This window comes from Kribbella sp. NPDC004138 (assembly GCF_053603655.1).
This window is the reverse complement of the sequence record NZ_JBSGFZ010000026.1, coordinates 1-55,557: the sequence shown is the minus strand read 5'-3', so window position 1 is coordinate 55,557 and position 55,557 is coordinate 1. Positions and strand designations below refer to the sequence as shown.

Sequence of the window (55,557 nt, the reverse complement as noted above, 5' to 3'; positions counted from 1 at the left end):
TCGATCGCGCCCTACGGCTGGCGGCGGCTGAAGGCATCAACGTCGCGGTGTCGAATCCCTGTTTCGAACTGTGGCTCATCTTGCACCACCAACCACACACGGGATTCCTCGACAATCGCGGCGCCGAGGTGCTCAGCTCTCGTCTCGATGGCCGTCAGGGCAAGCGAATCGACGGCGCGGGGTACATGAAGCTCCGACGCGATGCCTACATCCGGGCCGAAGCGCTGGCAGACCGCCATGAGCGAGATGGAACGACCTTCCCGAACGACAATCCGTCATCGAGCATGTATCGACTCCTGGCCGCAATCGAAGGAGGCTTCACCTGAGGCCTTCGCTGGCAATGTCGGAACACCGTCTGCCGCTGAGGTCGTCCTGCAGAGCCTTCTCGAAGACAAGTCTGTTCGCGGAGGTGAAGGCGTATTCGCGGAAGGACCAGGCGATGCGCTCGGCTGCCTCCGCATACGGTCGGCGTACCCAGAACTCCACGTTCGCGGACTGCCGTGCCAGCGTGGCGTCGACCAGCTCGGACCGTTGTTCGGCGGTGAGCCCGTAGGCGTCGGCGAGGACCCGGACCTGGTGCGCCTGACGGCTCGGGTCGGCGTGTTTGGAGGCGATGCACCAGGTCCAGGCGGCGTACCCGAGATCTTCCAGCCGATCACCAGGCGCAGCCAGGTCGATCAGCGCGCCCGGCAGGTCGTCGGTGAAGACGAAGTTGGTGGGAGCCAGGTCGTGATGGCACACTTCGGGGCCGCACCGAAACCGTTTTCCGCCAGCAGTTCCAGGAGTTTCGCGGTGAAGGCGGAGCTGTCCGAGCCGGGCCTGCGTACCGTGTCGGCGACACGCACCACCCCGGGCGTCAGCCGGCCACCGCTCAGCGGCTGCTCGGTCATTCCATCGTGGGGCGGGCCTGCGCGAAGGTCCAGTGGTGTCCTTCCAGGTCCTCGGCCTCGTAGCAGCGGTACCCGTGCGAGTGGATCTCGCTGAGGATCTTCGCGCCCGCGCCCTGGACACGAGCGAAGTGTGCGTCGAGGTCGTCGACGTACACCCAGACGTTGTGGTCGACCGCGGTCGGCCGCGGCCCGGTGCGCTTGAACAGCAGCACGGCGACCCGGCCGACATGCAACTCGATCCACAGCGGGTCTTCGCCGTCCGCGGGCAGCGTGTCCCACGAGTTGAGCGCGAACACCTCGTGCAGCCAGCGCGCGGCGGCGGCCGGATCCTCGTAGTACAGGGCGATCGAGAGCCGGTCGATCTCGCGCGGTGGCTTCCCGGACGCGCCGGTCCGCCGCGCGACCCAGTCGGGAAGCCATCGGATCACCCGCGGCCAGAAGTAGAACGCGTTGCCGTCGTCGGTGACCAGTGACTGGACGACGGTCACGCGCGTCCCGCCCGCGACCGCCTCGAAGTCGACGCGGGTCTCGGTGTCGTCGACCGAACTGCGGTATCCGAGCCGCGTGCCGGGCTGCCACTCGGTGATCGTGGCGAGCTCGAGGACGTCGTCGGCGGTGTAGACCTCCATCACCCGGCCGCCGATCCCCGGCTCGATCCGCATCGCGCGGACCCGGCCGGAATCGAAGAAGCTGATCGGATTTCGCAACCACCACTGGTCGATCTCGGCGGTGAACACCTCGAACGCCGTCCCCGGATCGACAGGAACTTCGACGGAGGCGGTCGCGGACGGTTCAGTCATCGGGCTTCCCTTTCTGCTCGACATGCTGCTTGAACGAGGCCAGTTGGTCGCGCCAGTGCGCCTGGACCTGGTCGAGCCAGGCCTGGACGGCCACGACAGGCTCGGGATTGAGCCGGAACACGCGCGCCCGCGCGTCCTCCGGGACGCGCTCGTCGGCGACCAGGCCGGCCGCCAGCAGAATCCGGAGGTGCCGGCTCATCGCCGGCGACGACGCCCCGGTCGCCGCGGCCAGTTGGCCCGCCCGTTGCGGCCCTTCCCCCAGCAGTTGGACGACGTGCCGCCGGGTGGGATCGGCCAGTACTTCGAAGAAGCGGTCGACCTGATCTTGCGCCATGGCGCAATAGTTCTATCAGTTGTTAACTATTGTCAACCACCCGAAGAACCTGCTGCCTGCTTGGATGGGCGGCATGAGTGAGAGAGATGTCGAGAAGGACTACTCGGTCGCCGATTTCGCGGCCAAGCTGCGGCGGCTCGCGGACGCGCTGGAGTCCGGCAAGCCGTTCCGGATCCAGGTCGCGGGCGAGCGGTTCACGGTCCCCAAGAACGCCCGGATCAGCGTCGAGCACGAGCGCGGCGAGGACGAGGAAGAGGTCGAGTTCCAGCTGAAGTGGGCGATCGCCGACGCCGCGGAGGAGCCCGAGGACGACGACGAGGTCTGATCAGGGTGCGGCCACGTGGCACGCGACCTGGACGGCCGTGCCCGCGGGCAGGATCGGCAGTGGTTGCGTGCCGCAGGCCGCCGTACCGTTGCCCTGGGCTACCAGTTGGCAGCGTGGATGGAAGCGGCAGCCGGCGGGTACGCGGGTCGGGTCCGGCGGTTCGCCGGTGAGCACGATGCGGTTCGGGGACTCGGGAAGGACACTGAGCAACGCCTGCGTATAAGGGTGTTGCGGGTTCGTCAGCACGTCCTCGGTGGGGCCGGACTCGACGATCCGGCCGAGGTACATGACGGCGACCCGGTCGGCGATGTTCCAGGCCAGGCCGAGGTCATGGGTGACGACGAGCGCGGACAGGCCGAGGTCGTCGCGCAGCCGGAGCAGGAGCGCGAGGATCTCGCCGCGCACCGAGGCGTCCAGGGACGCGACCGGCTCGTCGGCGATCAGGACCTTCGGGTCGAGTGCGAGCGCGCCCGCGATCACGACGCGCTGCCGCTGCCCGCCGGACAGTTCGTGCGGATAGCGCTGGAAGAACCGCTCCGGCGGCCGCAGCCCGGCGCGGGCGAGCGCCGACGCCACCACGGATTCCTCGTCGGGCAGTCCGTGGATGCGCGGCCCTTCGGCGACCGCCTCGTACACGGTGTGCCGCGGGTTCAGCGATCCCATCGGATCCTGGAGGACGAGTTGTACCTGCCGGCGGAAGGCGCGCAGCGCGCGGCCGGTGTAGCTCAGCGGCGTACCGTCGTACGCGACCCGGCCCGAGGTGGGGCGTTCCAGGCCGAGGAGCGTGCGGGCGAGGGTGGTCTTGCCGCAGCCGGACTCGCCGACCAGCGCGACGATCTCGCCGGCCCCGACCGACAGGTTGACGCCGTCGACGGCCCGGGCCCGGTTGCCGCCGCGCCCCGGGAACTCGACGTGCAGATCAGTTGCCTCTAGCAAAGGTCACTCCCCTACCAGGACGCAGGCGGCGGTCCGGCCGGCGCCGGATGCCCGCAGCTGTACGTCGGATGTCGCGCAGATCTCGAGTGCGACCGGGCAGCGCGGGTGGAACGCGCACCCGCCCGGCAACTGCTGCGGATCCGGCGGGTCACCGGCCAGCCCGCGCGGGGCGAGACGGGACGCCGGATCGCCCACGGTCGGGAACGCGGCGGCCAGCGCCTGGCTGTACGGGTGCCGGAACTCGCCGGACGAAGGGCCGACCTCGACCAGCCGCCCGGCGTACATGACGGCCAGCCGGTCGCACACGTCCGCCAGCACCGACAGGTCGTGCGAGATCATCAGCAACGAGATCCCGTGGTCCGCGATCAGCCGGCGGATCAGCGTCAGCACCTGCGCCTGCACCATCAGGTCGAGCGCGGTCGTCGGCTCGTCGGCGATGATCAACTGCGGTTCGCACGCCAGCGCCATCGCGATCATCACTCGTTGCCGTTGGCCACCACTCAGCTCGTGCGGGTAGCTCCGCGCCCGCCAGGCCGGCAGCCCGACCTGCGACAGCAACTCCTGCACCCGCTGGTTCGCGACCGCGCCGGACGCCAACCTGTGCACGAGCAGGGGCTCCGCGATCTGGTCGCCGATCCGCCGCACCGGGTTGAGTCCGTGCTGTGCACCCTGGAAAACGATGGACGCCGACGACCAGCGGACCGCGCGCAGCCGGCCCCACTTCATCGACAGCACGTCCTCGCCGTCCAGCAACACCCGCCCGCCGACGTCGGCGGATCGCGGCAGCAGCCGGAGCAGGGCGAGCGCGACCGAGGACTTCCCCGACCCCGATTCCCCTGCCAGCCCGAGCGCCTCACCGGCCGGCACGCTCAGCGACACCCCGCGGACGGCGGGGACCTCGCCGCCGGCGATCCGGTATTTCACGGTCAACTCGTCGAGCTCAAGCATGTGCACGCGTCCGCAGCCGGGGGTTGAGCACGGTCTCCAAAGCCCTTCCACACAAGGTGAACGCCATCACCACGGTCACGATGCACAGACCCGGCACGAGGATGTACCACCAGGCGCCGGCGGTCGCCGCGCCCCAGTCGTACGACCCGCGGAGCATCGTTCCCCACGAGGTCTTGTTCGCACTCACGCCGAGGAACGCCAGCGTCGACTCGGTGACGATCGCGCTCGCCACCTCGAGCGTCGTACTCGCCAGCAGCAGCGGGGCCACGTTGGGCAGTACGTGCCGCGTGGTGATGTGCCAGTGCCCGGCGCCGAGCGCGAGCGACCGCTCGATGTACGGGCGTGCCTCGACGGCCAGCGTCTGCGCGCGGATCAGTCGCGCCGTCGACGGCCACGACGTCACCCCGATCGCCACGATGATCGTCGCGGTCGAACCGCCCAGGATCGCCGCGAGCACCAGCGCGGTGACCAGCGACGGCAGCACCAGAAACCAGTCGGTGATGCGCAGGATCACCGCACCGACCCAGCCGCGGAAATGCCCGGCCGCGATTCCGAGCACGGTGCCGATCACCATGCTGAGCAGCGCCGCGAGGAATCCGATCAGCAGCGACGTCCGGGAACCCCACCAGATCATCAGCAGCACCGACCGGCCCGACTCGTCGGTGCCGAGCGGGTCGGCGGGGCTCGGCGGGGCCAGCTTGGCCCCGGTGCCGCTGACCACGTTCGTGACGCCGGCGTCGATGAACAACGGCGCGATCAGCGCGAGCACGACGGCGGCCGCCAGAATCACCAATCCGGCAACTCCTGCTCGCTGTTTCCGGAAATCAGTCCAGAAACGACCGGCAGCGCGTTTCCGCCGCACCCACGCCACCGTGCTCATGCCGACCTCACCCGCGGGTCCAGGACGTGGTAGACCACATCGGCCAACGTGTTCATCACGATCACGGAAACCGTGATCAGCAGGAACGTTCCTTGCATCAGCGTGAAGTCCGGCACCCGGATCGCCTCGTAGAACAACTGCCCGAGCCCCGGCCAGCTGAAGATCGCCTCGACCGTGACCGCGCCGCCGACCACGAAACCGATCCGCATGAACACCAGCGTCACGGTCGGCAGCAGCGCATTCGGTACGGCGTGCCGGCGGCGTACGTCGTCGTCGCGCAGGCCCTTCGCCCGCGCCGTCGTGATGTAGTCCTGGCCGACCTCGTCGATCACCGACGACCGCATCACCAGCAGGTACTGCGCGTAGACGACCGCGACCAGCGTCAGGCACGGCAGCACCATGTGCTGCGCGACGTCGAGCACGCCCGCAAACCCGTCGGGCTTGTCCACGCTCGAGCTCCCGCGGGTCGGGAAGATTCCCGGGATCGGGCCGATCCCGGCCGCGAACACCATCAGCAGCAACAGCCCGAGCCAGAACGTCGGCACCGACCACAGCACCAGCGAGACCGCCGTCGAGATCTTGTCGAACCTGCTGCCGGGTTTCCACCCGGCCCGGGCGCCCTGCCAGAGGCCGAGGCTGACGGCCATCACCAGCGCCGTACCGGTGAGCAGCAGCGTCGACCCGATCCGCTCGCCGATCAGGTCGACGACCGGCCGCTTGTACTCGTACGACGTCCCCAGGTCGAACGACAGCGTCTGCTGGAGGAAATGCAGGAACTGCTCGGGGATCGGCTTGTCCAGCCCGAGCCGCGCCCGCTCCAGGTCGAGCTGCTCCGGTGTCATGTTCCGCCCCTGCGCGAGGGCGCGGACCGGATCGCCCGGCAGCAGCCGGAACAGGAAGAACGTCGCGACGATCACCATCGCGATGCTCAGCAGCGCCCCGCCCGCCTTGGTCGCCGCATACCGCGGCAGACCGTGGCGGGCCGGGCGCTCCTCGAGCGCCTCGACGGCAGTGGTGGTGTCGGCCGTCATTCGCGCTCGTCCGCCGCGCCCTGGCGGCGTCGCAGGACGAAGAAACCACCGATCAGGACGACGACCACGGCCGCCGCGATGCCGGCGATCACACCACCGCCCAGGCCACCGCTTTCCGCGGTCTCGCCGTCCTTCGACACCGCCTCGACCGTGTAGAACGGCCAGTAGCCCGAACCGCCGTACAGCAGGCCCTTGTCCTCCGGGATCGGCGTGATGCTCGCGATCCGGTCCTTCCGGTAGCCCTCGAGATCGTTCGGGTAGTAGAGCGCGATCACCGGCGCGTCGGAATAGAGCCTTTCCTCCATTTTCTTGATGATTTCCGCGCGCTTTCCGCGGTCGAGTTCCTTCTGCTGCTGCAGGTAGAGGCTCTCGTACGTCGGGTCGCAGTAGAACGACTCGGTGCCGCCGCCCTGGCCGGACGCGGTGGGCCGCCGGCTGCACAGGTGCGTGCCGAGCACCTCCTCCGGATCCGGGTTCACCGACCAGCCGCTGATCGCGATGTCGAACAGCGCCGTCGTACCGGTCTCCTCGGTGAACTTGCTGGAGTCCAGCCGCTTGGTGGTCAGCTGGATGCCGACCTCCTTGAACCAGCCGGTCAGGTACTCGGCGAGCTTGTCCTCGATCGGGCTGTCGGTGTGGATGCTGAACCGGAACTGCAGTTTCCGCGACCCGTCCGGCATCGTCCGGACGCCGTCCGCGCCCTTCTTGTAGCCCGCGTCGTCGAGGATCTTGTTCGCCTTCGCGAGGTCGAACGAGACCTTCTCGTCGCCGCTCGCCTCCCAGAAGAAGTCCTTGTAAAGCGGCGGGATGATCGACCCGTCGGCCGGCTTCGCCAGCCCGCCCTGGACCTCGTCGACCAGCTTCTGCTTGTCGATCGCATAGTGCAGCGCGGTCCGCACCTTCGGGTCCTTCAGCGCCGGATGCCCGTCGCCGATCGGCTTGTCGTCACTGGTCGTCGCGCCGTGGTTGATCTGCAGGTACGTCGCCCGGCGGCCCTGGGTGTTCCACTGGACGATGTTGTCGTCGCCCTTCAGCGACTCGAAGTCCGGCGGGTTCAGCCGGCCGATCAGGTCGATGTCGCCCTTCTTCAGGCCGACGATCGAGGCCGCGGGGTTGTCGTAGAAGATGATCTGCAGCTCGTCGATCTTCGGGCGGCCGCGCCAGTAGTCCGGGTTCGCCTCCAGCCGGACGAACTGGTCCTTCTTGTGCTCCACCGCGACGTACGGTCCGCTGCCGACGGTCGGGTACACCTCACCGTCGTACTTCGAGATGTCGGTGACCTTCTCCCAGACGTGCTTGGGCATGATCGGCACCGGGTTGTCGAGCATCGACGCCTGCGGCGCCTTGAGCTTGATGGTCAGCTCCTGGCCGTTCGCGGTGACACTCTGGAAGTTCTCCACCGCCGGCCCGTTGCCGGTCTTCGCGCCGTCGTCGGTCATCATCTTGTTGAACGTCCAAGCCGCGTCCGCCGCGGTGATCGGCTGCCCGTCGGACCACTTCGCCTCACGGATCTTGAACGTCCAGGTCAGCCCGTCCGGCGACGTCGTCCAGGACTCGGCGAGATCCGGGCTCGGCTGCAGCGTCTTCGAATCCGGCACCGTCAGGAAGCCGTAGATCATCCGCTGGATCGACCCCGTCACCAGCCGCACGGCGAGGAACGGGTTCATCGAGTCCACCGACTGAGTGACCCCGATCTTGATGACCTTCTTCGCCGCGGGCTCGGCCGCCGCCGCCGTCCCAGGTACCGCCGCCAGCACACACAACGCCGCCAGCACAGCCAACAGCTTCCTCATGGGCCGCCCCACCTTCCCCAGCCGGGTGTTGATGTTGGGAAGAAACCACACCAGCAAGCGCTGTCCTGTCAACAAGATACGAAGCTTTGTCACACTGAAGTAACCTTCTTACCGACTGGATCCGGTTCACGAACTGGATGTAAACGCGCGGATGTGGTCAGCCCACGCGCGCCACGCGGGCGCTTGCCTCGTCGCTCCGCTCCTCACCACACCCAGGCTCCCCACCCCCGCTTAGCGCGGACGCGTGGGTCACCCGCAACCAACTAAGCCGCGACTTCACAAATGGGCACTTGACTACACAGCTGTGTAGGGGTTTGCTGTTGTGTGTAGTGAGAGGAGTGGGGATGGATCGGGCGGTGGAAGACCTTACGGCGCGGGCGCGGATTCGGGATGCGGCGGTCAAGTTGTTCGGGGAGCGGGGGATCGAGGGGGCTTCGATTCGGGATATCGCGGCGGAGGCAGGGGTGTCGTCGGGGCTGGTGCGGCATCACTTCGGGTCGAAGGAGGCGTTGCGGGAGGCGTGTGACAAGTACGCGAAGGAGCGGATGCTTCAGATCGGCTCAGAGCTGACCAGGGACGGGGACCTGACCGGGCTCGATCCGCTGGTGCTGCATCCGCTCGCGTTTCCGCTGCAGCTGTATCTGGTCCGTTCGATGATGGACGGCTCGGAGACCGCGACCGCGCTGTTCCTCGAGGGGGTCGACGCGGTCGAGGAGTGGACGACGAGTTTCGGCATCGACCCCAAGGACCGGCGCGGGTACGCCGCGGCGCTGGCCGCGATCAAGCTCAGCGTGTTCGTGTTCCGCGAGCAGGTCTCGAAGGCGCTGGGCGAGGACATCACCACACCGGCGGGCTACAACCGCATCGGCCAGGCGCTGATGGAGGTCTTCACGATCCCGCTGCTCACCCAGGAACAGATCGAGAAACTGGAGAAGCGATGATCAGCACGGAAGGTCTGGTCAAGCGGTTCGGGCGTACCCGGGCCCTGGACGGGCTCGACCTCACGGTGCGAACCGGTGAGGTGCACGGATTCCTCGGCCCGAACGGCGCGGGGAAGACCACCACCATTCGCATCCTGCTCGGGATGACGCGCGCCGACGGCGGTACGGCGCGGGTCCTGGACGGCGACCCGTGGTCGGACGCGACCGAGCTGCACCGGCGGCTCGCGTACGTGCCCGGTGACGTGACGCTGTGGCCGAACCTGTCGGGCGGCGAGGCGATCGATCTGCTCGGCCGGATGCGCGGCGGTGTGGACAAGAAGCGCAAGGCCGAGCTCCTCGAGCGGTTCGACCTCGACCCGCGGAAGAAGGCGCGCGCCTACTCGAAGGGCAATCGGCAGAAGGTCGCCCTGGTCGCCGCGTTCGCGTCCGACGTCGAGCTGCTGCTGCTCGACGAGCCGACGTCCGGACTGGACCCGCTGATGGAGGAGGTCTTCCGCGACGTCGTGCAGGAGATCAGCGATCGTGACGGCCGGACCGTCCTGCTGTCCAGCCACATCCTGTCCGAGGTCGAGGCGCTGTGCGATCGCGTCACGATCATCCGGGCCGGCCGCGCCGTCGAGAGCGGCACGCTGAGCGAGCTGCGGCACCTCACCCGGACGTCGATCCAGGCCGAGCTCGTCGGGCCGATGAACGGCCTGGCGCAGTTGTCCGGCGTCCATGACCTGAAGGAGATCGACGGGCACGTCCAGTTCGACGTGGACACGGACGAGATCAACCCGGTGCTGCGGCGGCTGACCGAGATCGGCGTACGGAGTCTCGTGAGCCAGCCGCCGTCGCTCGAGGAACTGTTCCTGCGGCTGTACGAACCCGAGGCCGTGAAATGACGTCGCTGGCCGGCACCGGCGGTCTGATCCGGCTGATCCTGCGCCGGGACCGGATCGTGCTGCCGCTCTGGATCGTCCTGCTCACGGCGATCTCGGTGAGCTACGTAAAGGAGTACGGCGACCTGTTCCCGACGCCGGACTCGCGGGTCAAGTACGCGAGCAACGCCGGCTTCATCACCTTGTACGGCGAGCTGTCCGGGTCGAGCCTGGGCGAGTTCGTGACGTGGCGGCTCGGGTTCGTACCGGTGATGGTCGGCCTGATCAGCCTGCTCACGGTGATCCGGCACACCCGTGTCGAGGAGGAGACCGGCCGTCGTGAGTTGCTCGGGGCAACCGTTGTCGGACGGCACGCCCAGCTGGCCGCGGCGCTCATCACGGTCCTCGGTGCGAATCTGGTGCTCGCCGTACTGCTTGCCCTCGGCATGCACAGCCAGGATCTGCCGCTCGCGGGATCGATTGCCATCGGCATCCTGTACGCCGGCACCGGCTGGTTCTTCGCGGCGCTCGGTGCGGTCGCGGCGCAGTTGACGGCCAGTGCGGGGACGGCGCGGGGGATCGCGATCGGTGTCCTCGGCGGGGCGTACGTACTGCGGGCCGCCGGTGACACCAGTGCGCACACGGACGGGCCGCTCGCGTGGTTGTCGTACCTGTCGCCGATCGGCTGGGCGCAGCAGATCCATCCGTACGCCCAGAACCGTTGGTGGTTGGCCGTTGTGCTGCTGGCAGCAACCATCGCCCTGATCGGAGCCGCGGTTGCCCTCGCCGTGCGACGGGACGTCGGGGCCGGCATCTTGCCGGATCGGCTCGGGCCCGCGGACGGGAAGCTGGGGTCGCCCTTGGCGTTGGCGTGGCGGCTGCATCGTGGGCTGCTGGCGGCGTGGACCGTCGGATTCGCCTTGCTGGGCCTGCTGTTCGGCGGTGTCGCGGAGGGCGTCGGCGACATGATGCGCGACGATCCGGGCATCCAGGAGATGTTCCAGCGGATGGGTGGCGCGGCCGGGCTGATCGACTCGTTCCTGGCCGGTGTGATGACGCTGGTCGGGCTGATCGCCTCGGCGTACGCCGTCCAGGCCACATTGCGGATGCGGGTCGAGGAGAGCAGCGGACGCGCCGAGCCGGTGCTGGCGACCGCGACGAGTCGCTGGCAATGGGCCGCGAGCCACCTGGTATTCAGCCTGCTGGGCCCGGCCCTGGCACTGCTGGCAGCCGGTGTCGCCGAAGGACTGGCGTACGGCGCGGCAATCGGCGATGTGAGTGGTCAGGTACCGCGGCTGGTTGGTGCGGCGCTCGCCCAACTGCCGGCCGTCTGGGTGCTGGCGGCGATAGCGATCGCGATCTTCGGTCTGTTCCCGCGGGCCTCGATGGTGTCGTGGGCCGGCCCGGCGGTCTGCATCCTGATCGGGCTGGTGAGCGCCGGAGTGAGCACAGCCGGCTGGATCCGGGACCTCTCGCCCTTCACCCATCTCCCGTCGCTCCCCGGCGGAGCGGTGTCGGCCGGACCGTTCGTCGCACTGCTCGCAATCGCGCTCGTCGTCGCCTTCGCCGGCCTGATCGGCCTCCGCCGGCGGGACCTTCCGGCCTGATCGGCCCCCGCCCGAGGGACCTCCCGGCCTGACGACGATCCTCAGCGGCGGGCGTTGCGGGACCAGCTGAAGCAGTAGGCGCCGAAGGCCGCGATACCGACCGCGAGCAAGGTCAGCAGCACCGATCCGGCCGGCTGCTCCTTGATCGTGCGCAGCGCGGTGTCGAGGCCGCCGGCCTTCTGCGGGTCGTAGGCGATCGCCGCCCAGCCGAACAGCACGCCGACCACGGCGTACGCGAAGCCCTTCGCGCCGTACCCGATCCGGCCGAGCAGGACGGTCACGTCCGAGACGCCGCCCACCAGGTCCTCGGTGAACTTCTTCGTGATCCCCTTGTAGACGTGGTAGCAACCGATCGCGAGGATCGCGACACCGGCCGCGATGACCACAGCCCGTCCCCAGCCGTGCTCCATCAGCCGGGCAGTGACACTCCGCTGCTGACCGGTTCCCGAACCGCCCGAGCCGACCGCGACCTTCACCGCGCTGATGGCCAGCACAACGTAGACGATCGCGCGTCCGACCGACGACAGCTTCTTGTGCGGTTCCAGGTGGCCCCAGATCACCTGCAGGACCTGCCAGACGGCCAGGGCGAACAGCCCGATCGCCACAACCGACAACAGCACGCCGCCGAGCGGCTTGTCCGCCAGTTCCCGCAGGGCGCCTTGCTGTGAAGCCTCCTGCGATGACTTGCCGAACGCGAGCTGCAGGGCGATCCAGGCGATCAGCAGGTGTACGACGCCGTACGCCACCAGGCCGACCGTCACCGCGTACCGGTACGGCCGGCTGTATCGAACTTCCTGGGCGGTAGTAGTCACACCTGAGAAGTTCCCAGTGCGGAAACAGTCAGGCGGAGACGGGTGCGCTCGCCTCGCGGTCCGACTCGTCGATGTCGCCGTACTCACCCTGACGGTACGCGCGGCGGCCCAGCGTCCACACGTAGGTGAGGAACGCCAGCTCGGCGACGATGCCGATGGTGACCCTGACCGGGCCTGGCAGGAACGGTGTAACAAACGCTTCGATCAGCCCGGTGACCAGAAGCACCGCGGCCAGGCCGATCGCCATGCCGACGGTGGCACGGCCGGTCTGTGCGACAGCCTGCATGCGTGTGCGCGGCCCTGGTACGACCCAGGCCCAGCCGAGCCGTAGGCCGGCCGCGGCGGCGACGAACACCGCCGTGATCTCGAGCAGGCCGTGCGGCGCGATCAGGCTGAAGAACAGACCGCCGCGGTCGTGGCCGATCATCAGTCCGGCGCTCAGGCCCAGGTTGAGCGCGTTGTCCCACAGCACGAAGACGGACGGGATCAGCAGGATGCCGAGCGCGAGCACAGCGGCGCTGATGGTCGCGTTGTTGATCCAGACGCGCAGGGCGAAGTCCTGTGCCGGGTTCTCCGAGTAGTACGCCTCGAAGTCGTGCTCGACGAGCTGCTTGATCTGGTCCGGTGTCGCGATCGAGTCGATCACCTCGGGGTGTGCCAGCACTCTCCAGGCGGCCCAGGCGGCGACCAGGTAGAAGAGCAGACCGATGGTGATCCACCAGCGTCTGGAGGCGTACAGCGCGGCGGGGAAGCTGACCAGGAAGTACTTCGAGATGTCACGCCAGACAGGTGCCTGGACGCCGGTCACGGCGCCGCGTGCATCGGCGATCAGACCGGAGAGCCGGCCGATCGACACCGGATCCGCCCCGGCCGCTCGCAGCGCGGCGAGGTGCGTGCCGACCCGCTGGTAGAGGACCACGAGCTCTTCGGCTTCCGCACCGGACAGGCGGCGCTGGCGGCGAGTCAGGTACGCCAAGCGGTCCCACTGCGGCTGGTGCACCGAGACAAACGCTTCTACGTCCACCGCCACACCTCCTCCACCCGACTGGTGGCAGACTAACCGGACCTAGTGTCTACGCAGGAGGGGGGCGGCGGAGTGTCCCAGCTGGTCACCGGCGAAGCAGTCGTCCTCCAGGTGCGGATCGCCCGGATGCCCACGCGGGCGATGGCGTGTGCGATCGACATGCTGCTGCAAGGCATCGTGCTGAGCGTGCTGATCGCGCTCCTGGCCGGCTTCCTGTTCGGGAGCGAGGTCAGTGAGGCGCTGGCGGGTGCGCTGATCTTCGTCGTCGTGCTGCTCGTGGTGGTCGGCTACCGGGTCGTGATGGAGACGCTCACCCGCGGGCGGACGCTCGGCAAGATGGTGCTCGGGCTGAAGGTGGTGCGCGACGACGGGAGCTCGATCCGGTTCCGGCACGCGCTGGTGCGGACGCTGATGTGGTTCTTCGTCGACTTCGCGCCGTGGTTCGCGGCCTGTCCCGGGATCGTCGCGAGCCTGATGAACAAGCAGGGCAAGCGGATCGGGGACATGGTGTCCGGGACGGTCGTCATCCGCGAGCGCAACCAGCCGATGGCGTCGCCGCCGCTGTTCGTGCCCGGTCACCTGGTCCAGTGGGCGCAGTCGCTGGAGCTGTCGCGGCTGTCCGACGAGCTGGCGAATGCGGCCCGCGACTACCTGGCCCGCTTCACCGAGCTCCTCCCCGGCCCGCAGTACGCACTCGGCGAGGCCCTGGCCGCCCGCGTCGCTGCCGTCATCGCACCGGCGCCGCCGACCCAGGTCATCGCCCCCGCCTACCTGTCCGCCGTCCTCGCCGAACGCCGCCGCCGCGAACTCCAACGCCTCTCCACCCACCGCCCCCTGCCGACCGGCCCTTTCCCCTCCACCTCGCCATACCCACCAGCCCCGTCACCGTACGGCCCAGCCGCCCCGTCGTACGGCGTGCCGGCCGGCCCGTTCGCCCCGCCCAGCCCGTACGGCGCCCTCCCGCCGGCTCCTCCGCCGCCCGGCCTCTTCGCCCCACCTGCACCGACCACCCAGTCCCGCCCCGCGACCGTGAACGCCGAAGGCTGGGCCGCCCCCGGCAGCAACGAAGCCGGCCACTGGTCCTGACCACCGCCGGCCCTGACGCGATCCGGCGAGGTGGCTGTCCTCGGGCAGGTCGCCGACAAACACCTCTTCACAGCGATCCGCTGACAAACACGAGGTCGCCGGATCAGCTGGTCGCCGCCCGTACGCCGCGCAGGACGACGTCCAGCACCACGTCGGCCTCCGCGCGGGCGGCCTCGTGGTCGGCGGCCCGGGCGATGTAGAGGGCTGAGCCGTAGAGACCGCCCAGTGCGAGGTGCGCCAGCGAGTCGAGTGTGACGCCGGGCAACGCGCCGCTGTCCACCAGTGGCGTCAGCACGGTCCGCAGCATCGGCAGCTCGACGCCTTCCGCGCCGCGTTCCCACGCGCCGGCTGCCAGCACGGTCACACTGTCGATGATCACGATCCGCCGGAACGCCGGCTGCAAGCAGGCGTCGAGGAAGGCGGACAGGCCCGCTCGTACCGCGACCCACGGATCCTCCTCGGCGAGGGCCGCGGTCATCACCGCCCCGGCGGTCTCCTCCAGCACCAGGTCGTAGACCGCCTTGAACAGGGCGTCCTTGCCGCTGAAGTGGTGGTAGAGAGCCCCCTTCGCGAGACCCGCTCGCTGGACGATGTCGTCCATCGCGGTTGCCTTGTAGCCCTGCTCGACAAACCGCTCGCGCGCGATCCCGACCAGGAGCTCCCGGGTTGCCTCCGCCTGCCGTTCCCGCAGCTTCTTGACAGTCACCGGGCAAGCATAAAATACTGACCGCAAGTCGGTGACCGACCGTCGGTCGGTGAAAGGAGACTGTGATGTCGCCACTTCCGCCCGGACAACGCCGCGTCGAGGGGTTCCCGCGATTTGGCACCCACCTGCACCGGCCGCCGCCCACAGTGCCGGACGATCCGGTGATCGCGATCAGCGGCGTCGTTCGCAAGCCCTCGGAGGTGCGGCTGCCCGAGCTCGCCACGCTGCAACGGCGCGAGCTCGTCGCCGACTTCCACTGCGTCTCCGGCTGGACGGCGACCGGCCTGCGGTGGGAAGGGGTGCGGTTCGCCGACTTCTTTCGCGCCTTCGTCGAGCCGGCGCTCGACGCGGAGGGCCGCGTCAGCCACCTGGCGTTCGAAGGGCTGGACGGGGTCAGCTCCGTGGTCGAACTGCGGGACGCGCTGGCGGACGACGTCCTGCTCGCGGACCGGGTGAACGGGTGCCCGCTCGGCGGCGACCACGGCGCACCGATCCGCCTGGTCAGCCCCGCCCAGTACGGCTACATGAACATCAAGCACCTGTGCCAGGTCGAGGTGTGTTCCACCTTCCCGGAGCACCGCCTCGATCGGGGCATCATCGGCCGGCTGATCGAGGGTCATCCCCGGGCTCGGGTCTGGCAGGAGGAGCGCCACGGCCGCATCCCGGGACGGCTGATCCGGCCGTTCTACCGCCCGCTGATCCGCCCGATCCGCGCCCTCTGTGCGAAAGGAACGCAAGACAGATGAGACTCCCCGACGACGTGCTGAAGACCCAGGACTGGATCATCGACGACATCGTGCCCGACTTCGACGTCGAGGACGTCTGGGCGCTTCCCGTCGAGGGCGGCGCGGACGATTTTCCGGTCGTCGTCGATCTGCAGCAATCCCTCGACTTTCCGGGGTCCGCGCCGCTGCCGGTGCGCTTGCTGTGGGGCCTTCGTGACGTGCTCGGACGCGCGTTCGGGCTCGGGCGCATCTCGACCTCCGCGGACGCCGCCGGCGCCTGGCCGCCCGTTCCCGGCACGGGCGAAGCATCACTGCTCGTGCGGGTTCCCGACGACCTCCGCGACAAGTCTCCGGCGTCGCTGGTCACCGACAAGCCGTTCCGGCCGCTGTACCGCACCGGCACCGAACTCGCCGAGGAAATCTCCAACCGGACCATGTACGGCGTGATGCACCTGGCCTGGGTCGACCACGGAAACGGCCGCTACCGCGCGCAGATGACCGTCTACGTCAAACCCCGCGGCACGTTCGGCAAGGCGTACATGGCCTTCATCAAGCCGTTCCGCTACGCGATCGTCTATCCGGCACTCATGCGGCACTTCGAACGAACCTGGTCACAGAACACCCCCGCGCAATAACTTGCGCGGGGGTGTTCAAAGAACCTCAGTAGCGGTAGGCCTCCGCCTTGTACGGGCCCTCGACCGGTACGCCGAGGTATGCCGCCTGCTCCTTGGTGAGCTCGGTCAGCTTCACGCCGAGCGAGTCGAGGTGCAGCCGGGCGACCATCTCGTCGAGGTGCTTCGGCAGCACGTACACCTCGGTCGGGTAGTCGGCGGTCTTCACGAACAGCTCGATCTGCGCGAGGACCTGGTTGGTGAACGAGTTCGACATCACGAACGACGGGTGCCCGGTGGCGTTGCCGAGGTTCAGCAGGCGTCCCTCGGACAGCACGATGATCGTGTGGCCGTCGGGGAAGCGGAACTCGTCGACCTGCGGCTTGATGTTGACCCGCTCGATGCCGGCGACCTTGTACAGCCCGGCCATGTCGATCTCGTTGTCGAAGTGGCCGATGTTGCCGACGATCGCCTGATGCTTCATCGCCGCCATGTGGTCGGCGGTGATGACGTCCTTGTTGCCGGTCGTGGTGACGAAGATGTCGGCGATCCCGACCACGTCGTCCACGGTCGACACCTGGTAGCCGTCCATCGCCGCCTGGAGCGCGCAGATCGGGTCGATCTCGGTGACGATCACCCGCGCGCCCTGACCGCGCAGCGACTCGGCGCAGCCCTTGCCGACGTCGCCGTACCCGCAGACGACCGCGACCTTGCCGCCGATCAGGACGTCGGTGGCGCGGTTGATGCCGTCGATCAGCGAGTGCCGGCAGCCGTACTTGTTGTCGAACTTCGACTTGGTGACCGAGTCGTTGACGTTGATCGCCGGGAACAGCAGCGCGCCGGCCTTGTGCATCTCGTACAGCCGGTGCACGCCGGTGGTGGTCTCCTCGGTGACCCCCTTGATGCCCTGACCGATGGTCGTCCACTTCGTCGGCGACTCGGCCAGCGTCCGGGTCAGCAGGCTCAGGACGACGCCGTACTCCTCGGAGTCCGCGGTCGACGGGTCCGGCACGGCGCCGGCCTTCTCGAACTCGGTGCCCTTGTGGACGAGCATCGTGGCGTCGCCGCCGTCGTCGAGGATCATGTTCGGGCCTTCACCGGGCCAGGTCAGCGCCTGCTCGGTGCACCACCAGTACTCCTCCAGCGTCTCGCCCTTCCAGGCGAACACCGGAACTCCGGCGGGGTTCTCGGCCGTGCCGTCCGGGCCGACGACGACCGCGGCCGCCGCGTGGTCCTGGGTGGAGAAGATGTTGCACGACACCCAGCGCACCTCGGCGCCGAGCGCGACCAGCGTCTCGATCAGCACGGCGGTCTGGATCGTCATGTGCAGCGAGCCCATGATCCGCGCGCCGGCCAGCGGCTTGCTCTCGCCGTACTGCTCGCGCATCGCCATCAGGCCTGGCATCTCGTGCTCGGCCAGCCGGATCTCCTTGCGCCCGAACTCGGCCAGGCCGAGATCCGCCACCTTGTAGTCGAAGGTCATGCCGCTCCCCTGCTGAAGACTGTGATTACTGCAAGACCTGAGCCTAGAGGGACGAGCCACGCGGTTTGATCGCTCCAGGCGCATTTTTGACACCGAAATGTCAGGATTGATGCTATGCGCATCACCGAGGCCGCTCGCCAGCTGGGTACCACTCCGCGCATGCTCCGTTACCGGGAGGCACTCGGACTGCTGCCGCGCTCCCGCTCCGAGCACACGTCACAGCGCCAGTACGACGACCGCGACCTCGCCGCCGTCCGGCTGGCGCTCGACCTCGAACGCCGGTACGACGTGACGCCGGCGGCGCTCGCCTTCGCGCTCCGGGCGCTCGCCGAACCGTCCGTGGCCGCGGACATCCGCAACCTCGGCTACCGCACCGGCCGGCTCACCGCGCCGCCGACGCAGGCCGAGATCGACCGCGACCGCGCCCTCCGCTGGCTCGGCCGCTCCGGCGTCCTCCCACCCAAACCGCGCTGACGTCCATCTCAGGGGTCAACCCCCGAGATGGACGGTTCGCCTCCCGGCAGGTGGAGTGCCAACCGGCGATCTGAGGGGTTGACCCCTCAGATGGCCCTTAGTGGGACGGGGCCTCGGGGACGGCGGGGCGTTCGTCGGGGACGTGGTGCTCGTGGAAGATGTCGGGCTCGAGGTAGATGTGCTGACTCATCGGCTCGGCGGCGCGGACGGCTCGCTCGGCGGCGTCGATGGTCTCCGCGACGACGGCCGCGTCGGCGGTCGGCTCGACGCCGAGCTTCGCGGCGACCAGGACCTCTTCCGGGCCGAGGTGCAGGGTCTTGATGTGGATCAGCCGCTGGACACCCGGGGTGTTCTCGATCGCGGCGACGATCCGGGCCTCGGACTCGCGGGTCGCGGACTCGCCGAGCAGCAGCGACTTCATCTCGATCGCCAGGAAGACCGCGACGCAGACCAGCAGCGCGCCGATCGCCATCGACCCGAGGCCGTCGAACACACCGTTGCCGGTGACAAGCGTCAGGACGACGCCGATCAGCGCCAGCACCAGACCGGTGAGCGCCGCGAAGTCCTCGAGCAGGATGACCGGCAGCTCCGGGGCGCGCGCGTTCCGGACGAACTTCACCCAGGACACGTGTCCGCGAATCTTGTTCGCCTCGACGATCGCGGTCCGGAACGACAGGCTCTCCATGACGATCGCGACCACCAGCACCGCGATCGGGACCCACTTCCAGTTGTCGATCCCGTGCGGGTCGTGCACCTTGTGGTAGCCCTCGTAGAGCGCGAACAGACCACCCACGCTGAACAGCACGATCGACACGATGAACGAGTAGACGTACCGCTCGCGGCCGAACCCGAACTGGTGCAGCTCGTCGGCCTCGCGCTTGGCTCGCTGACCACCGACCAGCAGCAGCACCTGGTTGCCCGCGTCGGCGAGCGAGTGGATCGCCTCGGCGAGCATCGAGGCCGACTGGGTCAGCGCCCAGGCGGCGAACTTGGTGACCGCGATCCCGGTGTTCGCCAGCAAAGCCGCGACAACGGCCTTGTTCCCGCCACCAGCCATGGTTGTTCAGGTCCTCCAGTTAGCGTGCGGCGACGACGAACGCCGTGCCGGAACCACGCAGGGTACAGGGTCCTTCGGTTCCGGCGAGGAACGCCGACTGACCAGCGGACAACGTCACAACGGATTCCTTGCCCGAAGCATCGACAGAGCCGTCCACACAGCAGACGATCCGCGGCCCGACGCCGTCGATCGTGCGCTCGCCCGACGACAGGTCCACCCGGTGAATCGCGAAGTACTCACACCCTGTCTCGTAGATCCCGTCCGCTGTCGCGGTCAGCACCGGGTCGGCCAGCGGCTCGAAGTCCACCACCGAGACGAGCTCCGGTACGTCGACGTACTTGCTCGTCAGCCCGCCGCGCAGCACGTTGTCGGAGTTCGCCATCACCTCGAAGCCGAGGCCCCGCAGGTAGGCGTGCACGTTCCCGGCCGGGAGGTACACGGCGTCGAACCGCTGCAGGCGCACCCTGTTCAGCAACAGGGCCGCGAGCACACCGGGGTCGTCCGGGAAGTCCGCGCACAGCTTCGCCAGCGTCTCGCGCTCCAGGGGGAACGCGTCGCCCGGGTACTGCGCGACGGCCTCGCCCAGGGCCGCGACCAACGGGCGGATCGCGTCCCGGTCGGTGCTCATGAAACCGCTGAACGCGTCCTGGAGCTTGCCGTTGCGGAGCAGGTCCGTGAGCTCCTCGAACCCGGCCGGGGCCAGCGCGTCGAGCAGCGCGACCGTCGCCTCCAGCGGGCGGAAGCCCACCAGCGCGTCGAACGGCTCCAGCGCGATCAGGATCTCCGGCTTCGGCCAGGCGTCCTTGTAGTTGCGGTCCGCGGCGTCCCGGGGGATCGCGGCGGCCTCGTCCCGCTGGTACCCGTCGATCGCCTGGTCCCGGGACGGGTGCGCCTGGATCGACAACGGCTGCGCCGCCGCGAGCAGCTTCGCGAGGAACGGGAACCGGCCGTCGAACCGCTCGGCCGTCTCCTCCCCCAGCACCGCGGCCGGGTCGGCGGACACCGCGTCGTACAAGGTGTCGCCGTTCGGCAGGACCGACGGGGCGGACTCGTGCGCACCCATCCACAGCTCGGCCTGCGGCTCGCCGGTCGGCTGTACGCCGAGCAACTCCGGCAGTGCGGTCGGCGAACCCCACGCGTAGTCGCGGATGGTGTTCTGCAGCGGGACTACCACGCCGGATCCTCCGAGGGGTTGCCGGACCCGACCGGGTCGTCCACGGTCGCCATGCCGTACCGGCCGAGGCCGATCCCAAGATACGCCGCGGCGTAGCGACCCTGCTGGGTCAAAGCGGCGTACCGGGCGACATCCGTGCCGCTGGCCTGCGTGATCGTGTGCACCCGGACGTCGTGCGCCTCTGCCTTGGACTCCAGCTTGTCGCGGTGCTCGGCGACGCCGGCCTCGACGACACCGTCGTCCAGGATGATCAGCGCCGGCCGTAGCTCCTCGGGCTTGTCGAACGGGTCGGCGAACAGGTCCCGCGGCGGTTGGTTGAGCACCGGAAGCAGATGGCCCGCGTCCGCGGCCAGGGCCGGCCGTCCACTGGCCAGCCGTAGCGCCTCGACGACACGGCGGGCAGCACGCGCTGCCAGGACAGAGCCACCCCAGACCAGCGGCAACGCATCCGCCAGCACCAGAGCGAGCTCCTTCGCCGGGTTGGCCGCCACATCGTTGTTGGGCGAGCACTCGATCGCCACGTCGTCCAGCAACGTCGCCACGGCCTTGTGGTCGACCTCCGGGCCCAGCTCCATCTGGTGCAGCGCCTGAAGCACGGCGACGGCCGCAGCCAACTGGTCGTCCGACTGGGACGGCAGCCGGATCGCATGCCGGAGACCGGCCGAGGCGATCGCCACCGGCGAGTCCTCCGGCGCGGCGACCATCAGCCCGCAACCACGCCGTACCGCTTCACCGGCGGCCGACACCGCGTCCGTGTCCTCGGCGGCACCACCGAGGACGATCACCAGGTCCAGCGGGCCGGCCCAGCCGGGCAGCCCGGGACCGGGCCAGGCGAGAAACGGAACCGGGCAGACCGGCTCCAGCACGGCCCGGACCAGCCGGGCGTCGCGGCCCGCGGCCACCACGGCCCGCGGCCGGAAGCCGTCGGACTCCAGCTTGGCCAGCACGTCCTCGGACGCTTCCAGCTCGGCGCGGATCCGGGCACCGGCCATCGCCAGGCGGCGCAGCAGGTGGTCCGAGGCCTCGAGTACCGCCGGGTCGTCCAGCCGGGTGTCGTCGAAAACGCTCATCAGCTGCTCGCGGATTCGGACTCCGCGCGCGTGTCCCGGGCCTCGTCGATCAGCAGCACCGGGATGTCGTCACGCACCGGGTACGCCAGCGCGCAGGCGGCGTTGGTGCAGATCAGCTCGTTCGCCTCGTCGTCCACCCGGAACTCCGAGCGGCACTTCGGGCAGACCAGGATGCTCAGCAGGTCCGGGTCCAGATTGACTGCCATTCAGTTCTCCTCCACCGATGCGCCGGTGATCAGGGCCAGTACTTCGTCACGGACGCGTTCCATCTCGGCCCGGTCCGCGGCCTCGACGTTCAGCCGCAGCAACGGCTCCGTGTTCGACGCACGGACGTTGAACCACCACTGTCCCGCCGACACCGTCAACCCGTCCAGATGGTCGACCGTCACGCCGTCGACGCCAGAATACGTATCCTCGATCGCCGCAACGGTCGCCGCCGCGTCCGCGACCTTGTTGTTGATCTCTCCGGACGCCACGTACCGCTCGTACTCGGCGAAGAGCTCGCTGGCCGGTCGGTCCTGCTCGCCCAGCGCCGCCAGCACGTGCAGCGCGGCCAGCATGCCGGTGTCGGCGCGCCAGAAATCGCGGAAGTAGTAGTGCGCGGAGTGCTCGCCGCCGAACACCGCGTCGGTCTCGGCCATCTTCTGCTTGATGTTGGAGTGCCCGACCCGGGTGCGGACCGGGACGCCGCCGCGCTCGGCGATCAGCTCCGGGACCGCCTTGGAGGTGATCAGGTTGTGCAGGATGGTCGCGCCCGGGTGCTTGGCGAGCTCGCGGACGGCGACCGCGCCGGTGATCGCGCTCGGCGAGATCGGGTCGCCCTTCTCGTCCACCACGAAGCAGCGGTCGGCGTCGCCGTCGAAGGCCAGGCCGAGGTCGGCCCCGGTCTCGCGGACCTTGGCCTGCAGGTCGACCAGGTTCTTCGGGTCCAGCGGGTTGGCCTCGTGGTTCGGGAAGCTGCCGTCGAGCTCGAAGTACATCGGGACGATCGTCACCGGGCCGTCGGCGAACACCGCCGGGACGGTGTGGCCGCCCATGCCGTTGCCGGCGTCGACGACCACGGTGAGCGGACGGATGCCGCTCAGGTCGACCAGGTCGTGCAGGTGGTCGGCGTACGCCGTGAGCAGGTCCTTGCGGGTGATGTGCCCGGTCGCGGACCCCGCCGCCGGGCTCTCGGTCAGGGCCTTCGCGACCAGGTCGGCGATGTCGCGCAGACCGGAGTCGGAGCCGACCGGGGCGGCGCCCGCGCGGCACATCTTGATGCCGTTGTACTGCGCCGGGTTGTGGCTGGCGGTGAACATCGCGCCGGGCAGGTCGAGCCGGCCGGACGCGAAGTACAACTGGTCGGTGGACGCCAGGCCGATGTCGATCACGTCCGCCCCGGTGCTCGCCACGCCCTCCGCGAACGCGGCCGCCAGCGCCGGGCTGGACGGGCGCATGTCGTACCCGATCACCACCGCGCCGGGCCCCGCGAGCACGTCCAGGACCTCGACGAACGCCGCGCCGGTCGCCCGGGCCACCGACTCGTCCAACTGCTCCGGCACAACCCCCCGGACGTCGTAAGCCTTGAAGATCCCCGCAACATCAGCCATGCACGGACCCTATCCGGCCCGTCGGCCAAGCTGTATCCCAGCCTCGCTCCGCGCGCGGCAGGCAACAACTGGGCATCGTTGTCAGCCTGCGTCCTGACGCTGCCCCTCTCGTTCCGTATGTTCGGTCCTTGGTCACCGACAGGCGTGACCTGGCGGCTGGGGGGTGGCCAAACATGTTCCTGCGGCAGGCTCTGCGGTACCGGTGGTCCCAGGCGATGGTCCTGGCCGGGGTCAGCCTGTTGATCGGCACCTGCGCGGCGTTCGCGCCCTGGTTCGCGCGCGCGGTCGAACAGACCGTCACGACCGAGACCCTGGCGCGCCAGTGGAACTCGGCGGCCTGGCAAGTCAAGACGGTCCCGAAGACGACCGTCGGCGGATCGGCCGAATCGACTCCGCCGGAGGAGCTCGACCAACTCATCCCTGCCGACCTGAAGCAGCAGTTCACCCCACCGGTGTACGGGCGGGCCGCAGCAGTGATCTGGGGCCTCGGCGACGCCAGACCGACTGTCCAGAGCCGGGTGGTCTGGCGGGACGGTTACTGCGCCCAACTCGAACTGACCGCCGGCCGGTGTCCCAGCAGCCCCGGTGAGGTCGCCGCGTCGGCAGCGGACGCGAAGAACTTCGGCCTGGCGGTCGGGGCGACGATCAATGCCCAGAGCGCCAGCAACCCCGCGCGCAGCCCGCTCCGCGTGGTCGGGATCTACCAGGCGGACGCCGAGGCCACCTACTGGTTCGGCCGGAGACCGATCGGGAACTCGCGGCAGGCCAGCGACTCCCAGGCCCCGCTCGGCGACTTCCTGCTCACCGAGCGGGACACCCTCTCCGCGGGGCCTTGGGGCGCCTACTCGACGCTGGACACCCGCCCGCAGCCGGGAAGCGTGCGAGTCGACGACCTGGCTCGGATCCGTCAGGTGACCGATCAGCTCGAAGTACAGATCGCCGAACACGGCATCGACGCGCAGAACAGCTCAGGACTGATCGACGTCATCGACGGCATCCAGGCGGAGCGGCGCCAAGCCACGACCATCATCCCGCTGGTCATGGTGCAGGTGGCCCTGTTCGGGGTGGTTGTCCTGGCGCTCGCGTTGGCCACGGTGGTCGACCAGCGCCGCCCCGAGCTGGCCGTCTCGCGACTCCGCGGGTCGGGGGCAGGGTCGATCGGCCGGGCGCTGGCCGTCGAGCTGAGCGTGCCCGTGCTGCTCGGTACGGTGCTCGGCGCGGCCGCCGGTTTCGTGATGCTCCTCGCCGTACGATCGGCCTGGTTGGCCGGAGTACCGCCCCTGGAAGTGCCGTGGACGGTTCCGGCCGCGGTCGGTCTCGCAGCTCTGGCAGGGCTGGCGGTCGTCGCGCTGTCGGTTCGTACGGTCGTACGCCGGCCGATCTCCAGCCTGCTCCGGCGGATCGCGCCGCGCGGAAGCCACAAGACCATCGGTCTGATCGATCTGATCGTCATCGTCGTCGCATCGGCCGGACTGGTGACCGGACTGACCAGCGGCGGACGGGGTCCGTTGCCGATCCTGACCCCGACCCTGCTCGCGCTGGCCGCCGGCCTGGCCTTCGCCCATCTGCTGCTCCCGGCCGCCGGCCTGGTGAGCCGTCGGGCGCTGCGCAACGGGCGTCTCGGTCTCGCGCTCGGCGCTCTGCAGGTGGCCCGGCGTCCAGCAGTGACGCGGCTCGTCGCCGTGGTCGCCGTCGCGACCGGCCTGGTGTCGTTCGCCGGCCAGGCGGCTTCGGTGGCGGGTCGCAACCGGGACACCAGGGCCGGCTACGAGACCGGCGCCGAGGCGGTCCTCGCGATCGACACCATCAACCTCATCGACTTCACCGCGGCGATCAACAAGGTCGATCCCGACCGGCGGTGGCTGACGCCGGTCGTACTCACCCAGGCGCCCGCGGCCGAGAGCCTGCGCGCCGTGCTGATCGAGCCGGACAGCTACCGGCGGATCGCCTTCCGCGGCGACCGGCTCGCCGAAACCGAGGGGTTCGGCAATCTCCGGGCGCCGGCGGAGCCGCAGCCGATCAAGGTCGTCGGCGACCAACTGAAGGTGACCGCCGACGTCGGCACGACGGCGTCGTACGCACCGCCCACCAGTGACGGCGAGGAGCTCGCCCCCGAGGGCCGGGCGAGGTCCGTGATCCTGCAGGCGACGGTAGTCAACCAGCGCAGAGGGGCGCGCTACCTGGTGCGTTTCCCGCCGATACCGCTGGGCCGCAGCGGCCCGGTCCAGCTGAGTACGCCGATGGACTGCCGGCCGTCCTGCCAACTGATCCGGCTCGGGGTCGCCCGCGAGGTGGGTGACCCCGTGGGCGCCAAGGGCGAGATCGCGATCAGCCACCTGGCGACCGACACCCAGCCGTCGATCCCGCTGGGCAGGGCCCAGGACTGGACGAGCGGCCCGCCGGCAGGGGACGACGACCAGAGCCACATCGCGGCGAAGAGCCGGCCGAACGGACTGACGCTCGAGGTGACCAGCCTCGGGAGCGACCTGACCCTCCAGCACGCCGCGATCCCCACCCCTGTCCCGGCGCTGGTGAGTCAGGACTTCTCCGTGAGCGAGGTCCAGACCGTGCCCGGCCTCGACGGACTGTCGATCCCGATCACCAAGGTGGACAGCCTGCGGACACCGATGCCGCGGCACACCGAACGTGCTGCCGTGATGGACCTGGAGACCGTCCGCCGGCTCGGCGGGAACGTCGACGACACCTCGACCGATCTCGAGCTCTGGCTGAACGCCGACGGGCTCGCGAACCTCGGCAAGGTCGTCGACGGGCTCACCGCGGCCGGGCTGACCCCGACCCTCGTGGATCGGCGGTCCGACCGGATCGAGGGGTACGGGCGCTCCGCCAGCGCCCTCGCGCTCCAGCTCACCCCGGTCGTCGGACTCGCCAGCTGGGCGCTCGCGGTCATCGTGCTGCTGCTCATGGGCGTCAGCTCCTGGCGATCCCGGGCGCAGGACTACGCGAGCCTGCGGATCAACGGCGTACCGGCGTCGACGACCGGAGGGGCGGCGCGCTGGGAACAGACCGGGCCGGTCGCGCTGGCAGCATTGCTCGGGTCGGCCTGCGGCATCGTCGGCGCCCATATCGCGCTGCCGATGTTCCCGCTGTTCGCGGAGACGTCCGAACCGTCGCCGATCCCGCTCGACCTGGCGATCAACTGGTCCGGAGCGGTGATTCTCTGGCTGGCCGGCACCGTGGTGCTGACGGCGACCACGTTGGTCCTGGGCACCGGCGTGAACCGGCGCGCGGGGTACGTCCGGATCCGGGAGGAGTTGTCGTGAGCGGCCTGGCGATCAGCACCAGCGGGCTGGTGCACATCTACCGCAGCCAGGGCCATGACGTCGCGGCCTTGTCGGGCATCGGCATCACGGTGCGTCCCGGTGAGTTCGTCGGGCTGCTCGGCCCGTCCGGCGCCGGCAAGTCCACGCTGCTGCAGCTGTGCGGCGGCTTGCTGACGCCGAGCGCCGGGCGCCTGCAGATCGGCGAACACAACCTGACGACGATGACCGAGCCGGAGCTCGACCGGATGCGCGCGCGTGACATCGGCATCGTGCTGCAGGGAGCCGGGCGCAATCTGATCCCCTACCTGTCCCCCGTCGACAACGTCCGCTACGCACAGCGTGCTGCGGCGCACGACCAGTCCCTGCCGACGCCGGAGGAGGTCCTCGACCTGGTCGGCCTGGCCGACCACGCCCGTACGCCGCTGACGTCGCTGACGCCCGGGCAGATCCAGCTCTGCGCCGTAGCGGTCGGGATCGCCACGTTCCCCGGCCTGCTGCTGGCCGACGAGCCCACGAGCCAACTCGACCACCGGGCGCGGGACGAGGTGCTCGCCGCGATCTCGACCGTCAACGAGAGCACCGGTATGACGGTGCTGCTGGTCACCCACGACCCCGAGGTCGCCGCGGTGCTGCCCCGGACCGTCACCATCCGCGACGGCCGGATCGCGTCCGAGGGGCGCAGCGGCGAGGAGTTCGCGGTCGTCGCCACCGACGGGTCGCTGCCGCTGCCGCCGCACGTCGCCGAACTGCTGGCCCCCGGAACCCTGCTCCGCGTCACCACCACCGAGGACGGCGACGTTCGCCTGAGCCCTGTACAGCAAGAAGGTCAGTCGTGATCACGGTCTCCAACCTCACCGTCGCCTACGACGAACTGGTCGCCGTCGCGGACGTGTCGCTGCACGTGCCGCCCGGGTTCGTCCTCGCGGTCAGCGGGCCGTCCGGCGCCGGCAAGAGCTCGCTGCTGTGGGCCATCGCCGGCGCGGTCCGGGCGAAGTCCGGCCACGTCGAGGTCGACGGCCTGACGATCGCCGACCGGCCCGCGGCCGCGGCGCACGGCGTCGTACTGATCCCGCAGGGCAACGGTCTGGCCCGGGTCCTGACCGCCCGGGAGAACCTCTCGCTGCCGCTGCTCGCCAAGCGCACCGAACCGGAAGCGGTCGACCGTCACGTCGAGCAGGCACTGGCCGACGTCGGCCTGCAGGACAGCGGCGACCATCTGGTCGAGGAACTGTCCGGCGGCGAGCAGCAACGCGTCGCCGTCGCCCGCGGACTCGCCCAGCAGGGCCGCGTCATCCTCGCCGACGAGTCCACCAGCGAACTCGACGGCACGAATCGTGAGCGAGTGCTCGACCTCCTCCGCCGGGAAGCCGGCCGCGGCGCCGCGGTGATCATCGCTACGCATGACCCCAACGTCGCGGCCGGCGCCGACGGCCACGCCACCATGGACGAAGGCCACCTGACCTGGCAGCGGAGACTCTGAGAGCCTCAGGCCTTGTCGAACCAGCCGACGTCCTTGCGGTGGTGGACCGTCGGGAGCTGCCGCGGACTGGTCGGAGCGGCCCACTTCGCCGCGTTGGCGATGATCTGCTGGACCTCGGGCTGGTGGTACGTCGGGTACTCCTGGTCGCCGGGGCGGAAGTAGAAGACCCGGCCCTGGCCGCGGCGGTAGCAGCAGCCCGAGCGGAACACCTCGCCGCCGGAGAACGAGCTGACGAAGACCAGCTCGTCCGGCTGCGGGATGTCGAACAGCTCGCCGTACATCTCCTCGCGCTCGATCACCAGCGGGTGCGGGATGCCCTGTGCGATCGGGTGCCCGGCGGCGACCGTCCAGATCAGCTCGCGGTCGTTCTCGGCCCGCCAGTCGAGCGAGCAGGTGGTGCCCATCAGCTTGATGAAGATCTTGCTGAAGTGCGCCGAGTGCAGCGCGATCAGGCCCATGCCGGACAGCACGTGCTGCTGGACCCGGTCCACGACCGCGTCGTCGACGTCGCCGTGCGCGGCGTGACCCCACCAGGTGAGTACGTCGGTATCGGCGAGCACCTCCTCGGTCAGGCCGTGCTCGTCCTGCTGCAGCCACGCCGTACGGACGACCACTTCCTGCCCGAGCTTGTCCCGCAGCGCCGCCGCGATCGTCTCGTGCATGGTGTCCGGGTAGACCTTGCGCACGGTCTCGTCGCGGCCCTCGTGGACGTTCTCGCCCCAGACGGTGACGCGGATCGGACCGTCAGTTGTCCTGGTCATTGAGCACAACCTCTCGTCCCGCCTTCGCCGAGGCGTAGCAGGCGTCGATGATCTCGGTCCGCAGCAGCGCCTCGGACCCGTTCTGGCCTTCCCACTCACCGCTCTTGACGATCCGGACGAACTCGGCCACGACCGCGCGGTGCCCGAGCCCCGCGCCCGTCGCCGGCTTCACCTCGGCCGGTACGCCGCCGACGTCGGTGAAGATTCGCAGCGTGTCGTCGCTGGTGTAGTTCTGCACCTCGATCTTCGCGCCGCCGTCGGTACCGAACAGCTCGATGCCGAAGTTGTCGCCCGGCGCCCGGAACGTCGCCCAACTGGTCTCCAGCTGCAGCGCACCGCCGCCCTTCAGGCGCAGGTACGCCGTGGCCAGGTCCTCCACCTCGAACGCCGAACCGAGCGTGTTCGCGTTCGGGTCGCGGCTGCCCTTGCCGCGCGGGCCGAGCTCGGCGAAGGTGTCCGCGGAGACCGTGGTCACCTGCGGCTCGCCCATCAGGTGCAGCGCCATGTCGAGGATGTGCACCCCGAGGTCGATCAGCGGGCCGCCGCCGGACAGTTCCCGGTTCGTGAACCAGCCGCCCATCCCCGGAATGCCGTTGCGGCGCATCCAGTGCGCCTTCGCGTAGTAGATCCGGCCGAGCTGGCCCTCGTCGATCTGGTGCTTGAGCGCCGCGACGTCACCGCGCTCGCGGTGGTTGAAGACGACCTTCAGCACCCGGCCGGCCTTCTTGGAGGCCTCGACCATCGCGGTGCCCTCGGCCACCGTCCGCGCCAGCGGCTTCTCGGACAGCACGTGCAGACCCTTCTCGAGCGCCTTGAGGGCGATCGGGGCGTGCAGCTGCGTCGGCGTACCGATGCTGACCGCTTCCAGGCCCGGGGTCTCGAGCAGGTCTTCCCACTTCTCGTACAGATGCGGTACGCCGTGCTTCTCGCCCAGGCTGGTCAGGACGTCCTTCTCCAGACCCGCCAGCGCGATCACCTCGACGTCCGGCAGCTCGGAGAACGCCTCCAGCGCCGTCCGTCCGGCGAACCCCAGTCCTACGACACCGACCCGCAGTTTTTGATCGTTCACAAAGACGATCCTCTCCCGATGACAACGAAGGACACAACCGCTTCCCACACTACGGAACAGGTTTCAACACCCGTCAACCGACTGGATCTAACGGATCGGTCACGCAGTCCTTCCACCTCCACCCCAGTGCCGTCTGAGTCCGCCCCAGTGCCATTTGCGTGGTTAACCGGGCGGGTTGCCCCTTCATGCCTCGCATCCGGGGCGTGAAGGGACCATCTCAGCGGTGAACCCCTCAAACGGGCTCGGGCAGGCTGTGGGCGGTCGGCGGTGGCTCAGTCGTCGTCGGCGTCGAAGTCCGGGTCGATCTGCTCCGGGGAGAGGGCCAGGACGTCGGCGAGCTCGAGGACCAGCGCGGAGCGGACCAGCCACGCCAGGCCGGCGCCGGAGCGTTCGGCGCGGAGCTCGATCGGCCGCCGGAACACGACGATCCGGTACGGCTCGTGGGAGGTGCCGCCGGTGGCGTGCGTGAGCGGGATCTCGGTGGCGTCCAGGTCGAGGTTCGGCACGTCCTCGATCGCGAACTCGACCCGCGCGACCACCTGCGGCAGCCGCTTCTCCAGCCGCGTCACCTCGATCGCGACCACCTCGTCGAACTGCGCGGCGGCAGACCGCTGCAGCGGCAAGCCCCGCGGCGCGAACGTGCTCGGCCTGCTGATCGGGCCGAGCATGCCGCGGCCGTGGCGGTCGATGTGCCTGCGATGACGGCGAGCCTCGGTCACGCGCTCAGCCTAGTGGGGGTAACGTCTGTCCGTGAGCATCGCCAGGATCTGTTCGCGTGCCGGATGTCGGAAGCCGGCCGTCTCGACGCTCACTTACGTGTACGCCGACTCGACCTGCGTCCTCGGTCCGCTCGCGACGTACGCCGAGCCGCACTGCTACGACCTGTGCGCCGACCACGCCGACCGCCTCACCGCGCCGAACGGCTGGGAGGTCATCCGGCTCGCTCCGGACCCGGCCGCCGCGGGCCCGTCCTCGGACGACCTGGAAGCCCTGGCCAACGCGGTCCGCGAAGCAGCGCGCCCGCTGCCGCGCCGCGAGCCCGGAGCCGGGACGCCGGGAGCCCCGGTCGAGGTGGCCCGCCGGCGCCACCTCCGCATGCTCCAGGACCCCGGCGCCAACACCAACGAAGGCTGACAGGGCCTAGCGCAGCGCGGCGCTCACGTCGGGCTGGGCGCCCAGTTGGGCGCGGAACACCAGTGACGTGTTCAGCGGCCAGGCGGCCACCTGCGGTACGTCGTCGTCCGCGGGCTTCGCCGCCGGCATCAACGTGACGCCCGCGACAACGCTCCCGCGCGTCTGCTGAACCATCAGGTACGTCGGCCGCGGCTGCGCCGGGAACGGGATCTGCGAGGTCGCGCCGCCGACGACGTCGAGGCTCCGCGTGCTCAGCACCCGGTCGACCGCGTCCCGCAGCTCGAACTTCACGCTCCCGTTCTTGCCGGGCGCGGTCACCTGCAGCAGCGCCGGCTGCTTGTGCGCCGGGATGACCAGGTACGCCGGTCCGGTCAGCGCCTCGGCCGACCCGATCGAGGCGAACTCCTGCCGGCTCGCATCGGTCATCCGCATCGACGCGGTCACCGGCTGGTCCGAGCTCAGGGTGACACCGCTGGCGTCACCGTGCAGCACCGGATCGAGCATGAACGTCTTCACCGAGCCCGCCGCGATCTGCACGGTCTCGAGCCCCGCGGGCTTGAAGGGACCGTTCGGCCCGTTCACCGTCAGGCTCGCGGTCGCCTGCAGGTCCGTGGGGTTCGCCACGGACAGGATCCGCAGGCCGCCGCCGGGCGCCACCGCCGGCACGAACACCTTGGTCGCGGGCGCCGCCGAGGCGTTCAGCCAGTCCACACCGGCCGGCTCGCTGCCGTTCGACGCGTTGGACCGGACCGCGGCCGCTACCCGCCCGCCGGTCGATTCCACGTGCAGAGCGAGGTCGCGGAGGTTCGGTGCGACCTGCTTGAGGTACAGCTCGGACGAGCCGCGCGCCGGGACCACGATGCCGCGCGCCGCGGGCAGGTCCTGGGCGCCTGTCCGCGCGTACACGCTGACGTTGACTTCCGCGTTGACGGTGTCCAGGTTGGTCAGCACCAGCACGTCCCGCCGGTCGCTCGCCCCGGACGCGCCGACGAACCAGAAGTCCGAACCGGGCAGCTGGCACGGCACGCTCGCCATACCGCGGTTCACGCCTTCCTGCGCGGTCGTCGTGCTCGTGCCGACCGTGCCGGCGGCGAGCGGTCCGGTGCCCTGGATCGACAGCGTCTCCGGCTTCACCGCCACCGCGCTCGATCCGATGGTGCCGCGCTTCAGCAGCGATCCGACCGGGTCCGACGTCGCCGGCAGCGGAGCGATCGACAGCGGCTCCGCGGTCCCGGGCGCGGTCGGCGTCCCGTCGGGCAGCGTCGGCGACACACCGTTCACCACGCTGGTCATTTTGCCGCCGGGAGCCAGCACCGGACAGGCCATGGCGGTGCGGTTGACGACCGTGCGGGCCGGCTCGGTGACCGCGGCCTCCACCCGGGTGTCGGCCTTCTTCGGATGGGTGACCACTCCGAGCCCGGCCAGTGCGGCCATGGCCAGGACAACGGCTCCGATCCGCAGCCGCGGGTCGGACAGCAACCGGCTCACCGGACCCTCCTCGCGTGGGTGCCCTGCGGTACGGCGACGGTGCGGCGCACGGTCGGCAGGCAGAAGATCAGCGCGAGGATCCAGCCGATCAGGCCGAGGATCCGCCACACCATGTGGGTCTGGTCGACCAGCGGCGTCTTGCCCTCGACCTTCGAACGGTCCACCAGCCACGAGGCGTCACCGTCGTTCGCACTGGCCCTGGTCAGGCCGGGCAGGGAGTCGAGCGTCGACTGCAGCGCCGGATCCACCGGACCGGGCAGGTACACGTAGTCGATCGCGAGAGCGGCCAACTGCCGGCCCTCCTCGCCGCTACCGCCGCCGCCGAGGGTTGCCAGGACATCGGTGAGCGGTTTGGTCTGCGCCGCCGTCGGCGCCGCCTCGAGCGAACCCATCCGCGGTCCGCCGTCCTTCACCAGCGAGAACCGCATCTGGCCCTCGGGCGCCTTCCGCACCACCAGGATCGACTGGTTCTCCGGCGGATCCTGGGCGGCGACGAGGTACGCCGGGAGGTCCTGAGCGGGGCCGCGCCACAGCGGGCCGTCGGTCCCGCGCACCAACCAGAAGCCGGCCGTCACGACAGTCGTCAGTAGCACGACACCAAGTACGCCTTGGACGATGAGCTCGGTGGACTTGCCGACCGAGTCCCACGCGACCGTGACGGTGATGATCCAGCCCGCGGTCATCAGGAACATCAACGGGCCGCTGCCGCCGCCGAGCCGGCTGGCGACCAGCGTCCCGGCCAGACCGGCCAGCGCGGCGAACCAGCCGAGCAACTCGTACCGCTGCCGCGACTGACGCAGCAGGCTGACCAGCGCGACGAGAATCAGCGGTACGACGAACCACCACGGCGTCGGCGCACCGATCGGCGTACCGGTCAGCAGATGCGGCAGGCTGTCGCCCGGACCGATCGCCGCGGTCGGCGGACCGCCCGCCTCCTGCCCCAGCTTCGACGGGTGGCGCACCAGGTCGATCGTCCACGGCAGCACGAGCAGCAGACCGAGGACGACCGAGAACACCAACTGCCGTCCTTGTCGCCGCCAGCCGAGCCCGAACACCGCGCCGAGGACGAGGCAGACACCGACCAGCAGACCCAGCGCCGGAGTGAACGCCAGGAGCACGGCGAGGCAGATCCCGGCGAACCACGCGGCCCGCCAACTGCCCTGCACGTAGACGCGTCGCCGCCGCGCGACGGTGTGCACAGCCGCACCGAGCAGCGGCAGCACGATCGCCGCCACACATGTCCCGAGCCGGCCCTGCGTGATCGCGCCGTTCGCGAAAACCGCCAGCCCGTACGCCGTTGCGCCCCAGGCCCGTGCCACACGGTCGACGACGAACGAGCGCAGCAACGCCCATGCGGCCAGCGCGGCCAGCGGAACCGCGCCGAGCAGCAGGACATTCGTCGCTCCGCCCGGGCCGAACATAACCGTCGAGAACGCCCAGAACTGGGCCAACCAGGCAGGCGGGGTCACGCCCGGCGGCGCGGATGCGGCCGCATGCCACAACGCCGCAAGGCTCTCGTGCGCCGGCAACAGCAGATGGGAGCGCAGGACTCCGCCGCCGATCAGCTCGCGGGCCGCGATCAGAGCACCGATCGCCAGCACCACCCACGCGACCAGGAACGGCCGCCGGATCAGCTGCCGCCGCCACCTCGGCTGGTCGACCGCTACCCGCGCGGTCGACTTCGCGCGGCGTGCGGTCGTGACGACCTGCTCCTCCGGCTCGTCCGCCCAGGCTTCACGGATCCGCTCGGAGATGGTGCTGGTCGTTTCCTCCAGGTTGTGCCGCAATGCGTGCACCGACCGGGAGAACAAGTTCTTGATGTCGTCGTACGGAACTTGGTCGAGATTCCGGCGGTTCTTGCGGGCCTGGGTCCAGCCGCCGGCCAGCAGGGTGCCGAGCAACGCGGTCCACTCGTCGACTGCGCCGGACGGCGTCTTGCCGAGCAGGAACCAGATCGACCGCATCACGGCGCCGAACAGGAACCGCAGGATCAGCAGCGGCAGCAGCTTGCCCGGGGCGTTCGCGAGAACGGTGTAGTACGCGTGAGCACGGTCGAGCTGGTACGCGTGCCGCCGGGTGCCGGCCAGCGCCCGCTCACCGGTCGCCGCGGCCTGTGCGTGGTAGACGACCGCGTCCGGCGCCACACCGACCTGGTAGCCGGCGCGACTGGCGCGCCAGCCGAAGTCGATGTCGTCGCGGAACATCGGCAGCCGCGGGTCGAAACCGTGCAGCGCCTCCCAGACGTCGCGGCGGACGAGCATGCCGGCCGAGCTGACGGCGAGCACGTTGCGCAGCTGGTCGTGCTGTCCCTGGTCCAGCTCGCCGTTCTCGACACCGGTGTCGCGGCGGCCGCCGAGCGACGTGGTGACGCCGACCTCGAGCAGCTCGCGGTCCCGCGGCCAGAGCCGCAGCTTCGGGCCCCAGACGCCGGTGTTCGGCGACATAGTGGCCTGGAGCAACAATTTCTCCAGGGCCTTCGGCGCCGGCGCGCAGTCGTCGTGCAGCAGCCAGAGCCACTCCACGACCGGCATGTGGCCGTCGTCGCCGTACGGACCGACGGCGCTCGGGATCGGCGCGAACCCGTGCGTCTCGAGACCGCGGGCGACCGCGGCCCCGAAACCGGTCCGCGCGGACAGGCTCACCACCGGCTCCACGCCGGGCATCGCGGCGAGCAGTTCGGCGGTCTCGTCGGTGGATCCGGTGTCGACCGCGATCAGCCGGTCCGGGCGTGGGTTGAGCGCCCACAACGCCTCGGACAGCCGCGGCAGCCAGGCCGCGCCTTCATGCCCGACCACCACCGCGGTGACGACATGCCGGACCCGCGGACGACCCATCGGGTCGTCGATGTGATCGGTCGGGAAATCGACGGAGTCGAAGAATTCCCAGCCGGCCGGGGCTTCTTGTTCCATGCGGAGCTGTGACACCTCGATGCTTGCGGACGGTCACCGCGACCGCAGGTCCCGGCGAGGAATCACCATACAGCCGCCCGCCGAACCCGGGAAAAGCCGCGGGCCCCGGGGGTGATCACCCCGGGGCCTCGCGGAAGTCCGTCGTGTAGTTGTTGCTGCTGGTGTTCGGACCGTCAGACGGCCTTCTTCTTCAGCTTGCGGCGTTCCCGTTCCGACAGGCCGCCCCAGATCCCGAAGCGCTCGTCGTTCTGCAGCGCGTACTCGAGGCATTCGCCCCGGACGTCGCAGCCGAGGCACACCTTTTTGGCCTCGCGGGTGGATCCGCCCTTCTCCGGGAAGAACGCTTCTGGGTCGGTCTGGGCGCACAGCGCCCTTTCCTGCCAGTTCGGCTCCTCCTCGATCGCCTCACCGTCGACAATCGCCATCAGGCTCTCTGTCACGGTCCGACCTCCTCGACCCTGTTCGTTCCCCTGTACATGTGGGTTTGCGGTCCACATGCCTGACCTCGTCCGTCCTGCGCTCTGCAACGGTCCCCGATACCGAGTGTCCTAACGAACGACACGGTTGAAATTACATTCCTGCAATCCACGAAAGTCAAGCCGTGCTCTGCTATTGGGATCATCCGCAACATGCCCGCAAAAGAACGAGAGGCCTGTAGATACAGGCCTCTCGCGCTGTGTACCCGGGCACAAACCTGATGTTGCCGGGATTTTCCCGTAGAGCTCGGTAAGGGCTTGCTGTCGCAGACCGCCCGAACTGTTGCCCGATCAGGAAGGCTGCGACCACCAGCCCTGCTGACCCTGACCCTGCTGGTTCTGGTCGTTCTTGTCGGAGTCGACCCGCGGGTCGACCCGGGTCTCGTCGGCGGACTCGGCCTGCGGCTCGCTCGGCTTCGGCTCCGCGGCCGGCGTCTCGTCGGCCTGCCAGGCCTGCTCCTGCTGCCACGCCTGCTGGGCGGGCTGAGCTTCGGCCTGCTCCTGGGAACCCTCTGCAGCGCCGTGCTCCGGCTGGCCCCACTCCTGACCGGACGCAGCCTGCTGGCCGTACTCCTGGCCCGCGGGGGTCTGCTGGCCGTACTCCTGGCCGCCCCACTGCTGCTGACCGGCGTCGGCGCCGCCCCACTGCTGCTCCTGCGGCCACTGCTGGGCCTGCTGACCCTGCTCCTGGCCGCCCCACTGCTGCTGGCCTTCGGAGCTCCACGCCTGCGTCGGCTCGACGCCCTGCCCCTCGGCGGGCCACGCCTGCTCGGCGCCCGGCTGCGCACCGTGCTGCGCCGCGTGCTGGCCGTGCTGCTGGGCCTCGGCCTCACCGGCCGACCAGTTCTGCTGCTGCTCGCCCTGGTTCCAGCCCTGCTCCTGCGGCCACTGCTGGCCCTGGTCCTGGCCGGCGGCGTAGCCACCAGCGGCACCCGCAGCAGCGCCGGCCGCGTAACCGCCGTACTGCTGGCCCTGGTCGTACTGACCGCCGTACTGCTGGCCCTGCTGCTCGTAGCCCTGCTGGCCGTAGCCCTGCTGCTGACCGTACGGCGCCTGCTGGCCGAACTGACCCGGCTGCCCCTGCTGCTGGAACTGGCCCGGCTTCGGCGCACGCACCGGCGCGGGCAGGGTCTGGAACGTCTTCAGCGCGTACAGGCCGACACCGCCGTACAGCGCGAGACCGCCGATCGAGGCGATGAAGCCGACGATCTTGTCACCAGTCGTGCCGCTGCCGTTGAACTGCGCGAACGTGGCGATCAGGCCGATCAGCAGGAGCAGACCGGTGACGACGAGCGCGCCCAGCACGACGATCCGCGCGTTCGGCGTCCGCTCGCCTTCGTTCACCAGCCAGACCGCACCGACCAGCGCAGCGATCACCACCAGCGACGGGAAGGCCGGCGGGACGATCAGGCTGTGCACGCCACCGGACGCGGCGACGAAGCCGATCCCGCCGACGAACAACTGGAACAGCGAGGCCAGCGCGAGCAGGCCGGTGAATGCGAGCAAGATGTACGCGACCGGCTCTCTGAGCTTCTTGGTTGCGTCGGTGACCACGAGGGCTCCTCGGATGTTGGGGGGCCGTACAACTGAGCTGTGCGGATGTGCTGACTCACCGCAGCATAGTCGTGCGGTGGTCCGACGCATTGACGACTCGGGCAGACTCTTCCCATGCGATTGACAGTGCTGGCCGGCGGCATCGGCGGCTCCACCTTCCTGCGCGGCCTGCTGAAGGCCCGCCCGGACGCCGAGATCACCGTCGTGGGGAACACCGCGGACGACATCACCCTGTTCGGTCTGCGGGTCTGTCCCGACCTGGACACCGTGATGTACACGCTCGGCGGCGGCATCTCGGAGGAGCGGAAGTGGGGCCGCGAGGACGAGACCTGGGTGATCAAGGAGGAGCTCGCGGCGTACGGCGTGGAGCCGACCTGGTTCGGGCTCGGCGACCGGGACGTGGCCACGCACCTGGTGCGCACCCAGATGCTGGACGCCGGCTTCACACTCAGCGCGGTCACCGAGGCGCTCTGCAGCCGGTGGAAGCTGCCGGTGCGGTTGCTGCCGATGAGCGACGACCGGATCGAGACCCACGTGGTGGTGGACGACCCCGAGCAGCCCGGACGGCGCAAAGCCATTCATTTCCAGGAGTACTGGGTGCGCTACCAGGCCGAGGTCCCCGCGCACCAGATCGTTGCCGTCGGCGCCGACAAGGCCAAGCCCGCACCCGGCGTACTGGAGGCGATCGCGGACTGCGACGTGCTGATCGTGCCGCCGTCCAACCCGGTCGTCTCGGTCGGCACCATCCTCGGCGTACCGGGGATCCGGGACGCGGTGCGGGAGACCGCGGCGCCGGTCATCGGGCTGTCGCCGATCATCGGCACCGGACCGGTCCGCGGTATGGCCGACAAGGTGCTCGCCACCGTCGGTGTGGCGTCGACGGCGTCGGCGGTCGCGCGGTACTACGGCTCCCGCACCTCCGGCGGCATCCTGGACGGCTGGCTGATCGACACCTCCGACGCGATCCAGGCGGACTCGATCGCCGGCGCCGGAATTCACGTCCAGGCCGTGCCGTTGTGGATGACGGACGAGACCACCACCGCCGCGATGGCTGACGCGGCACTGACCCTTGCGGAGGCCGTACGGCGATGAGGAAGCACCTGGAGATCTTCCCGGTGACCGGACTGCCGGAGGTGACGGCCGGCGACGACCTGGCCGCACTGATCGCCGACGGCACCGACCTGCGCGACGGCGACGTCGTCTCGGTGACGTCGAAGATCGTCAGCAAGGCGGAGGGCCGGCTGACGCACGGCACCCGTCGCGAGGCGGTCGACGCCGAGCTGGTGCGGGTCGTCGCGCAGCGTGGTGAGACCCGGATCGTGCAGACCCGGCACGGCCTGGTGATGGCCGCCGCGGGCACGGACACGTCCAACACCGCACCCGGCACCGTCCTGTTGCTCCCGGTCGACCCGGACGCGTCGGCGCGCGCCCTGCGAGCCGAGTTGAAGCAGCGGTACGACGTCAACGTCGGGATCGTCATCACGGACACGCTCGGCCGCCCGTGGCGCAACGGCCAGACCGACCTCGCGATCGGCGCCGCCGGCGTCCGCGTCGTCGAGGACCTCCGCGGTACGACGGACAGCCACGGCAACGTCCTCGCGGTGACCGAGCCGGCGCTGGCCGACGAGATCGCGAGCGCCAGCGAACTGGTGAAGGGCAAGGCCGACGGCGTGCCGGTCGCCGTACTGCGTGGGCTGGACGACGCCGTGCTGCCTGTCGGTGAGCACGGGCCAGGTGCGCGGGCGCTGGTCCGGGACGCCGAGCACGACATGTTCAGCCTGGGGACGCGGGAGGCGGCGCGGGCCGCCGTGCTCGAGCGGCAGGCGCCGGCCGCGCCGTGCGCAGTGGATCCGGCGCTGTGGTCGGGGCTGCTCACCGAGGTCGACGGTGTTCGGCTGCAGGCGGACGACAACGCTGTCACGGTGTTCGGCGACGAGCCCGTCACGGTAGGTGTGATCGCCGAGCGGCTCGCCGTCCTGCTGCATGCCGAGGGGTACGGCGTGACCGTGCGCCCCGGCCCGGGGAACGAGGCGACGGTCACGTTCGGCTCACGGTCGAAGTAGTTTTCTAGGCAACTTCTTAGGGTCACCTCGTACACTGCCTTCGCCAGGCGGCGCGGTGGCCGCCCCTTCCGGGAAGACCAACACTGTGGGTAAAGCGTCGTCGCAGAAGCAGTCGCGCCGCGAGATGATCGAGAAGATGCAGCGCGAGCAGGCGCGGTCGGACCGCCGCCGCACGATCCTCATCGTGGTGTGCTCGATCGTGGTCGGCCTGGCCATCATCGCCTACCCGGCGATCAAGCTGATCCAGGACTCCCGGACCAAGAACCAGACCCTGACCGACTTCGGCGTCGCCGCGTCGGCGGCGTCCTGCGACGCGGTCACCAACGACGACGGCGGCGGCACCCAGGACCACCGCCCCGACGGCGAGAAGATCATGTACCCGGTGTCTCCGCCGTCCTCCGGCCCGCACTACCCGAACTGGGCGCCGTTCGACAAGAAGTTCTACTCCACCGGCGACCGGCCCGCGGTCGAGAACCTGGTGCACAACCTGGAGCACGGCTACACGATCCTCTGGTACCGGGACACGCTGCCGAAGGACCAGATCGACCAGATCGAGAAGATCGCCAAGTCGAAGCTCCCAGACAGCTCCCTCAACAAGTTCATCGCCGCCCCCTTCAAGCAGGACGAAGGCAAGGCCTGGCCGGACGGCAAGAACCTGGCGTTCGCGCACTGGAGCGGCCCGGACGCCTCCAACAAGTCCTTCGGCCACCGCCAGTTCTGCGGCTCGGTCAGCGGCGACGCCCTGAAGCAGTTCATGGACAAGTACCCGGCCACCGACGCCCAAGAGCCGAACGGCGGCTGACGCCGAGCCCTGTGCGCAACGCCCCCGAGGAGCATCTCCTCGGGGGCGTTCTCGTTCAGTCCAGGGCGGCGGCCTTGCGGAGCAGGACCGAGCGTTCGGGCCGGTTGGGACAGAGCCGGGCAGCCAGTTCGAGTTCGGCGCGGGCCTCCGGGCGGCGGCCGAGGCGGGTGAGCAGTTCGCCGCGCACGGTGGGGACCAGATGGGACCCGGGCAGGCGGTCCGTGGCGATCAACTCGTCGACAATGCGGAGCGCCTCGGCCGGGCCGGTGGCCATGGCTACTGCGACGGCTCGGTTGAGTTCGACGACCGGTGAGGGGGCGACGCGGCCCAGGGCCTCATACAGGACCACGATTCGGTCCCAGTCGGTGTCCTCGACGGACAGTGCCGACGCATGGGCGGCGGCGATCGCGGCCTGCAGGCCGTACGGACCCAAGCCGCGGGTGGACGCCACGGTCAGCGCCGCGAGCCCACGCCGGATCGCCGCGAAGTCCCAGCGCGTCCGGTCCTGGTCCTCGAGGAGGATCGGCGTACCGTCGGGCGCGGTCCGGGCCGGGAAGCGTGCGGCGGTCAGCTCGCACAACGCGAGCAGGCCGTGGACCTCCGGCTCGGCCGGCAGCAGCGCCGCCAGGGTGCGCGCCAGCCGGATGGCCTCGTACGCGACGTCCGGCCGGACCAGCCGATCACCGGACGTGGCCGTCGAGCCCTCGGTGAAGATCACGTAGAGGACGCTGAGCACGCTGCTCAGCCGCTCCCGGCGCTCGTCCGGCGGCGGCAGCTCGAACGGTATCCCGGCGGCGGCGATCGTCTTCTTGCCGCGGGTGATGCGCGCCTGCACGGTCGGCACCGGTACGAGGAACGCGCGGGCGATCTCCTCGCTGGACAGACCGGCCACAACGCGCAGGGTCAGCGCGATCCGGGCCTCGGGTGCGAGCACCGGGTGGCAGCTGATGAACATCAGCGCCAGGACGTCGTCGTCGATCGTCTCGGGATCGATCTCCTCGTCGAGCGGCGCCGCGGCCGCCAGCAGCGCATACCGGTCGCGCAGGGCGACGCGGCGGCGGATCACGTCGATGGCCCGCCGCCGGGCCGTGGTCATCAGCCAGCCGGCCGGATCGGCCGGGTAGTCGCGCGACCACGCCTCCAGCGCCTCGGCCACCGCCTCCTGCGCCGCGTCCTCGGCCAGCCCGAAGTCGCCGGTGAACCGGGTCAGCGCGGCCACGATCCGCGCCGACTCGATCCGCCAGACAGCCGCGACGTCGGCCGCCGTACCCATCAGACTTCCGGGACCTCGTCGTCGCCGGCCACCCGGCGGACCTCGATCTTGGAACCGCGCGCCGCCGGGACCCGCTTCGCCCACTCGACCGCCTCGGACTGCGAGGCGACGTCCAGCAGGAAGTAGCCGCCGAACAGCTCCTTCGTCTCGCCGTACGGCCCGTCCGTCACCACCGGGGCCTCGCCGCCGAAGTCGACCACGACACCCCGCCGCGGATCGTCCAGCCCTTCGGCCGCCAGCAGCACGCCGTCCTTCAGCATCTCCTCGATCAGCTGCCGGGTCGCGGCCATCGACTCCTCGATCGAGGCCATCATCGCCGCGTTCGACTCGTCGGTGCCCCGCATGATCAGCATGTACTTCGGCATCGTGTCCTCCTCGTCCCGCGGAGCCGCCTCTCGGCCCTCGCCCCCACAGGTCGAACGGGAAGTTCCCGGATCGACAACGCTCCCGAAGAATTTCGCCGTGGGCTAGATATAGCTCGAGTGGTCGGACTGGACCTGGGCCACCAGGTCCTTGACGCGTTCGCCGTCGGAGAGCGGACAGACCATGGTGACGTCCTGGGTGTGGACGATGATGTGGCTGCGCAAGCCGACCGCGGCGACCAGGTGGTCCGGGTCGTCGGTGACGATGATGTTGTCGTGCGAGTCGAGCAGGCAGCTCAGCGTGACGCTGTCGGTGCGGTTGCCGTGCGCGTCGGCGGTGTAGGTGTCCGCGAGCGCGGCCCACGAGCCGACGTCCAGCCAGTGCACCGGCATCGGTACGACGACCACGTCCGCGTCGACCTTGCCCTGCGAGGCCGGCTCCATGACCGCGTAGTCGACGCTGATCTTGCGCAGGTTCGGGTAGACCTCGGCGAGAGTCGCCTCCCGCTCCGGGGTGTCCCAGACCGCGGCGACGTCGCGCAGCCGCGCGGCCGACTCCGGCAGCAGCGCGTCGAGCACGTTCAGCACCGTCGACGCCTGCCACACGAACATCCCGGAGTTCCACCAGAACCGCCCGGTGGCCAGGTACTCCTCCGCGGTCTCCCGGTCCGGCTTCTCCCGGAAACGGTCCACGACGTACGCCGACGTACCCTCGATCGGGGCGCCGCGCTCGATGTAGCCGAGCCCGGTGTGCGGGTGCGTCGGCTCGATCCCGAACGTCACCAGCGACCGCGGCCGCGCCTCCACCACCTCGAAGCCGTGCTCGATCGCGGCCCGGAACTCGTCCTCCGGGCTGATCAGGTGATCCGACCCGACGAACGCCACCACCGCGTCCGGGTCGTTGCGCGCGACCACCGCGGAGGCCAGGCCGACCGCGTTCGCGGTGTCCCGCCGGGCGGGCTCGCCGATGATGTTGTGCGGGCCGAGCTCCGGCAGCTCCTGGCGGACGACGTCGGTGATCGCGCCGACCGTGCAGACGTAGATGTTCTCCGGTTCCACCAGGCCGAGCAGCCGGTTGTACGCCACCCGCAGCAGCGACTGTCCCGCTGCCAGCGGCAGCACCTGCTTCGGCCGGTCGTCTCTCGACATCGGCCACAGCCGCGTCCCCGAACCACCCGCCAGGATCACCACGTTTCGCATGAGGAGAGACCCTACCGGTCGTCACCAGGCGGCTGCGGGATCCGCAGATGCTGCAGGTCCGGCGGCACCGGGGTGTTCGCGGGCTGCCAGAACAGCTCGGACTGCCCGTCGAGCGCCGTCGCGGGCGCGTCCGTGAGCCGGAAACGGTCCCGCAGCCGGCCGTAGAAGTCCGTCGGCCGCAGCCGGACCAGCCGCAGCCGCTGCGGCGACCCGTACACGCCGATCCAGTCGCCCGGGTCGAGGACGCCGCGCAACTGCCCGTCGATGCTGACCGCGGCCTGCCCCGAGTGCGGCAGCACCCGCAGCGCGATCGCCTCGTCCGGGGCCGCGACGACCGTCCGGTTGAAGGTCATGTGCGGGGCGACCGGGGTGAACACGATCGCTTCGGTGTTCGGCGACAGGATCGGGCCGCCGGCCGCGAAGCTGTACGCCGTCGAACCGGTCGGCGTCGCCACGATCACCGCGTCGGCCGAGTACGACGCCAGCAGCCGGCCGGACAGGTACACGCCGAGCGCCACCTGGTGGTCGCGGGCGAGCTTCTCCACGACCACGTCGTTCAACGCGGTCACGTCCAGCGCCATCCCCCAGCCGTCGCCCTCGGCCATCTCGTGCCGCACCGGCGGCGGGGGCAGCGCCGGCCCGTGCCCGTACCGCAGCAGCGACTCGATCCCGGTCGGGATCTCCAGCGGACGCGACGCGCGCATGGTCAGCGTCATCCGCTCCTCGTACGTCGCGCCGCCGTGCAGGACCGCCTCGAGCGCCTTCTCGACGTCCTTGCAGGCCACCTCGGTCAGGAAGCCGACCTTGCCGAGGTCGACCCCGAGGACGGCGGCGTTGTTCTTGGCCGCGATCCGCGCGCCGCGCAGGAAGGTCCCGTCGCCGCCGAGCGTGACCACCAGATCCGGGTCACCGGCGTGATGCAGCTCGTCGGTCCCGGTGCGCCGCTCCTGGTGGTCCTTCCAGACGTCGATGTCGGTGCAGCCGATGTCGTGCGCGGTCGCCCATTTGCGCACCGTCTCGGCCGTCTCCACCGCCACCGGCCGTCCCTGATGCACCACCAGCCCGAGCCGCTTGATCGCCACAAACCCTCCTCCGCGCTAGCCACCCCAACCGTAACCCGCCGACCTTGGGCGCCCACCAACCACTTCGGGCACCACCGCCCGGTTGGTGCGTGCTCAAAGTGGGGCTACGGGGTGGGGTCGATGCGGGTGGCGGCGGTGATGATGGGGTCGGTCTCGTCGTTGAACTCGCCGATGACCTCTTCGAGGAGGTCCTCGAGGGCGACCACGCCGATCGCGCGGTCGCCGCCGCAGACCACGGCCAGCTGGGAGCGTTCGTCGCGCATGGTGCGGATGGCCTTGGCGACCGGGGTGTTCTCGCCCAGTTCGAGGGCGGGCATCATCAGCCCGGCCGCGCGCGCGGCGGTGTCGCCGGCGGTGGTCGCCCGGGCGGCGTCGCGGACGTGGACGATGCCGCAGATCCCGGTCTCCCCGTCCGTACCGGAGCTGACCACGGCCAGGCGGGAGTGACCTTCGCGGCGGCTGGTGAGTTCGACCTCGCGGGCGGTCGCGGTCGACGGCACCGTGGACAGCCGGCCGATCGGCGTCATCACCTGGCCGACGGTGGTGTTCTGCAACGCGAGCATCGCGGTGAGGAGTTCGTGCTCGGGTTCCGCGAGGGTGCCGTGTTCGCGGGACGACTCGATCAGCAGCCGCAGCTCGTCCGGGCCGTGCGCGTTGGCGAGCTCGTTCTGCGGCGTGACGCCGACCAGCCGGACGCACAGGTTGGCGAGCCAGTTGAGGACGATCAGCAGCGGCCGGAAGAGGTACGTGAACCCGCGGAACGGCAGCGCCAGCACCAGCGCCGACCGCTCGGGATCGCTGATCGCCCACGACTTAGGCGCCATCTCCCCGAGCAGCACGTGCAGCAGGCCGATCCCGGCGACCGCGATGATCAGCGCGATCACATGCCCGACGCCTTCCGGCACGTGGGCCAGCTCGAAGAGCGGATGCAGCAGCTGCGCGACCGCGGGCTCGCTCAGTGAACCGAGCCCCAGCGTGCACAACGTGATCCCGAGCTGAGCGCCTGCGAGCATCAGCGACAGCTCGCTGACCCCGGCGATCGCGGCCCGCGCCGCGAGGCTGCCGGACGCGGCGGCCTCCTCCAGCCGGTGCCGCTTCGACGCGACCAGCGCGAACTCGGCCGCGACGAAGAACCCGTTCAGCGCGAGCAGTACGGCGGAGATGATCAACGCCCACGTCGTACTCATGCCGTCCGCTCCATCTCGACGACGCCCGGCACCCGGCGCTCGATCGTCCGCACCGTCAGCCGGACGAACTCGGCCGGGACCGGCCGCCCGTCGTGGTCGATCCGGTGCGGCAGCTCCACGACCAGCGAGTCGCCGACGTCCGGGATCCGGCCGAGCCGCGCCATCACCAGACCGGACACCGTCTCGTAGTCGTCGCTGTCCGGCAGCTGTACGCCGGTCGCCTCGGCGACCTCGTCGAGCCGCCACCGGGCCGGGACCTCCCACGACCCGTCGCCGCCCTGCACCAGCCCGGTCTCGGGCAGGTCGTCCTCGTCGCGGATCTCGCCGACCAGCTCCTCGGCGATGTCCTCCAGCGACACGATGCCCGCGAACCCGCCGTACTCGTCGACGACGATCGCGAGCTGCCGGCGCGCGACCCGGAGCCGCTCGAGGACCGCGGGCAGCGGCAGCGTCGTCGGGACGGCGACCGGCTGCGACGCCAGCGAACCGACGGCGATCGTCGCGCGGTCGGCCGGTTCGAGCTCGACCACCTCGCCGATCGCGACCACGCCGATCACCTCGTCGACCGAGGCCCCGATCACCGGGAACCTGCTGTGCCCGGTGTCCTGCAGCTCGACGACCCGGGTCAGCGGCTCCTCGCGGTGCACGGTGACCACGTCGACCCGCGGCACCATCGCCTCGCCCGCGGTCCGGCCGCGGAAGTCGAGGCCGCGGTCGAGCAGCCGCGTCGTGTCCTGGTCGAGCAGGCCCTGTTCGTACGACGTCTCGATGATCCGGTCGAGCTCCTGCGCGGTCGCGCCCTGCGGCAGTTCCTCGACCGGTTCGATCCCGACCCGGCGCAGGATCCGGTTCGACGCCGAGTCGAACAGGTGGATCAGCGGCCCGGCGACGGTCAGGTACAGCAGGGTCGAGCGGGCCAGCCGGAGCGCGATCGCCTCGGCCTTCGCGATCGCCAGGTTCTTCGGCGCCAGCTCGCCGAGCACCATCTGGATGATCGTTGCCAGCAGCAACGCCAGGATCACCGAGATCGACCTGCTCACCGCGTCCGGCACGCCGGCCCCGCCGAGCAGGTGCTCGAGCCCCGCGCCGAGGTACGGCTCGGCGAAGTACCCGGCCAGCAGGGCGGTGATGGTGATGCCGACCTGCGCCCCGGACAACACGAACGACAACCGCGCGGTGACTTTCAGTGCTCGCGCGGCGGCCGCGTCACCGTCCGCGGCGAGCGTCTGCAGGCGGCTCCGGTCGACGGCGACGTACGCGAATTCCTGGGAGACGAAGTAGCCGGTGGCAACGGTCAGCACCAGGATCAGGCCCAGGCCGGCCAGGATCAGCATGGGACGACCTTATGAGAGCTCCGGCGACTGCAGTACTGCGGGTCGCCGGTCGACCGCCTGATCTCACCGCGGATCGTCATACCCTGCACGCTAGTTAGGCTAACCTAACCAGCGGGATCCTACTTCCAGGGGAGCACCTCCCCGTCGCGGATCAGCTCACCGTACCGGGCCGGGTCGACGCCGTCGGCGAGGATCAGGTCGGCGATCGGTACGACGGCCTCGGCCGGGGACTTCGCCTGGCTGAAGTCGTCGAACCACGGGCGCGACGCGCGGGTGTCGACGAGGCCCGGGCAGACGGACGCGACCAGGGTGTTCTCCACGAGATCCCGCTCGCGGCGCTCGGCCGCGACCGCGCGGACCGCGGCCACCTGGGCCACCTTCGACGGCAGGTTGATCCACTCCGGCCAGCCCTGCTGCTGCGCGCTCCCGTCGTGCACCGCCGTACGCCACTCCTCCACGACCTTCTCGACGTCCTCCAGCGAGGCGCCGTCGAACCGGTCCCACAACTCCTCGGGCAGCTGCGCCAGCGTCCCCAGCGAACTGGCCACCACGATCAACCGCCCACCCGGCCGCAGGATCGGCCCGAACGCACGCACCACGTGCTGCGCCCCGAGATTGGCCACGTCGACGAATTCGTCCACCTGCTCCTGCGCCGGCTTCCCCGGCTCCAACGGCCCGACAGCGTTGGACACCACGATGTCCACACCACCGAGCTCCTCGGCCAGCCGAGCCACCGCGTCCCCGTCGGTCACATCCAGAACCCGGCCCTCGACCCTCGCCTTCCCCTCGACCCGGGACGCCGCGGCGGCGACGCGTTCCGGGTTCCTGCCGGTCAGGAGGACCAGGTCCTCGGGGTTCATCCGCTTCGCCAGTTCTGCCACCAACGCATATCCGATGCCTTGATTGGCGCCGGTCACCAGTGCTGTTCTCATGAGGCCAACGTAGGTCGGCGACCGGTATGACTCCAGCGAAAGTTCCGCACAGGTGATATGCGTAGATGTCATGGACTTCACCGACGTCTCGCTGGTCGCGCTGCGGGTGTTCCGGGAGGTGGCGGAGCGGGGCACGTTCACCGCCGCGGCGGCCGCGCTGGGGTACACGCAGTCGGCCGTGTCCCGCCAGATCGCCGCACTCGAACGCGCCGCGGGCAACCAGCTGCTCGAGCGCCGCCGCGAAGGCGTCGTCGTCACCGCCGCGGGACAGGTCGTCCTCCGCAACGCCGCCGCCGTCCTCGACCGGATCGACGCGACGGCCCGCGAACTGGCCGGCCTGCCGGCCGAAGGCGGAACGGTGCGGCTGGGCTGGTTCCCGAGCGCCGGCGCGGTCCTGGTGCCACGCGCCGTCAGCGCGGTACGGCGTACGCACCCGGCGATCACCGTGACGACGCGGGAGGGCTCCACGCCGACGCTGGTCCGGGCGTTGCGCGCCGGGACGATCGACCTCGCGCTGATCGCGTCCGCACCGCCGTTCCGCCCGCCGGACGCCGAGTCGCCGGCCTTGAAGCTCGAGACGCTCGCGGAGCGGAGCCTGCGGCTGGCGGTGCCGACCGGTCATCCGCTCGCGGCGTACGACGCGGTGGACGTCGGCGAGCTGCGCGGCCAGCGGTGGATCGCCGGGCCCGCGTCGAGCAGCGAGCTGTGGATGGGCGTCTGGCCCGGTCTGGACGAGCGGCCACTGATCGCGCACACGGTCCGCGACTGGCTCGCGAAGCTCCACCTGGTCGCGGCCGGGGCAGGACTCACCACGATCTCCGCGTCGATGGCGTCGGCGGTGCCGCCCGGTGTCCGCGTGGTCACCGTCCGGGGCGGTCCGCAGGAACTGCGCCGGACGATCCTCGCCCGGCTGCCCGGCCGGCTCCCGGAGCCGGTCGCGCTACTGGCCGACGCCCTGCGCGCCGCCGCCCTCGAGATCACCTGAGCCCTGCGGAGCCGGCGCCTGCGGAGCCGGCGCCTGCGGAGCCGACGCCTGCGGAGCCGTGGCCTGGGGAGCCGCCTGCGTGACCTGCGGCGGCGTCTCGTCGTCACCGTGCCGGGCCTTGTCGAACTCCTTCATCGCGCGGGCCGCGTTCCGGGTCAGCTCGGGGAGTTTCTTCGCGCCGAACAGCAGGACGACGATGACCAGGATGACGATCCATTCGCCGCCTTCGGGCAGCGCGAGTTCTGGCACCATGACAAGCCTTCTTTCCGGTCAATCCCCGTCCAACGTACGTCGGTCCGCGAACCGTAGGGTGGGCCATATGTCACGAGTTCTGCCCGAGCTGTTCGCGGCCGCGGTCCGCCGGGACGGCGCCGCCCCGTTCCTCACCTACTACGACGACGCGAGCGGCGAGCGCATCGAGCTCAGCGCGGTCACCACCGCGAACTGGGTCGCGAAGACCGCCAACCTGCTCGTCGACGAGTACGACCTCGAGTCCGGCGAGACCGTCGCGATCGGGCTGCCGCCGCACTGGCTCGGCGTGGTCTGGGCGCTGTCCACCTGGTCGGCCGGCGCCGCGCTGACCAGCGGCACCGGCACGCTCGCGATCACCGGCCCGGACGTCGCGATCCGCGGCGAGCGCGAGACGGTCGCCTCCGCGCTGCTCCCGCTCGGCGGCCGCTTCCGCGAGCCGTTGCCGGACGGCGTCCAGGACTACGGCGCCGAGGTCTACAACCACCCGGACGTGTTCGTGCCGTTCGACCCGCCGACGCCGGCCTCAGCGGCGTACGACGAGCTCACCCACGAGGACCTGATCGGCGCGGCGGAGCCCGTCGGAGACCGGATCCTGGTCACCCGGAGCCTGGTGGACCGCCACGGGCTGGGACTGCTGGTCGGGGTGATCGCCGGAGGTGGTTCGATCGTGCTCTGCAGGAATCTGGACCCCGCCAAGGTGGAGCGCCGGGTCGCGGACGAGAAGGTCGACCGAGTGGTGGAGGGGTAGCGTGCAGCGGTTCGAAGGAAAGGTCGCACTGGTCACGGCGGCGGCGCAGGGCATCGGTGCGGCGGTCGCCCGGCGGCTGGCCGCCGAGGGCGCCGCGGTGCTGGTGACCGATCTCCAGGAGGACAAGCTCGCCGAGGTCGCGGCCGGGATCGGCGAGCGGGCGCTGCCGTTCCACCTCGACGTGACCGACACCGGCGAGGTGCAGGCCGCCGTCGCGGCCGCGGTCGAGCATTTCGGCCGCCTCGACGTGGTGGTGAACAACGCCGGCGGGTGCATCGTCCGGTCGGTGCCCGAAGACGCGACGCCCGAGGAGTTCCACGCGCAGCTGGACCTGACGCTGGTCGGCGCCTCGCGCTGCATCCAGGCCGCGCTGCCGCAACTGGTGAAGAACCGCGGCAACGTGGTCACGATCAGCTCGGTGAACGGGATCGCCGCCTTCGGCAACGTCGAGTACTCCGCGGCCAAGGCCGGGCAGATCGCGATGACCGTGAACTACGCGGCCCGGTACGGCGAACTCGGCGTCCGCTTCAATGTCGTTGCCCCAGGCACCATCCGGACCCCGAACTGGGACAACCAGCCGGACACGCTGGAGCGCTTCGGCGCGATGTACCCGCTCGGCCGGATCGGCGAGCCCGAGGACATCGCCGCCGCGGTCGCCTTCCTCGCCTCCGACGACGCGTCCTGGATCACCGGCCACACCCTGCCCGTCGAGGGCGGCGTCCTCACCGGCCCCGGCGTCCTCGACCTGACACCGTCGGGGGCGTTCAAGAAGGAGTATCCCGGGAGCTGACCAGCTGCTCGGCTTCGGCGAGAGCATCGGGATCGCCCGTGGTGCGGTGCAGGCCACGCAGCGCGTGGGCCTGTTCGAGTTTGTTGCCGAAGGCACCCCAGTCCGCGGCTGCGCGCGCGAATCCGGCGGCCGCGGCCTCGGTGTCGCCGCGGTGCTCGGCGAGCAGCGCCCGGGCCGTCGTCGCGGCGTAGTCACGCATCGGCAGCACCGGCTCCACGAAATCCGCGAGCACGGCCGCGGCGTCGTCGTGCCCCACGGCGAGCGCCGCCCGCACCAAGGACGGCAGGCGGACGTCGAATTCGATGCTGCCCTGCAGATCGGCCAGCGAGGCGAGCAACCGCAGGATCTCCAGCACGCCGTCCCGGTCGCCGTCGCGCGCACGCGTCGTCGCCGCGGGCGAGGCCGCGACGGCGATCATGTCCGGCCAGCCCGCCTCCACCGCCAGCCGGTACGCCTCCTCGGCGTGATCGCGAGCGCCGGGAAGGCCGGCGTCGGCCTCCGCCACCGCCAGCGCACCGAGGACCTCGATGCGCCGCAACACGGTGAACGCCGGTGAAGGACGCTCGAGCTGGGCCCGGCACGCCGCGATCACCTCGGCCGACCGGCCGGTCTCGATCAGCAACTGCAGGACGGTACAGCCGATCTGCTCCTCCATCTCGGCCAGCCGGCGCCGGGCGGAGAAATCGCGCGCCGCTTCCAGCTCGCCCAGGGCAACCAGCGGTCCCTCGATCTGCCACAGCACCCAGCCGTAGTTCAGCCACGTCACCGCCGCATCGCGCCCCCGGCCGCCCTCGAGCAGCGCGGTCAGCGCCTCCTTGACGTCGACCAGCCCACCGGTGTCCCCCAGACCGACCCGGGCGAGCCCTCGCGACTCCAGAGCCCGGTGCGGTACGGCGTACCCCTGCTCGGTCGCGATCCGCAGGGCACGGTTCGCCGAGTCGATCGCATCCTGATAGCGGCTCGCGACCACCCGGATACTCGCCTGCCCCGACAGCAGCAGCACCAGGTCCTCGCTCGGCCCGAGCTCCTCGAGCATCCCGACCGCCCGGTCGACCGTCGCCAGGCTCTCCTCCATGCTGCTCAGCGAGTACGTCGAGGCTCTCAAGGCGAGTGCGACTCCACGGACGTCGCCGATCGCCTCGAATCCGGCGATCGCGTCGAGGTACGCGGCCTGGGCGTCGTCCAGGCGGCCCGCCTGGAAAGCCGCCCAGCCCCAGCGCAGCAGGACCGTGGGACGTTCGGGATCGCCGGCCGGGCTCAGGGCCAGCGCGCGGTCGAGCAGGGCGAGCGCCTCGTTGGTGTCGAGGTTCATCGCCAGCTCCGCGGCCGCCAATTGGTGATGACGGGCCCGTGGCGCGATCTGCGCCACCGCGGCGGTGTCGCCTTGGGCGGCGGCCAGGTCGAGTGCGGTCGTCAGGTGGTACGCGATCAGGTTCGGCGTCTCGGCCTGACAGGCAGCGCACCGCAGCTCGAGCCAGTCCGCGGCAGCGAGGTGCCGCGCCGACCGGGCCGCGCGCGGCACCTGGCTGTAGGCCACATCGCGGGTCAGTGCATGCCAGAAGGAGTACTCGTGCTGGTCCAGCATCGACGACCGCCGGACCGGTCGCACCAACTCCTTGCGGGCCAATAGCTGGAGCGCTTGGACGACGTCCGCCGGGTCCTGTCCGGACATGGCGGCGACGGCTTCGGCCCAGAACACCCGGCCCACCACGGCGGCATCCGCGAGCAGCGCCTTGCGATCGGGTTCCAGCGTGTCCAGCCGTGCCGCGATGAGTGCGGCGATGCCCGCGGGCAGCTCGGCAGCGGTGGCTTGGTCCGGGCCGCAGTCGGTCACGACCCGCGCGAGTTCCTCGGCGTACAAGGGGTTGCCGTCGGCACGGCGTACCAGTCGCTGCCGGATCTCCGCCGGCACGTCCTGGCCGGCGAACATCCCGGTGAGGAGTTGATCGGTCTCGTCCGCCGTCAGCGGTGACAGGCCGAGGGTGAGGGCGTTCTGGACGCCGCGGGTCCACTGCGGTCCGCGTTCGAGCAGCTCGGGCCGGGCGGTGACGACGACCACCAGCGGCAGGTCGGTCAGCCATTCGGCCAGGTGATCGACGAAGGCGAGCATCGCGTCCGTCGCCCAGTGCAGATCCTCGAACACCAGGACCACGGGCGACTGCTCGGCGAACGACTCCAGCAGTTGCCGCCAGGCCGCGAACGACTCCTCCTGGGTCGCCGGCCCCGGCTGGGCCGACTGGTCGGCGCCGACCAAGGGGCCGACCCGGGCCCGCAGCCAGGCACGGTCCGCGCCGTCGGGCACGATCGCGTCGAGCTTGGCCACGGCCTGCACGGGCGGGTCGGTGTCCAGGATCCCGGCCTGCAGCTTGAAGATCTCGGCGATCGGCCCGAACGGCGTCTCGCCGTACGGCAACGATCGGCCTTCGCGCCAGGTGACGAGCTCCTCGTGCCGGTCCAGCCAGGCGCCGAACTCCGCGGTCAGACGTGACTTGCCGATGCCCGGTTCGCCGAGCAGGGTGACGAACTGCGGCACCCGCTCCGCGAGGGCCTTCTCGAACGCCGTGCACAGCAAGGTCAGATCGCGCTGCCGGCCGACCATCGGCGTCGTGAGATCGCGGATGACGTCGGTCCCGAAGCGTGCTCGCGGCGGGCCGGCCTGCCAGCATTCGACCGGACGGCTGATTCCCTTGGCCGCAACGGGTTCCAGCGCGTCGTAGCCGAAGACGCGGTGCGTCGCCTCGTGGGTGCCGTGCCCGACGACGACCGCACCGATCGGCGCGGAGGACTGCAGGCGGGCCGCGAGGTTGACCACCACGCCGGTGACGAACGGCTCGCCGAGCTCGGGTCGCGCGGTCAGCTGGACGAGCGCCTCACCCGTCTCGATGCCGATCCGGACCTCCAGCGGCCCGTCCGGCAGCGTCCGCACCGCCTCGAGGATCGCCAGGCCGGCCCGGACCGCCCGTTCGGCGTCGTCCTCCCGGGACCGCGGCGCGCCGAAGACGGCCAGGATGGCGTCCCCGGCGAACTTCTCCACGGTTCCGCCGTACCGCTCGACCGTCTGTCGCAGGGTCGAGTGGTACGGCGCCAGCCAGCGCCGGACGTCCTCGGGATCGGCGGACTCGGACGCGGTGGTGAAGCCCACGAGGTCGCAGAACAGCACCGTGACGACCTTGCGTTCCTCGGTCATCGCGCCCCCAGGCGGTTCGGGCCGGATCGGTTCAGCTCTCGGACTCGAGGTCGCGGATCCGGGCGGTCAGGGCTTTGAGCAACGCCTGGGCGACCTCCGGGTTCTCCTTCACGACCGGCTCGAACGCCAGGGCGGACAGGGCGAACGTGCTCAGCCCGTCCGGTCCGGCCACCACTGTCGCGGACCGCGGCCGGCCGTCGATCAGCGAGATCTCGCCGAAGTAGTCCCCGACTCCCAGCGGCTCACGGACGACGCCGTTGACCTCCACGGCGGCCGAGCCGTCAAGCACCACCTGCAGGCCGGCATCGTGCGCACCCTGCTCGATCACCCGGCTGCCGGCCGGAACCTTCAGCGTGGTGCCACGCTCGATCAGGTCGGACAACGTGTCCTTGGACAGCCCCTCGAAGAGATCGATCTTCGCCAGGAACTGCGGCAGGCTCTCGTGACTCATGGATCGCACCCCTCGATCGTGCCCAGGTCCGGGCAGCAACTGTGAACTGCGCCACAGGCTACAACCGCCGGGGATCGCTCACCACTCAGCTTTTCGGCCAGGCTTCCCAGGCGGTGGCGAACATGTCGTCGACCGTGTACGTGTTCTGCCAGGCCAGGTCGCGGGCGGCCAGGTCGCCGTTCGCGACGACGCGGGACGGGTCGCCCGGGCGGCGCGGGCCCTCGGTCGGGGTGAAGTCGATGCCGGTGACCCGGCGGGCGGCGTCCATGATCTCGCGGACCGACGTGCCGGTGCCGCTGCCGAGGTTGTAGACCGGTTCGAGGGTCTTGCCGGACTCGAGTGCGCGGGCGGCGGCCACGTGCGCACGGGCCAGGTCGGCGACGTGGACGTAGTCCTTCACCGACGTACCGTCCGGGGTCGGGTGGTCGATGCCGTAGATCTGCGGCACCTTCCCTTGGGTGAGCAGGTCGCACACGATCGGGAACAGGTTGTACGGCGAGGCGTCGTACACCGTCGGGTCGCCGGAGCCCACGACGTTGAAGTAGCGCAGCGAGGTGTGGTGCAGCTCGGTCGCGGCCGCCTGGTCGCGGAGCAGCCACTCGCCGATCAGCTTCGACTCGCCGTACGGCGACTGCGGGTCGGGCTCGGTGTCCTCGGTGACGACCTCGTCCTTCGGGGTGCCGTACACGCCGGCGCTGGACGAGAACACGATGTTGCGCACCGACGTCTCCGCCATCGCCTCGAGCAGCGACACCATCGCGGTCACGTTCTGCGTGTACGTGTGCAGCGGGCGCTCGACCGAGACCCCGGCGTACTTGAAGCCGGCCAGGTGCACGACGCCGTCGACACCCTCGAGCGCCTTCCGGACAGCCGTCGCGTCGAGCAGGTTCGCCCGTACGAACGGCACGCCGTCCGGGACGAACTCCGCCTTCCCGCTCGACAGGTCGTCGATCACGACCACGTCGATCCCGTCGTTGCGGAACGCACGCACCACATGCGCCCCGATGTACCCAGCACCACCAGTCACGAGCCACGTCATGTCTCAGATCCTGCCACCAGGCCGCACCCGGAACGCCGGAAACGGGCCGAACCCGTACCAAATCAGCAGACGGTTGCCAGCCAGAAGTAGGTCAGCTCGGTCCACTCCGCCTCGGCCGGCGCGACCTCGGCCGCGAGCTCCTCGCGGGTCGGGAAGTTCTTCAGCACCTCGAACGTGCGCCCGTCCGACAGTTGCCGGGTCTGGTACGTGTCCCCGCCGGCCGTCGTCCGGGTGATCGGATAGTTGCTGCCCTCCACGTACCGGTTGTCGGCGAGGATCACCACGCCGCCCGGCTCGACCCGATCCATCAGCCCCCGGACCCAGCGCCGTACGTCGGCCCGGGGCACGTGCGACCAGAAGAAACCCGCGAAAACCGCGTCGAAGCGGCCCTCGACAGCCCCGAGGTCGTACGCGTCCGCAGTCTCGAAACGGACCTCGGCCGGGCCGTAGGACCGGGTCCGCGCGACCGCGAGGGTCTCGTCGTTCAGGTCCGTCGCGACCACCGACCACTTGGTCGCGTTCTTGGCCTTCGAGTACAGCACCACCGGCACGCCGGCCA

General features: G+C 70.2%; 54 protein-coding genes and 1 pseudogene (1 of these 55 only partly in view). 19 read left to right on the top strand and 36 right to left on the bottom strand.

From position 1 onward, the window contains the following. A protein-coding gene (locus ACWEOO_RS31950; RefSeq protein ID WP_452146194.1) for an RloB family protein crosses the window boundary here: on the top strand, nt 1-326 show its 3' portion. It extends 220 nt beyond the left edge of the window; the window shows 326 of its 546 coding nt (coding positions 221-546); its start codon lies beyond the left edge, outside the window; its stop codon occupies nt 324-326. Here the strand turns inward: ACWEOO_RS31950 and ACWEOO_RS31945 are convergent. The 3 genes and pseudogenes from ACWEOO_RS31945 to ACWEOO_RS31935 form a co-directional block, all read right to left on the bottom strand. After that, nucleotides 319-870: pseudogene (locus ACWEOO_RS31945) on the bottom strand (phosphotransferase); the annotation flags it as partial. The gene ACWEOO_RS31950 and the pseudogene ACWEOO_RS31945 overlap by 8 nt on opposite strands. 16 nt (nt 871-886) lie before the next feature. Beyond that, nucleotides 887-1,690 carry a VOC family protein gene (locus tag ACWEOO_RS31940; protein WP_452146193.1) on the bottom strand — a complete coding sequence of 268 codons (804 nt, stop codon included), beginning with the start codon at nt 1,688-1,690 and terminating at the stop codon, nt 887-889. Beyond that, nucleotides 1,683-2,024 carry an ArsR/SmtB family transcription factor gene (locus tag ACWEOO_RS31935; protein ID WP_452146192.1) on the bottom strand — a complete coding sequence of 114 codons (342 nt, stop codon included), beginning with the start codon at nt 2,022-2,024 and terminating at the stop codon, nt 1,683-1,685. The genes ACWEOO_RS31940 and ACWEOO_RS31935 overlap by 8 nt, the downstream gene beginning before the upstream one ends. A 73-nt stretch (nt 2,025-2,097) precedes the next feature. Between ACWEOO_RS31935 and ACWEOO_RS31930 the strand changes: the two genes are divergently transcribed. Continuing rightward, nucleotides 2,098-2,349, top strand: a complete 252-nt coding sequence (locus ACWEOO_RS31930; RefSeq protein WP_452146191.1) for an amphi-Trp domain-containing protein — start codon at nt 2,098-2,100, stop codon at nt 2,347-2,349. Here the strand turns inward: ACWEOO_RS31930 and ACWEOO_RS31925 are convergent, their stop codons facing one another. The 5 genes from ACWEOO_RS31925 to ACWEOO_RS31905 are packed head-to-tail and all read right to left on the bottom strand — an operon-like array spanning nt 2,350 to nt 7,937. After that, on the bottom strand, nt 2,350-3,285 hold the full coding sequence (locus ACWEOO_RS31925) for an ABC transporter ATP-binding protein (protein ID WP_452146190.1): 936 nt from the start codon (nt 3,283-3,285) through the stop codon (nt 2,350-2,352). Nucleotides 3,286-3,288: 3 nt separating this feature from the next. After that, nucleotides 3,289-4,233: an ABC transporter ATP-binding protein gene (locus ACWEOO_RS31920; RefSeq protein ID WP_452146189.1), complete on the bottom strand. Its 945-nt coding sequence runs from the start codon at nt 4,231-4,233 to the stop codon at nt 3,289-3,291. Continuing rightward, complete coding sequence (locus ACWEOO_RS31915; protein ID WP_355696683.1) at nt 4,226-5,113, bottom strand: ABC transporter permease; 888 nt, start codon at nt 5,111-5,113, stop codon at nt 4,226-4,228. Before ACWEOO_RS31915 ends, ACWEOO_RS31920 begins: the two co-directional genes overlap by 8 nt. Beyond that, nucleotides 5,110-6,144: an ABC transporter permease gene (locus tag ACWEOO_RS31910; RefSeq protein WP_452146188.1), complete on the bottom strand. Its 1,035-nt coding sequence runs from the start codon at nt 6,142-6,144 to the stop codon at nt 5,110-5,112. Before ACWEOO_RS31910 ends, ACWEOO_RS31915 begins: the two co-directional genes overlap by 4 nt. Next, nucleotides 6,141-7,937: an ABC transporter substrate-binding protein gene (locus tag ACWEOO_RS31905; RefSeq protein WP_452146187.1), complete on the bottom strand. Its 1,797-nt coding sequence runs from the start codon at nt 7,935-7,937 to the stop codon at nt 6,141-6,143. Before ACWEOO_RS31905 ends, ACWEOO_RS31910 begins: the two co-directional genes overlap by 4 nt. A gap of 344 nt (nt 7,938-8,281) precedes the next feature. Here ACWEOO_RS31905 and ACWEOO_RS31900 point away from each other — a divergent pair, with 344 nt between their 5' ends. The 3 genes from ACWEOO_RS31900 to ACWEOO_RS31890 are packed head-to-tail and all read left to right on the top strand — an operon-like array spanning nt 8,282 to nt 11,345. Beyond that, nucleotides 8,282-8,878: a TetR/AcrR family transcriptional regulator gene (locus ACWEOO_RS31900; RefSeq protein ID WP_359935325.1), complete on the top strand. Its 597-nt coding sequence runs from the start codon at nt 8,282-8,284 to the stop codon at nt 8,876-8,878. Beyond that, nucleotides 8,875-9,762 (top strand): ABC transporter ATP-binding protein, encoded by an 888-nt coding sequence (locus ACWEOO_RS31895; RefSeq protein WP_363710519.1) that lies wholly within the window; start codon nt 8,875-8,877, stop codon nt 9,760-9,762. Before ACWEOO_RS31900 ends, ACWEOO_RS31895 begins: the two co-directional genes overlap by 4 nt. After that, nucleotides 9,759-11,345 (top strand): ABC transporter permease, encoded by a 1,587-nt coding sequence (locus ACWEOO_RS31890; protein ID WP_452146186.1) that lies wholly within the window; start codon nt 9,759-9,761, stop codon nt 11,343-11,345. Before ACWEOO_RS31895 ends, ACWEOO_RS31890 begins: the two co-directional genes overlap by 4 nt. Nucleotides 11,346-11,386: 41 nt before the next feature. Here the strand turns inward: ACWEOO_RS31890 and ACWEOO_RS31885 are convergent, their stop codons facing one another. Next, a complete protein-coding gene (locus ACWEOO_RS31885; RefSeq protein ID WP_452146185.1) occupies nt 11,387-12,157 on the bottom strand; it encodes a DUF1206 domain-containing protein in 771 nt (256 codons plus the stop codon). Nucleotides 12,158-12,185: 28 nt separating this feature from the next. Beyond that, nucleotides 12,186-13,181 (bottom strand): stage II sporulation protein M, encoded by a 996-nt coding sequence (locus tag ACWEOO_RS31880; protein WP_359935317.1) that lies wholly within the window; start codon nt 13,179-13,181, stop codon nt 12,186-12,188. A 72-nt stretch (nt 13,182-13,253) separates the two neighbouring features. Here ACWEOO_RS31880 and ACWEOO_RS31875 point away from each other — a divergent pair, with 72 nt between their 5' ends. Then, nucleotides 13,254-14,267 (top strand): RDD family protein, encoded by a 1,014-nt coding sequence (locus ACWEOO_RS31875; RefSeq protein ID WP_452146184.1) that lies wholly within the window; start codon nt 13,254-13,256, stop codon nt 14,265-14,267. A gap of 103 nt (nt 14,268-14,370) precedes the next feature. Here ACWEOO_RS31875 and ACWEOO_RS31870 read toward each other — a convergent pair whose 3' ends face one another. Beyond that, nucleotides 14,371-14,973, bottom strand: a complete 603-nt coding sequence (locus tag ACWEOO_RS31870) for a TetR/AcrR family transcriptional regulator (RefSeq protein WP_452146183.1) — start codon at nt 14,971-14,973, stop codon at nt 14,371-14,373. Between the two features lie 65 nt (nt 14,974-15,038). Between ACWEOO_RS31870 and ACWEOO_RS31865 the strand changes: the two genes are divergently transcribed. Both ACWEOO_RS31865 and ACWEOO_RS31860 read left to right on the top strand, forming a co-directional pair. Further along, nucleotides 15,039-15,719, top strand: coding sequence for a molybdopterin-dependent oxidoreductase (locus tag ACWEOO_RS31865; protein ID WP_452146182.1), 681 nt, complete (start codon nt 15,039-15,041; stop codon nt 15,717-15,719). Then, on the top strand, nt 15,716-16,333 hold the full coding sequence (locus ACWEOO_RS31860; RefSeq protein ID WP_452146181.1) for a DUF2867 domain-containing protein: 618 nt from the start codon (nt 15,716-15,718) through the stop codon (nt 16,331-16,333). The genes ACWEOO_RS31865 and ACWEOO_RS31860 overlap by 4 nt, the downstream gene beginning before the upstream one ends. A gap of 25 nt (nt 16,334-16,358) precedes the next feature. Here ACWEOO_RS31860 and ahcY read toward each other — a convergent pair whose 3' ends face one another. Then, nucleotides 16,359-17,792 (bottom strand): adenosylhomocysteinase, encoded by a 1,434-nt coding sequence (gene ahcY, locus ACWEOO_RS31855; RefSeq protein ID WP_359935313.1) that lies wholly within the window; start codon nt 17,790-17,792, stop codon nt 16,359-16,361. A gap of 114 nt (nt 17,793-17,906) precedes the next feature. Here ahcY and ACWEOO_RS31850 point away from each other — a divergent pair, with 114 nt between their 5' ends. Then, the gene (locus tag ACWEOO_RS31850; protein ID WP_452146180.1) at nt 17,907-18,266 is read left to right on the top strand and encodes a MerR family transcriptional regulator; all 360 of its coding nucleotides are present in this window, start codon (nt 17,907-17,909) and stop codon (nt 18,264-18,266) included. Between the two features lie 97 nt (nt 18,267-18,363). Here ACWEOO_RS31850 and ACWEOO_RS31845 read toward each other — a convergent pair whose 3' ends face one another. Genes ACWEOO_RS31845 through ACWEOO_RS31825 form a run of 5 tightly spaced genes read right to left on the bottom strand, consistent with a single transcriptional unit; the run spans nt 18,364 to nt 23,159 of the window. After that, nucleotides 18,364-19,323: a cation diffusion facilitator family transporter gene (locus ACWEOO_RS31845; protein WP_452146179.1), complete on the bottom strand. Its 960-nt coding sequence runs from the start codon at nt 19,321-19,323 to the stop codon at nt 18,364-18,366. A gap of 19 nt (nt 19,324-19,342) precedes the next feature. Beyond that, on the bottom strand, nt 19,343-20,497 hold the full coding sequence (gene manA, locus ACWEOO_RS31840) for a mannose-6-phosphate isomerase, class I (protein ID WP_452146178.1): 1,155 nt from the start codon (nt 20,495-20,497) through the stop codon (nt 19,343-19,345). Then, entirely contained in the window at nt 20,491-21,567 is a 1,077-nt protein-coding gene (locus ACWEOO_RS31835) for an SIS domain-containing protein (RefSeq protein ID WP_452146177.1), read from the bottom strand. Before ACWEOO_RS31835 ends, manA begins: the two co-directional genes overlap by 7 nt. Next, nucleotides 21,567-21,773, bottom strand: a complete 207-nt coding sequence (locus ACWEOO_RS31830; RefSeq protein WP_363710510.1) for a Trm112 family protein — start codon at nt 21,771-21,773, stop codon at nt 21,567-21,569. Before ACWEOO_RS31830 ends, ACWEOO_RS31835 begins: the two co-directional genes overlap by 1 nt. Next, complete coding sequence (locus ACWEOO_RS31825; protein WP_452146176.1) at nt 21,774-23,159, bottom strand: phosphomannomutase/phosphoglucomutase; 1,386 nt, start codon at nt 23,157-23,159, stop codon at nt 21,774-21,776. Nucleotides 23,160-23,332: 173 nt separating this feature from the next. On the opposite strand from ACWEOO_RS31825, the gene ACWEOO_RS31820 reads away from it, so the two are divergent. Genes ACWEOO_RS31820 through ACWEOO_RS31810 form a run of 3 tightly spaced genes read left to right on the top strand, consistent with a single transcriptional unit; the run spans nt 23,333 to nt 27,920 of the window. After that, nucleotides 23,333-26,440 (top strand): FtsX-like permease family protein, encoded by a 3,108-nt coding sequence (locus ACWEOO_RS31820; protein WP_452146175.1) that lies wholly within the window; start codon nt 23,333-23,335, stop codon nt 26,438-26,440. Next, complete coding sequence (locus tag ACWEOO_RS31815; RefSeq protein WP_452146174.1) at nt 26,437-27,276, top strand: ABC transporter ATP-binding protein; 840 nt, start codon at nt 26,437-26,439, stop codon at nt 27,274-27,276. Before ACWEOO_RS31820 ends, ACWEOO_RS31815 begins: the two co-directional genes overlap by 4 nt. Next, nucleotides 27,273-27,920, top strand: coding sequence for an ABC transporter ATP-binding protein (locus ACWEOO_RS31810; protein WP_355696644.1), 648 nt, complete (start codon nt 27,273-27,275; stop codon nt 27,918-27,920). The genes ACWEOO_RS31815 and ACWEOO_RS31810 overlap by 4 nt, the downstream gene beginning before the upstream one ends. A 5-nt stretch (nt 27,921-27,925) precedes the next feature. On the opposite strand, the gene ACWEOO_RS31805 is transcribed toward ACWEOO_RS31810, so the two are convergent. The 3 genes from ACWEOO_RS31805 to ACWEOO_RS31795 all read right to left on the bottom strand — a co-directional run bounded on the left by ACWEOO_RS31805 (nt 27,926) and on the right by ACWEOO_RS31795 (nt 30,469). Then, a complete protein-coding gene (locus ACWEOO_RS31805; protein ID WP_452146173.1) occupies nt 27,926-28,681 on the bottom strand; it encodes a ThuA domain-containing protein in 756 nt (251 codons plus the stop codon). After that, nucleotides 28,665-29,750, bottom strand: coding sequence for a Gfo/Idh/MocA family protein (locus ACWEOO_RS31800; protein ID WP_355696640.1), 1,086 nt, complete (start codon nt 29,748-29,750; stop codon nt 28,665-28,667). The genes ACWEOO_RS31805 and ACWEOO_RS31800 overlap by 17 nt, the downstream gene beginning before the upstream one ends. A gap of 272 nt (nt 29,751-30,022) precedes the next feature. After that, on the bottom strand, nt 30,023-30,469 hold the full coding sequence (locus ACWEOO_RS31795; RefSeq protein WP_363710505.1) for a metallopeptidase family protein: 447 nt from the start codon (nt 30,467-30,469) through the stop codon (nt 30,023-30,025). A 31-nt stretch (nt 30,470-30,500) separates the two neighbouring features. Between ACWEOO_RS31795 and ACWEOO_RS31790 the strand changes: the two genes are divergently transcribed. Next, complete coding sequence (locus ACWEOO_RS31790; protein ID WP_452146172.1) at nt 30,501-30,884, top strand: DUF3499 domain-containing protein; 384 nt, start codon at nt 30,501-30,503, stop codon at nt 30,882-30,884. 6 nt (nt 30,885-30,890) lie between these two features. Here ACWEOO_RS31790 and ACWEOO_RS31785 read toward each other — a convergent pair whose 3' ends face one another. The 4 genes from ACWEOO_RS31785 to ACWEOO_RS31770 form a co-directional block, all read right to left on the bottom strand. After that, complete coding sequence (locus tag ACWEOO_RS31785; protein ID WP_452146171.1) at nt 30,891-32,372, bottom strand: DUF5719 family protein; 1,482 nt, start codon at nt 32,370-32,372, stop codon at nt 30,891-30,893. After that, nucleotides 32,369-35,281 carry a glycosyltransferase gene (locus ACWEOO_RS31780; RefSeq protein ID WP_452146170.1) on the bottom strand — a complete coding sequence of 971 codons (2,913 nt, stop codon included), beginning with the start codon at nt 35,279-35,281 and terminating at the stop codon, nt 32,369-32,371. Before ACWEOO_RS31780 ends, ACWEOO_RS31785 begins: the two co-directional genes overlap by 4 nt. 173 nt (nt 35,282-35,454) lie before the next feature. Then, on the bottom strand, nt 35,455-35,706 hold the full coding sequence (locus ACWEOO_RS31775; RefSeq protein WP_020389877.1) for a WhiB family transcriptional regulator: 252 nt from the start codon (nt 35,704-35,706) through the stop codon (nt 35,455-35,457). A 342-nt stretch (nt 35,707-36,048) separates the two neighbouring features. Continuing rightward, complete coding sequence (locus tag ACWEOO_RS31770; RefSeq protein WP_452146169.1) at nt 36,049-37,311, bottom strand: hypothetical protein; 1,263 nt, start codon at nt 37,309-37,311, stop codon at nt 36,049-36,051. Nucleotides 37,312-37,425: 114 nt separating this feature from the next. Between ACWEOO_RS31770 and cofD the strand changes: the two genes are divergently transcribed. From cofD to ACWEOO_RS31755, 3 genes are all read left to right on the top strand, one after another. After that, nucleotides 37,426-38,403, top strand: a complete 978-nt coding sequence (cofD, locus tag ACWEOO_RS31765) for a 2-phospho-L-lactate transferase (protein WP_452146168.1) — start codon at nt 37,426-37,428, stop codon at nt 38,401-38,403. Continuing rightward, nucleotides 38,400-39,374 (top strand): coenzyme F420-0:L-glutamate ligase, encoded by a 975-nt coding sequence (locus ACWEOO_RS31760; protein WP_452146167.1) that lies wholly within the window; start codon nt 38,400-38,402, stop codon nt 39,372-39,374. The genes cofD and ACWEOO_RS31760 overlap by 4 nt, the downstream gene beginning before the upstream one ends. A gap of 85 nt (nt 39,375-39,459) precedes the next feature. Beyond that, nucleotides 39,460-40,176, top strand: coding sequence for a DUF3105 domain-containing protein (locus tag ACWEOO_RS31755; RefSeq protein WP_359935284.1), 717 nt, complete (start codon nt 39,460-39,462; stop codon nt 40,174-40,176). Between the two features lie 55 nt (nt 40,177-40,231). Here the strand turns inward: ACWEOO_RS31755 and ACWEOO_RS31750 are convergent, their stop codons facing one another. The 7 genes from ACWEOO_RS31750 to ACWEOO_RS31720 form a co-directional block, all read right to left on the bottom strand. After that, nucleotides 40,232-41,449 carry an RNA polymerase sigma factor gene (locus ACWEOO_RS31750; protein WP_452146166.1) on the bottom strand — a complete coding sequence of 406 codons (1,218 nt, stop codon included), beginning with the start codon at nt 41,447-41,449 and terminating at the stop codon, nt 40,232-40,234. Further along, nucleotides 41,449-41,814 (bottom strand): YciI family protein, encoded by a 366-nt coding sequence (locus ACWEOO_RS31745; protein ID WP_359935280.1) that lies wholly within the window; start codon nt 41,812-41,814, stop codon nt 41,449-41,451. The genes ACWEOO_RS31750 and ACWEOO_RS31745 overlap by 1 nt, the downstream gene beginning before the upstream one ends. A gap of 102 nt (nt 41,815-41,916) precedes the next feature. After that, complete coding sequence (locus ACWEOO_RS31740) at nt 41,917-43,011, bottom strand: mannose-1-phosphate guanylyltransferase (protein WP_452146165.1); 1,095 nt, start codon at nt 43,009-43,011, stop codon at nt 41,917-41,919. An 11-nt stretch (nt 43,012-43,022) separates the two neighbouring features. Next, complete coding sequence (locus tag ACWEOO_RS31735; protein WP_359935276.1) at nt 43,023-44,093, bottom strand: NAD(+)/NADH kinase; 1,071 nt, start codon at nt 44,091-44,093, stop codon at nt 43,023-43,025. Between the two features lie 104 nt (nt 44,094-44,197). Further along, nucleotides 44,198-45,280 carry a hemolysin family protein gene (locus ACWEOO_RS31730; RefSeq protein WP_452146164.1) on the bottom strand — a complete coding sequence of 361 codons (1,083 nt, stop codon included), beginning with the start codon at nt 45,278-45,280 and terminating at the stop codon, nt 44,198-44,200. Further along, nucleotides 45,277-46,614: a hemolysin family protein gene (locus tag ACWEOO_RS31725; protein ID WP_452146163.1), complete on the bottom strand. Its 1,338-nt coding sequence runs from the start codon at nt 46,612-46,614 to the stop codon at nt 45,277-45,279. The genes ACWEOO_RS31730 and ACWEOO_RS31725 overlap by 4 nt, the downstream gene beginning before the upstream one ends. 119 nt (nt 46,615-46,733) lie before the next feature. Further along, entirely contained in the window at nt 46,734-47,546 is an 813-nt protein-coding gene (locus ACWEOO_RS31720) for an SDR family NAD(P)-dependent oxidoreductase (protein ID WP_452146162.1), read from the bottom strand. A gap of 70 nt (nt 47,547-47,616) precedes the next feature. On the opposite strand from ACWEOO_RS31720, the gene ACWEOO_RS31715 reads away from it, so the two are divergent. Next, entirely contained in the window at nt 47,617-48,531 is a 915-nt protein-coding gene (locus ACWEOO_RS31715) for a LysR family transcriptional regulator (protein ID WP_359935268.1), read from the top strand. Here the strand turns inward: ACWEOO_RS31715 and tatA are convergent. Beyond that, nucleotides 48,487-48,783 (bottom strand): twin-arginine translocase TatA/TatE family subunit, encoded by a 297-nt coding sequence (gene tatA / locus ACWEOO_RS31710; protein ID WP_452146161.1) that lies wholly within the window; start codon nt 48,781-48,783, stop codon nt 48,487-48,489. The genes ACWEOO_RS31715 and tatA overlap by 45 nt on opposite strands. 67 nt (nt 48,784-48,850) lie before the next feature. Between tatA and ACWEOO_RS31705 the strand changes: the two genes are divergently transcribed. Together ACWEOO_RS31705 and ACWEOO_RS31700 are read left to right on the top strand one after the other, a co-directional pair. Further along, entirely contained in the window at nt 48,851-49,531 is a 681-nt protein-coding gene (locus ACWEOO_RS31705; RefSeq protein WP_452146160.1) for a TIGR03089 family protein, read from the top strand. A 1-nt stretch (nt 49,532) separates the two neighbouring features. Beyond that, nucleotides 49,533-50,321 (top strand): SDR family NAD(P)-dependent oxidoreductase, encoded by a 789-nt coding sequence (locus ACWEOO_RS31700; protein WP_452146159.1) that lies wholly within the window; start codon nt 49,533-49,535, stop codon nt 50,319-50,321. Here ACWEOO_RS31700 and ACWEOO_RS31695 read toward each other — a convergent pair. From ACWEOO_RS31695 to ACWEOO_RS31680, 4 genes are all read right to left on the bottom strand, one after another. Beyond that, nucleotides 50,296-53,508: an AAA family ATPase gene (locus ACWEOO_RS31695; RefSeq protein WP_452146158.1), complete on the bottom strand. Its 3,213-nt coding sequence runs from the start codon at nt 53,506-53,508 to the stop codon at nt 50,296-50,298. The genes ACWEOO_RS31700 and ACWEOO_RS31695 overlap by 26 nt on opposite strands. Nucleotides 53,509-53,539: 31 nt before the next feature. Continuing rightward, nucleotides 53,540-53,959 carry a cyclic nucleotide-binding domain-containing protein gene (locus ACWEOO_RS31690; RefSeq protein ID WP_452146157.1) on the bottom strand — a complete coding sequence of 140 codons (420 nt, stop codon included), beginning with the start codon at nt 53,957-53,959 and terminating at the stop codon, nt 53,540-53,542. Between the two features lie 85 nt (nt 53,960-54,044). Then, nucleotides 54,045-54,998: a UDP-glucose 4-epimerase GalE gene (gene galE / locus ACWEOO_RS31685; protein ID WP_452146156.1), complete on the bottom strand. Its 954-nt coding sequence runs from the start codon at nt 54,996-54,998 to the stop codon at nt 54,045-54,047. Nucleotides 54,999-55,060: 62 nt separating this feature from the next. Next, nucleotides 55,061-55,557: class I SAM-dependent methyltransferase (locus ACWEOO_RS31680; protein ID WP_452146155.1), on the bottom strand; the 497-nt coding region annotated here is incomplete at its 5' end.

What these genes read in the sequence shown, in the direction of transcription:
- ACWEOO_RS31940 (WP_452146193.1), bottom strand. Translation starts at nt 1,690, where the DNA reads ATGACTGAACCGTCCGCGACCGCCTCCGTCGAAGTTCCTGTCGATCCG.
- ACWEOO_RS31935 (WP_452146192.1), bottom strand. Translation starts at nt 2,024, where the DNA reads ATGGCGCAAGATCAGGTCGACCGCTTCTTCGAAGTACTGGCCGATCCC.
- ACWEOO_RS31930 (WP_452146191.1), top strand. Translation starts at nt 2,098, where the DNA reads ATGAGTGAGAGAGATGTCGAGAAGGACTACTCGGTCGCCGATTTCGCG.
- ACWEOO_RS31920 (WP_452146189.1), bottom strand. Translation starts at nt 4,233, where the DNA reads ATGCTTGAGCTCGACGAGTTGACCGTGAAATACCGGATCGCCGGCGGC.
- ACWEOO_RS31915 (WP_355696683.1), bottom strand. Translation starts at nt 5,113, where the DNA reads ATGAGCACGGTGGCGTGGGTGCGGCGGAAACGCGCTGCCGGTCGTTTC.
- ACWEOO_RS31910 (WP_452146188.1), bottom strand. Translation starts at nt 6,144, where the DNA reads ATGACGGCCGACACCACCACTGCCGTCGAGGCGCTCGAGGAGCGCCCG.
- ACWEOO_RS31905 (WP_452146187.1), bottom strand. Translation starts at nt 7,937, where the DNA reads ATGAGGAAGCTGTTGGCTGTGCTGGCGGCGTTGTGTGTGCTGGCGGCG.
- ACWEOO_RS31900 (WP_359935325.1), top strand. Translation starts at nt 8,282, where the DNA reads ATGGATCGGGCGGTGGAAGACCTTACGGCGCGGGCGCGGATTCGGGAT.
- ACWEOO_RS31895 (WP_363710519.1), top strand. Translation starts at nt 8,875, where the DNA reads ATGATCAGCACGGAAGGTCTGGTCAAGCGGTTCGGGCGTACCCGGGCC.
- ACWEOO_RS31890 (WP_452146186.1), top strand. Translation starts at nt 9,759, where the DNA reads ATGACGTCGCTGGCCGGCACCGGCGGTCTGATCCGGCTGATCCTGCGC.
- ACWEOO_RS31865 (WP_452146182.1), top strand. Translation starts at nt 15,039, where the DNA reads ATGTCGCCACTTCCGCCCGGACAACGCCGCGTCGAGGGGTTCCCGCGA.
- ACWEOO_RS31860 (WP_452146181.1), top strand. Translation starts at nt 15,716, where the DNA reads ATGAGACTCCCCGACGACGTGCTGAAGACCCAGGACTGGATCATCGAC.
- ahcY (WP_359935313.1), bottom strand. Translation starts at nt 17,792, where the DNA reads ATGACCTTCGACTACAAGGTGGCGGATCTCGGCCTGGCCGAGTTCGGG.
- ACWEOO_RS31850 (WP_452146180.1), top strand. Translation starts at nt 17,907, where the DNA reads ATGCGCATCACCGAGGCCGCTCGCCAGCTGGGTACCACTCCGCGCATG.
- ACWEOO_RS31845 (WP_452146179.1), bottom strand. Translation starts at nt 19,323, where the DNA reads ATGGCTGGTGGCGGGAACAAGGCCGTTGTCGCGGCTTTGCTGGCGAAC.
- ACWEOO_RS31835 (WP_452146177.1), bottom strand. Translation starts at nt 21,567, where the DNA reads ATGAGCGTTTTCGACGACACCCGGCTGGACGACCCGGCGGTACTCGAG.
- ACWEOO_RS31830 (WP_363710510.1), bottom strand. Translation starts at nt 21,773, where the DNA reads ATGGCAGTCAATCTGGACCCGGACCTGCTGAGCATCCTGGTCTGCCCG.
- ACWEOO_RS31825 (WP_452146176.1), bottom strand. Translation starts at nt 23,159, where the DNA reads ATGGCTGATGTTGCGGGGATCTTCAAGGCTTACGACGTCCGGGGGGTT.
- ACWEOO_RS31820 (WP_452146175.1), top strand. Translation starts at nt 23,333, where the DNA reads ATGTTCCTGCGGCAGGCTCTGCGGTACCGGTGGTCCCAGGCGATGGTC.
- ACWEOO_RS31805 (WP_452146173.1), bottom strand. Translation starts at nt 28,681, where the DNA reads ATGACCAGGACAACTGACGGTCCGATCCGCGTCACCGTCTGGGGCGAG.
- ACWEOO_RS31780 (WP_452146170.1), bottom strand. Translation starts at nt 35,281, where the DNA reads ATGGAACAAGAAGCCCCGGCCGGCTGGGAATTCTTCGACTCCGTCGAT.
- ACWEOO_RS31775 (WP_020389877.1), bottom strand. Translation starts at nt 35,706, where the DNA reads ATGGCGATTGTCGACGGTGAGGCGATCGAGGAGGAGCCGAACTGGCAG.
- cofD (WP_452146168.1), top strand. Translation starts at nt 37,426, where the DNA reads ATGCGATTGACAGTGCTGGCCGGCGGCATCGGCGGCTCCACCTTCCTG.
- ACWEOO_RS31760 (WP_452146167.1), top strand. Translation starts at nt 38,400, where the DNA reads ATGAGGAAGCACCTGGAGATCTTCCCGGTGACCGGACTGCCGGAGGTG.
- ACWEOO_RS31750 (WP_452146166.1), bottom strand. Translation starts at nt 41,449, where the DNA reads ATGGGTACGGCGGCCGACGTCGCGGCTGTCTGGCGGATCGAGTCGGCG.
- ACWEOO_RS31745 (WP_359935280.1), bottom strand. Translation starts at nt 41,814, where the DNA reads ATGCCGAAGTACATGCTGATCATGCGGGGCACCGACGAGTCGAACGCG.
- ACWEOO_RS31740 (WP_452146165.1), bottom strand. Translation starts at nt 43,011, where the DNA reads ATGCGAAACGTGGTGATCCTGGCGGGTGGTTCGGGGACGCGGCTGTGG.
- ACWEOO_RS31730 (WP_452146164.1), bottom strand. Translation starts at nt 45,280, where the DNA reads ATGAGTACGACGTGGGCGTTGATCATCTCCGCCGTACTGCTCGCGCTG.
- ACWEOO_RS31725 (WP_452146163.1), bottom strand. Translation starts at nt 46,614, where the DNA reads ATGCTGATCCTGGCCGGCCTGGGCCTGATCCTGGTGCTGACCGTTGCC.
- ACWEOO_RS31720 (WP_452146162.1), bottom strand. Translation starts at nt 47,546, where the DNA reads ATGAGAACAGCACTGGTGACCGGCGCCAATCAAGGCATCGGATATGCG.
- ACWEOO_RS31715 (WP_359935268.1), top strand. Translation starts at nt 47,617, where the DNA reads ATGGACTTCACCGACGTCTCGCTGGTCGCGCTGCGGGTGTTCCGGGAG.
- tatA (WP_452146161.1), bottom strand. Translation starts at nt 48,783, where the DNA reads ATGGTGCCAGAACTCGCGCTGCCCGAAGGCGGCGAATGGATCGTCATC.
- ACWEOO_RS31705 (WP_452146160.1), top strand. Translation starts at nt 48,851, where the DNA reads ATGTCACGAGTTCTGCCCGAGCTGTTCGCGGCCGCGGTCCGCCGGGAC.
- ACWEOO_RS31695 (WP_452146158.1), bottom strand. Translation starts at nt 53,508, where the DNA reads ATGACCGAGGAACGCAAGGTCGTCACGGTGCTGTTCTGCGACCTCGTG.
- ACWEOO_RS31690 (WP_452146157.1), bottom strand. Translation starts at nt 53,959, where the DNA reads ATGAGTCACGAGAGCCTGCCGCAGTTCCTGGCGAAGATCGATCTCTTC.
- galE (WP_452146156.1), bottom strand. Translation starts at nt 54,998, where the DNA reads ATGACGTGGCTCGTGACTGGTGGTGCTGGGTACATCGGGGCGCATGTG.